56 protein-coding genes and 1 riboswitch (2 of these 57 running past the window's edge) are annotated in these 55,653 nt (G+C 72.1%); of the genes, 29 read left to right on the top strand and 27 right to left on the bottom strand.

Annotated features, from left to right (window positions below; genetic code table 11):
* Positions 1–236, top strand: the 3' portion of a protein-coding gene (locus Pen02_RS29700; RefSeq protein WP_203869439.1) for a UbiX family flavin prenyltransferase. 394 nt of this gene lie to the left of the window's left edge; only the last 236 of its 630 coding nucleotides appear in the window; the start codon falls outside the window, past its left edge; its stop codon occupies positions 234–236.
* Between the two features lie 213 nt (positions 237–449).
* Here the strand turns inward: Pen02_RS29700 and Pen02_RS29695 are convergent, their stop codons facing one another.
* Positions 450–731 carry a BldC family transcriptional regulator gene (locus Pen02_RS29695; protein WP_203869438.1) on the bottom strand — a complete coding sequence of 94 codons (282 nt, stop codon included), beginning with the start codon at positions 729–731 and terminating at the stop codon, positions 450–452.
* Between the two features lie 247 nt (positions 732–978).
* On the opposite strand from Pen02_RS29695, the gene Pen02_RS29690 reads away from it, so the two are divergent.
* Together Pen02_RS29690 and cds1 are read left to right on the top strand one after the other, a co-directional pair.
* Positions 979–1,431, top strand: a complete 453-nt coding sequence (locus Pen02_RS29690) for an Lrp/AsnC family transcriptional regulator (RefSeq protein WP_203869437.1) — start codon at positions 979–981, stop codon at positions 1,429–1,431.
* Between the two features lie 39 nt (positions 1,432–1,470).
* Positions 1,471–2,562 (top strand): L-cysteine desulfhydrase Cds1, encoded by a 1,092-nt coding sequence (cds1, locus tag Pen02_RS29685; protein WP_203869436.1) that lies wholly within the window; start codon positions 1,471–1,473, stop codon positions 2,560–2,562.
* 18 nt (positions 2,563–2,580) lie between these two features.
* On the opposite strand, the gene Pen02_RS29680 is transcribed toward cds1, so the two are convergent.
* The 4 genes from Pen02_RS29680 to Pen02_RS29665 form a co-directional block, all read right to left on the bottom strand.
* Positions 2,581–3,201 (bottom strand): putative glycolipid-binding domain-containing protein, encoded by a 621-nt coding sequence (locus Pen02_RS29680; protein ID WP_203869435.1) that lies wholly within the window; start codon positions 3,199–3,201, stop codon positions 2,581–2,583.
* A gap of 331 nt (positions 3,202–3,532) precedes the next feature.
* Complete coding sequence (locus Pen02_RS29675) at positions 3,533–5,401, bottom strand: DEAD/DEAH box helicase (protein ID WP_239141505.1); 1,869 nt, start codon at positions 5,399–5,401, stop codon at positions 3,533–3,535.
* A gap of 376 nt (positions 5,402–5,777) precedes the next feature.
* Complete coding sequence (locus Pen02_RS29670; RefSeq protein ID WP_203869434.1) at positions 5,778–8,060, bottom strand: hypothetical protein; 2,283 nt, start codon at positions 8,058–8,060, stop codon at positions 5,778–5,780.
* Between the two features lie 199 nt (positions 8,061–8,259).
* On the bottom strand, positions 8,260–9,762 hold the full coding sequence (locus Pen02_RS29665; RefSeq protein ID WP_203869433.1) for a C40 family peptidase: 1,503 nt from the start codon (positions 9,760–9,762) through the stop codon (positions 8,260–8,262).
* A gap of 254 nt (positions 9,763–10,016) precedes the next feature.
* Between Pen02_RS29665 and Pen02_RS29660 the strand changes: the two genes are divergently transcribed.
* Positions 10,017–11,207: a radical SAM protein gene (locus tag Pen02_RS29660; RefSeq protein WP_203869432.1), complete on the top strand. Its 1,191-nt coding sequence runs from the start codon at positions 10,017–10,019 to the stop codon at positions 11,205–11,207.
* Between the two features lie 21 nt (positions 11,208–11,228).
* Here the strand turns inward: Pen02_RS29660 and Pen02_RS29655 are convergent, their stop codons facing one another.
* Complete coding sequence (locus tag Pen02_RS29655) at positions 11,229–12,356, bottom strand: ATP-binding protein (protein ID WP_203869431.1); 1,128 nt, start codon at positions 12,354–12,356, stop codon at positions 11,229–11,231.
* Positions 12,357–12,472: 116 nt separating this feature from the next.
* The gene (locus tag Pen02_RS29650; RefSeq protein WP_203869430.1) at positions 12,473–13,132 is read right to left on the bottom strand and encodes a response regulator transcription factor; all 660 of its coding nucleotides are present in this window, start codon (positions 13,130–13,132) and stop codon (positions 12,473–12,475) included.
* 115 nt (positions 13,133–13,247) lie between these two features.
* On the opposite strand from Pen02_RS29650, the gene Pen02_RS29645 reads away from it, so the two are divergent.
* From Pen02_RS29645 to Pen02_RS43080, 6 genes are all read left to right on the top strand, one after another.
* On the top strand, positions 13,248–13,820 hold the full coding sequence (locus Pen02_RS29645) for a hypothetical protein (protein ID WP_203869429.1): 573 nt from the start codon (positions 13,248–13,250) through the stop codon (positions 13,818–13,820).
* A complete protein-coding gene (locus Pen02_RS29640) occupies positions 13,817–15,022 on the top strand; it encodes an efflux RND transporter periplasmic adaptor subunit (protein WP_203869428.1) in 1,206 nt (401 codons plus the stop codon). Before Pen02_RS29645 ends, Pen02_RS29640 begins: the two co-directional genes overlap by 4 nt.
* An 8-nt stretch (positions 15,023–15,030) precedes the next feature.
* The gene (locus Pen02_RS29635) at positions 15,031–15,786 is read left to right on the top strand and encodes an ABC transporter ATP-binding protein (protein ID WP_203869427.1); all 756 of its coding nucleotides are present in this window, start codon (positions 15,031–15,033) and stop codon (positions 15,784–15,786) included.
* Entirely contained in the window at positions 15,783–16,997 is a 1,215-nt protein-coding gene (locus Pen02_RS29630; RefSeq protein ID WP_203869426.1) for an ABC transporter permease, read from the top strand. The genes Pen02_RS29635 and Pen02_RS29630 overlap by 4 nt, the downstream gene beginning before the upstream one ends.
* Positions 16,998–17,202: 205 nt before the next feature.
* A complete protein-coding gene (locus Pen02_RS29625) occupies positions 17,203–17,631 on the top strand; it encodes a hypothetical protein (protein WP_203869425.1) in 429 nt (142 codons plus the stop codon).
* 15 nt (positions 17,632–17,646) lie between these two features.
* Positions 17,647–18,039, top strand: a complete 393-nt coding sequence (locus tag Pen02_RS43080; protein ID WP_203869424.1) for a DUF4229 domain-containing protein — start codon at positions 17,647–17,649, stop codon at positions 18,037–18,039.
* Positions 18,040–18,132: 93 nt separating this feature from the next.
* On the opposite strand, the gene Pen02_RS29615 is transcribed toward Pen02_RS43080, so the two are convergent.
* The gene (locus Pen02_RS29615) at positions 18,133–19,503 is read right to left on the bottom strand and encodes a C39 family peptidase (RefSeq protein WP_203869423.1); all 1,371 of its coding nucleotides are present in this window, start codon (positions 19,501–19,503) and stop codon (positions 18,133–18,135) included.
* Positions 19,504–19,712: 209 nt separating this feature from the next.
* On the opposite strand from Pen02_RS29615, the gene Pen02_RS29610 reads away from it, so the two are divergent.
* Complete coding sequence (locus Pen02_RS29610; protein WP_203869422.1) at positions 19,713–21,629, top strand: M14 family metallopeptidase; 1,917 nt, start codon at positions 19,713–19,715, stop codon at positions 21,627–21,629.
* A gap of 119 nt (positions 21,630–21,748) precedes the next feature.
* Here Pen02_RS29610 and Pen02_RS29605 read toward each other — a convergent pair whose 3' ends face one another.
* The 3 genes from Pen02_RS29605 to Pen02_RS29595 all read right to left on the bottom strand — a co-directional run bounded on the left by Pen02_RS29605 (position 21,749) and on the right by Pen02_RS29595 (position 23,789).
* Complete coding sequence (locus tag Pen02_RS29605) at positions 21,749–23,005, bottom strand: vanadium-dependent haloperoxidase (RefSeq protein ID WP_203869421.1); 1,257 nt, start codon at positions 23,003–23,005, stop codon at positions 21,749–21,751.
* A 127-nt stretch (positions 23,006–23,132) separates the two neighbouring features.
* The gene (locus Pen02_RS29600; protein ID WP_203869420.1) at positions 23,133–23,453 is read right to left on the bottom strand and encodes a hypothetical protein; all 321 of its coding nucleotides are present in this window, start codon (positions 23,451–23,453) and stop codon (positions 23,133–23,135) included.
* Between the two features lie 33 nt (positions 23,454–23,486).
* Positions 23,487–23,789 (bottom strand): hypothetical protein, encoded by a 303-nt coding sequence (locus tag Pen02_RS29595; protein WP_203869419.1) that lies wholly within the window; start codon positions 23,787–23,789, stop codon positions 23,487–23,489.
* Between the two features lie 189 nt (positions 23,790–23,978).
* On the opposite strand from Pen02_RS29595, the gene Pen02_RS29590 reads away from it, so the two are divergent.
* The 3 genes from Pen02_RS29590 (at position 23,979) to Pen02_RS29580 (ending at position 26,122) form a co-directional block, all read left to right on the top strand.
* Positions 23,979–24,284 carry a hypothetical protein gene (locus Pen02_RS29590; protein WP_203869418.1) on the top strand — a complete coding sequence of 102 codons (306 nt, stop codon included), beginning with the start codon at positions 23,979–23,981 and terminating at the stop codon, positions 24,282–24,284.
* Between the two features lie 89 nt (positions 24,285–24,373).
* A complete protein-coding gene (locus Pen02_RS29585; RefSeq protein WP_203869417.1) occupies positions 24,374–25,402 on the top strand; it encodes a hypothetical protein in 1,029 nt (342 codons plus the stop codon).
* Between the two features lie 3 nt (positions 25,403–25,405).
* Positions 25,406–26,122, top strand: a complete 717-nt coding sequence (locus tag Pen02_RS29580; RefSeq protein WP_203869416.1) for an amino acid kinase family protein — start codon at positions 25,406–25,408, stop codon at positions 26,120–26,122.
* Between the two features lie 9 nt (positions 26,123–26,131).
* Here the strand turns inward: Pen02_RS29580 and recQ are convergent, their stop codons facing one another.
* Positions 26,132–28,009 carry a DNA helicase RecQ gene (recQ, locus tag Pen02_RS29575; protein ID WP_203869415.1) on the bottom strand — a complete coding sequence of 626 codons (1,878 nt, stop codon included), beginning with the start codon at positions 28,007–28,009 and terminating at the stop codon, positions 26,132–26,134.
* Between the two features lie 205 nt (positions 28,010–28,214).
* Positions 28,215–28,312, top strand: a riboswitch (cobalamin riboswitch).
* A 105-nt stretch (positions 28,313–28,417) separates the two neighbouring features.
* On the opposite strand from recQ, the gene Pen02_RS29570 reads away from it, so the two are divergent.
* The 3 genes from Pen02_RS29570 to Pen02_RS29560 all read left to right on the top strand — a co-directional run bounded on the left by Pen02_RS29570 (position 28,418) and on the right by Pen02_RS29560 (position 31,274).
* Positions 28,418–29,350 (top strand): ABC transporter substrate-binding protein, encoded by a 933-nt coding sequence (locus tag Pen02_RS29570; RefSeq protein ID WP_203869414.1) that lies wholly within the window; start codon positions 28,418–28,420, stop codon positions 29,348–29,350.
* An 86-nt stretch (positions 29,351–29,436) separates the two neighbouring features.
* Positions 29,437–30,471 carry a FecCD family ABC transporter permease gene (locus Pen02_RS29565; RefSeq protein ID WP_239141514.1) on the top strand — a complete coding sequence of 345 codons (1,035 nt, stop codon included), beginning with the start codon at positions 29,437–29,439 and terminating at the stop codon, positions 30,469–30,471.
* Complete coding sequence (locus tag Pen02_RS29560; protein ID WP_203869412.1) at positions 30,468–31,274, top strand: ABC transporter ATP-binding protein; 807 nt, start codon at positions 30,468–30,470, stop codon at positions 31,272–31,274. Before Pen02_RS29565 ends, Pen02_RS29560 begins: the two co-directional genes overlap by 4 nt.
* Here the strand turns inward: Pen02_RS29560 and Pen02_RS29555 are convergent, their stop codons facing one another.
* From Pen02_RS29555 to Pen02_RS29505, 11 genes are all read right to left on the bottom strand, one after another.
* Complete coding sequence (locus Pen02_RS29555; RefSeq protein WP_203869411.1) at positions 31,275–31,622, bottom strand: hypothetical protein; 348 nt, start codon at positions 31,620–31,622, stop codon at positions 31,275–31,277.
* Between the two features lie 4 nt (positions 31,623–31,626).
* Positions 31,627–32,364, bottom strand: a complete 738-nt coding sequence (locus tag Pen02_RS29550; protein WP_203869410.1) for a WXG100 family type VII secretion target — start codon at positions 32,362–32,364, stop codon at positions 31,627–31,629.
* Positions 32,365–32,366: 2 nt separating this feature from the next.
* Entirely contained in the window at positions 32,367–32,702 is a 336-nt protein-coding gene (locus Pen02_RS29545; protein WP_203869409.1) for a type VII secretion target, read from the bottom strand.
* A 34-nt stretch (positions 32,703–32,736) separates the two neighbouring features.
* Positions 32,737–33,030 (bottom strand): hypothetical protein, encoded by a 294-nt coding sequence (locus Pen02_RS29540; protein WP_203869408.1) that lies wholly within the window; start codon positions 33,028–33,030, stop codon positions 32,737–32,739.
* An 80-nt stretch (positions 33,031–33,110) separates the two neighbouring features.
* Positions 33,111–33,848 (bottom strand): ABC transporter permease, encoded by a 738-nt coding sequence (locus tag Pen02_RS29535; protein ID WP_203869407.1) that lies wholly within the window; start codon positions 33,846–33,848, stop codon positions 33,111–33,113.
* 15 nt (positions 33,849–33,863) lie between these two features.
* Entirely contained in the window at positions 33,864–34,847 is a 984-nt protein-coding gene (locus Pen02_RS29530; protein ID WP_203869406.1) for an ABC transporter ATP-binding protein, read from the bottom strand.
* On the bottom strand, positions 34,844–35,164 hold the full coding sequence (locus Pen02_RS29525) for a transcriptional regulator (protein WP_203869405.1): 321 nt from the start codon (positions 35,162–35,164) through the stop codon (positions 34,844–34,846). Before Pen02_RS29525 ends, Pen02_RS29530 begins: the two co-directional genes overlap by 4 nt.
* A complete protein-coding gene (locus Pen02_RS29520; RefSeq protein ID WP_203869404.1) occupies positions 35,161–35,901 on the bottom strand; it encodes a transporter in 741 nt (246 codons plus the stop codon). The genes Pen02_RS29525 and Pen02_RS29520 overlap by 4 nt, the downstream gene beginning before the upstream one ends.
* Before the next feature lie 158 nt (positions 35,902–36,059).
* Positions 36,060–37,208 carry a serine hydrolase domain-containing protein gene (locus Pen02_RS29515; protein ID WP_372445696.1) on the bottom strand — a complete coding sequence of 383 codons (1,149 nt, stop codon included), beginning with the start codon at positions 37,206–37,208 and terminating at the stop codon, positions 36,060–36,062.
* Between the two features lie 400 nt (positions 37,209–37,608).
* Positions 37,609–39,606 carry a HelD family protein gene (locus tag Pen02_RS29510; protein WP_203869402.1) on the bottom strand — a complete coding sequence of 666 codons (1,998 nt, stop codon included), beginning with the start codon at positions 39,604–39,606 and terminating at the stop codon, positions 37,609–37,611.
* 161 nt (positions 39,607–39,767) lie between these two features.
* Positions 39,768–41,183, bottom strand: a complete 1,416-nt coding sequence (locus tag Pen02_RS29505; RefSeq protein WP_203869401.1) for an ATP-binding protein — start codon at positions 41,181–41,183, stop codon at positions 39,768–39,770.
* Between the two features lie 125 nt (positions 41,184–41,308).
* Here Pen02_RS29505 and Pen02_RS29500 point away from each other — a divergent pair, with 125 nt between their 5' ends.
* From Pen02_RS29500 to Pen02_RS29490, 3 genes are read left to right on the top strand one after another with little or no spacing between them, the layout of a single operon-like run.
* Entirely contained in the window at positions 41,309–41,890 is a 582-nt protein-coding gene (locus tag Pen02_RS29500; RefSeq protein WP_239141504.1) for an ArsR/SmtB family transcription factor, read from the top strand.
* 46 nt (positions 41,891–41,936) lie between these two features.
* On the top strand, positions 41,937–43,259 hold the full coding sequence (locus tag Pen02_RS29495; protein WP_203869400.1) for an MFS transporter: 1,323 nt from the start codon (positions 41,937–41,939) through the stop codon (positions 43,257–43,259).
* Positions 43,256–44,098 carry a menaquinone biosynthetic enzyme MqnA/MqnD family protein gene (locus Pen02_RS29490; protein WP_372445694.1) on the top strand — a complete coding sequence of 281 codons (843 nt, stop codon included), beginning with the start codon at positions 43,256–43,258 and terminating at the stop codon, positions 44,096–44,098. Before Pen02_RS29495 ends, Pen02_RS29490 begins: the two co-directional genes overlap by 4 nt.
* Positions 44,099–44,141: 43 nt before the next feature.
* Here the strand turns inward: Pen02_RS29490 and Pen02_RS29485 are convergent, their stop codons facing one another.
* Together Pen02_RS29485 and Pen02_RS29480 are read right to left on the bottom strand one after the other, a co-directional pair.
* Entirely contained in the window at positions 44,142–45,089 is a 948-nt protein-coding gene (locus Pen02_RS29485; RefSeq protein WP_203869399.1) for a serine hydrolase, read from the bottom strand.
* Positions 45,089–46,051 carry a serine hydrolase gene (locus Pen02_RS29480; protein WP_203869398.1) on the bottom strand — a complete coding sequence of 321 codons (963 nt, stop codon included), beginning with the start codon at positions 46,049–46,051 and terminating at the stop codon, positions 45,089–45,091. Before Pen02_RS29480 ends, Pen02_RS29485 begins: the two co-directional genes overlap by 1 nt.
* Before the next feature lie 394 nt (positions 46,052–46,445).
* On the opposite strand from Pen02_RS29480, the gene paaA reads away from it, so the two are divergent.
* The 6 genes from paaA (at position 46,446) to Pen02_RS29450 (ending at position 50,637) form a co-directional block, all read left to right on the top strand.
* Positions 46,446–47,534 (top strand): 1,2-phenylacetyl-CoA epoxidase subunit PaaA, encoded by a 1,089-nt coding sequence (gene paaA, locus Pen02_RS29475; protein WP_203869397.1) that lies wholly within the window; start codon positions 46,446–46,448, stop codon positions 47,532–47,534.
* A complete protein-coding gene (paaB, locus tag Pen02_RS29470) occupies positions 47,531–47,833 on the top strand; it encodes a 1,2-phenylacetyl-CoA epoxidase subunit PaaB (protein WP_203869396.1) in 303 nt (100 codons plus the stop codon). Before paaA ends, paaB begins: the two co-directional genes overlap by 4 nt.
* Complete coding sequence (gene paaC, locus Pen02_RS29465) at positions 47,830–48,576, top strand: 1,2-phenylacetyl-CoA epoxidase subunit PaaC (RefSeq protein WP_203869395.1); 747 nt, start codon at positions 47,830–47,832, stop codon at positions 48,574–48,576. Before paaB ends, paaC begins: the two co-directional genes overlap by 4 nt.
* Positions 48,570–49,070: a 1,2-phenylacetyl-CoA epoxidase subunit PaaD gene (gene paaD / locus Pen02_RS29460; protein WP_203869394.1), complete on the top strand. Its 501-nt coding sequence runs from the start codon at positions 48,570–48,572 to the stop codon at positions 49,068–49,070. Before paaC ends, paaD begins: the two co-directional genes overlap by 7 nt.
* Positions 49,067–50,179: a 1,2-phenylacetyl-CoA epoxidase subunit PaaE gene (gene paaE / locus Pen02_RS29455; protein WP_203869393.1), complete on the top strand. Its 1,113-nt coding sequence runs from the start codon at positions 49,067–49,069 to the stop codon at positions 50,177–50,179. The genes paaD and paaE overlap by 4 nt, the downstream gene beginning before the upstream one ends.
* A 182-nt stretch (positions 50,180–50,361) precedes the next feature.
* Positions 50,362–50,637 (top strand): hypothetical protein, encoded by a 276-nt coding sequence (locus tag Pen02_RS29450; RefSeq protein ID WP_203869392.1) that lies wholly within the window; start codon positions 50,362–50,364, stop codon positions 50,635–50,637.
* Positions 50,638–50,721: 84 nt separating this feature from the next.
* Here Pen02_RS29450 and Pen02_RS29445 read toward each other — a convergent pair whose 3' ends face one another.
* Together Pen02_RS29445 and Pen02_RS29440 are read right to left on the bottom strand one after the other, a co-directional pair.
* Positions 50,722–51,513 carry a GNAT family N-acetyltransferase gene (locus Pen02_RS29445; protein WP_203869391.1) on the bottom strand — a complete coding sequence of 264 codons (792 nt, stop codon included), beginning with the start codon at positions 51,511–51,513 and terminating at the stop codon, positions 50,722–50,724.
* Between the two features lie 51 nt (positions 51,514–51,564).
* Complete coding sequence (locus Pen02_RS29440) at positions 51,565–52,038, bottom strand: YcxB family protein (protein ID WP_203869390.1); 474 nt, start codon at positions 52,036–52,038, stop codon at positions 51,565–51,567.
* 115 nt (positions 52,039–52,153) lie between these two features.
* On the opposite strand from Pen02_RS29440, the gene Pen02_RS29435 reads away from it, so the two are divergent.
* From Pen02_RS29435 to Pen02_RS29425, 3 genes are all read left to right on the top strand, one after another.
* Positions 52,154–53,413, top strand: coding sequence for a phospholipase D-like domain-containing protein (locus Pen02_RS29435; RefSeq protein WP_203869389.1), 1,260 nt, complete (start codon positions 52,154–52,156; stop codon positions 53,411–53,413).
* Between the two features lie 180 nt (positions 53,414–53,593).
* Positions 53,594–54,784, top strand: a complete 1,191-nt coding sequence (mqnC, locus tag Pen02_RS29430; RefSeq protein WP_203869388.1) for a cyclic dehypoxanthinyl futalosine synthase — start codon at positions 53,594–53,596, stop codon at positions 54,782–54,784.
* Between the two features lie 416 nt (positions 54,785–55,200).
* A protein-coding gene (locus Pen02_RS29425; protein ID WP_275413621.1) for a demethylmenaquinone methyltransferase crosses the window boundary here: on the top strand, positions 55,201–55,653 show its 5' portion. The gene runs 258 nt beyond the window's last position; the window shows 453 of its 711 coding nt (coding positions 1–453); it begins with the start codon at positions 55,201–55,203; its stop codon lies beyond the right edge, outside the window.

Here is a 55,653-nt window from a genome sequence, read left to right as displayed (position 1 = left end):
TGGTGGTGGTGCCCAGGGAGACCCCGGTAACCCGGAGCCACCTGGAGCACCTGATCACCCTGCACGACGCCGGAGCGGTGGTGTTGCCGGCGAGCCCCGGCTTCTACGGCGCTGGTGCCGCCGCCTCGGCGCAGCAGCTCGTCGACTTCGTCGCCGGAAAGGTGCTCGACGCGCTCGGCGTGCCGCACTCCCTGTTCCGGCGCTGGTCCGGCGAGCTGGGGGCCGATCGGGACTGACCCCTGGCGCCGGACCCCGCCCGCTTCCCGGGATTGTTCCAGTCGGGCGCCGGCGCCAGCTTCCGTCGATGCCGAGTTCCGCACGTCGACGCCCCGCTCCCGGGCGACGACGCCCGCCTCCCGGTGTCGGCCTCGGCGTACCGTCGTCGGCGGTTCGCTCCGGTCGGTGCGGGTCGGCGGAAGACCGCCGGTGCCGCCCGGATCGGTGCACGGTCAGTGCAGTCCGACGTTCCCTGCGCCGGCCGGGCCGGGTCCGCTCGGTGCGGTCGGTCCCGCGTTGCGCGGCCGGTTCGCGATGCCCTCGTCGACCTCGTCGAGCATGCCCTCGCCCTCGAGCAGCGCGCGTACCTCCGACTCGCGGAAGCGGCGATGTCCGCCCGGTGTTCGAATGCTCCCGATACGCCCGGCCGCGGCCCAGCGTGTCACGGTCTTCGGATCGACGCGGAAGAGCGCTGCCACCTCGCCCGGCGTCAGCAGACGATCTCCAGTGTCCACAGCCCCCTCCTCGCGTCTACGAAGCCCCCGGACTGGTAGGACCGCCCCCAGAACACATGCTTGCCAGAGCCTTCGTTTAAGGGACGTAGGGCAATTACAACACCGCCGGAGTGTCGTGTCCGGCAAACGCGAAAACGTACTGTGTGTGAGGTTAGGCGGGATGATTTACGGCATTTAAGCGCTTTGTCAGCAACAATGCTGCCACCGCCGCCGACCTCTTCACCAGCCCGGACTAGGGTCTCAGAACGTGGACGCGATCGACCTGAGCCTCGTCGAGCTGCTGCGCGGCAACGCCCGCCTTTCGTACGCCGAACTGGCCCGACAGGTCGGCCTCTCCGCACCGGCGGTGCACGAACGGGTGGGCAAGCTGGAGGCCGGCGGCGTCATCCGGGGCTATCGGGCCGACGTCGAACCGGAGGCGATCGGGCTCGGTGTGACGGCGCTGATCGGCATCGTGCAGGACTCCGGCGGCGACACCGACGACGTACTTGAGGCGTTCCGGGAGATGCCGGAAATCGAGTCCTGCTACTTCATGGCCGGCGTGGAATCGTTCCTGCTCAAGGCGCGAGTTGGCACAATTGCCGAGTTGGAGCAACTGATCCTGCGGCTGAACCGGACCGCCGGAGTGGCCTCGACCCGGACCGGGGTCGCGCTGTCGACCAAATGGGAGAACCGCCCGCAGCCGCTTCGCCCCTCCTGACCGGGCCGCCTCCCCGGCCACCTTGCTACGTTCCTGGTCATGGAACAGCTCGACCGGTACGACGACGCCGAACGCGCCTGGGTGACCGAGGCGATCGCGGCGGTGGAGGCGGACGCGAACCGTTCCGCCGACACCCACCTGCTCTACTTCCCGCTACCCCGGGAGTGGGGCGTCGACCTCTACCTCAAGGACGAGTCGGTGCACCCGACCGGGTCGCTGAAGCACCGGCTGGCCCGGTCCCTGTTCCTCTACGGACTCTGCAACGGCTGGATCGGTCCACGGACCACCATTGTGGAGGCGTCGTCGGGCTCGACAGCGGTCTCCGAGGCGTACTTCGCCCGGATGCTCGGGGTGCAGTTCATCGCCGTGATGCCGGCCGCCACCTCGCCGGAGAAGATCGCCCTGATCGAGTTCCAGGGCGGAAAGTGCCACCTGGTCGACGATCCGGCCGCCGTCGTGGTCGAGGCCCGCTGGCTCGCCGAGGACCTGGGCGGCCACTTCATGGACCAGTTCACGTACGCCGAACGGGCCACCGACTGGCGGGGCAACAACAACATCGCCGAGTCGATCTACGCGCAGCTCGCCCTGGAGCGGCACCCCGTGCCGGACTGGATCGTCGTCGGCGCGGGTACCGGCGGCACCAGCGCCACCATCGGCCGGTACCTCCGCTATCGGCGGCTGGCCACCCGGCTCTGCGTGGTCGACCCGGAGAACTCGGCCTTCTATCCCGCCTGGACCTCGGGCGACTGGTCGACCACCACCGGCACCGGTTCCCGGGTCGAGGGGATCGGCCGCCAGCGCGTCGAGGCGTCCTTCCAGCCGAGCGTCGTCGACCGGATGGTACGAGTGCCCGACGCGGCGTCGCTGGCCGCCATGCGCGTCGCGTCGACGGTGCTCGGCCGACGGGTGGGCGGATCGACCGGTACCAACCTGTGGGGTGCGTTCGCCCTGATCGCCGAGATGCTGGCGGCCGGACGTACCGGGTCGGTGGTGACGCTGCTCTGCGACGGCGGCGAGCGCTACACCGACACGTACTACTCGGACGGGTGGGTGGCGGAGCGGGGCATCGAGCTGGGGGCGTGCCGGTCCACAGTGGAGCGTTTCCTGGTGACCGGCGAGTGGCCCGGCTGACGACCCGCCCAGCACCCGTCAGTGCCGCTGCGCCAGCCCCGGATAGTGCAGCACGTAACCGTCGGAGTCGAGGGTCAGGTCGGCGGTGAAGCCCTCGCTGGAGAAGCGGACGTTGCCGTCCTCCAGCACGGTGTAGGTCTGCTCGGCCGCCACCACCTGGAGGCTGGGCACCAGCACCCAGACCGCGACGATCGGGTGCGCACTGCCCGGTGTCGCGCCCTGGAGCCCGAGCCGGCGTACCGGAAGGGTGTTGAACAGCGGCGAGGCGCTCAGGTCGACGTCGAGCGCGTCGGCCAGCCGCTCCGGCTCCTCGGTGCCGGGCAGCCCGGCGGCCGGCTGCCCGGCGGCGGCCAGCGCCGCGTCCAGGTCGCCCTGCTCGGCCGTGCTGGCCCGCCAGCGGCCGGCGGCCCGCTCCAGCCGGAGGGTGCGCAGCCAGCCGGCGCCCTCGCAGCTCACCTCCAGCCCTTCCGCCGCCCAGTGCTCGTCGGTGCGCAGCTCGTAGCGACAGGTGAAGGCGATCGGGTCTACGGCCAGCGCGGTGCCACGGGCGGTGAGCCCGCGCCGGTCGACGGCGAGCGCGTGGTCGGCGCCCGGAACATCCGTCCGGTTCCAGAACAACGTCTTCGGCGTGGTCGACATGTCCATGGACGTTACCGCCGAGGTCCGACAGGAACGCCGAACCACGCGAATCGGGCCGGCCGTCCAGACGCCCACGCGTCCCGGCCAACCCACATGGCCGCCGACCCAGCACGGAAATCGGGTGCCGACGCATCACGGCAGCGGAGCGCAGATGCGGCCTGGAAGTCGCGCGGCCCGGGAGTCGAGCGCCGACGCAGCACGGAAACCGGGTGCCGAGGCGGCCCGGGAGCCGGTGCCGGCGCGGCCCGGGAAACGGACCGACGGCCCCCGGCCGGCAGTGGAGCCGGTCGGGGGCCGTCGGGTTTGGAACGCGGAGAGTGCGGGTCGGCCGTCAGCGGGTCGGCGTGGGGCGCCGGCCGTCGAACCGGTGGTCACGGCGGCCCCGCCGGTCGTCCGGCCGCTCACCGGCGGCACGGTCGTCGCGTGGACGGTCGTCCCGGGCGCGGTCCCAGCCCGGCCGATCGGCCTGCGGCCGGCCCTCGTGCCGGAAGCCGCCGTGCCGGCCACCGGAGCGCCACTCGCCACCCCGGTCGGTCCGCCCGCCCTGCGCCGTCGTGCCGCCGTCGCCGTACCGGCGGTCGCCGTAGCGGCGTTCGTCCTGCGGGCGGTCGCCGTAGCGGCGGTCGCCCTGGGACCGGTCGCCGTAGCGGCGCTCACCGTGCGGGCGGTCGTAACGGCGTTCGCCCTGCGGCCGGTCGCCGTAGCGGCGGTCGCCGCGGGGACGGTCCGGGCGCCCACCGGAGGCCCGACGCGGTTCGTCGACGACCGGTACGCCACTGGGCTCCCGGGCACCGGTCACCTCGGCCAGCGCGGCGTCGCCGGAGCGTACCCGGGTCTGCTCCGGCTCGACACCGGCCTTCTGCAACATGGCGAGCGTGGAGCGGCGCTGCTTGGGGAGTACCAGGGTGGCGACCGCGCCGGACTCGCCGGCCCGGGCGGTCCGACCGGCCCGGTGCAGGTAGTCCTTCGGGTCCTTCGGCGGGTCCACGTGCACCACCAGCGAGACGCCGTCGACGTGGATGCCCCGGGCCGCCACGTCGGTGGCGACCAGCACGTTCGTCCGGCCCTCCTTGAACTCGGCGAGCGTGCGGGTACGTACCCGCTGGGTCTTGCCGCCGTGCAGCGCGCCGGCCCGGACGCCGACCGCCGCCAACTGCTCGACCAGCCGGTCGACGCCCATCTGGGTCCGGGCGAACATCATCGTGCGACCCTGCCTGGCCGCGATCGAGGCGGCCACCGCGAACTTGTCGTGCGGCGGGATCAGCAGCATGTGGTGGTCCATCGTCGACACCGCAGCGGTCGGTGGCGCCGTCGAATGGGTGATCGGATCGGTCATGAACCGCTTGACGAGTGCGTCGACGTCGTTGTCCAGAGTGGCGGAGAAGAGCAGCCGCTGGGCATCCGCCGGGGTCTTGGCCAGCAGTTCGGTGACGTCCGGCAGGAAGCCCATGTCGGCCATCTGGTCGGCCTCGTCCAGGACGGTGACCTCGATGTCGTCGAGCTGGCAGACGCCCCGCTCGATCAGGTCGGCCAGCCGGCCCGGAGTGGCGACGACGATCTCGACGCCACGGCGCAGCGCGTCGATCTGACGGTCGTACGGCACGCCGCCGACGGCGGTCTTCAGGAACACCCCGACGGCCCGGCCGAGCGGCATCAGCGCGTCGTTGACCTGCATCGCGAGTTCCCGGGTCGGGACCAGGATCAGTGCCCTCGGGTGGTGTGCCCGGGCCCGTGGGCCGGCCGCCATCCGGGCCAGTACCGGCAGCCCGAACGCGAGCGTCTTCCCGGAGCCGGTCTGCCCCCGGCCGAGTACGTCCCGCCCGGCGAGCGCGTCCGGCACGGTGGCCCGCTGGATCTCGAACGGGGTGTCGATGCCCTCCCGGCTCAGTGCCCGGACGAGTTGGCGGGGCAGTCCGAGCGCACCGAAATCGGCCGGCTCGGGAGTGGTGTCGTCCCGACCGGCGGCAACCGGTTCCGGCGTCGCCGCAGCCTCGGGGAGGGTGCCGGAATCGGGGAGCGTGCCGGAATCGGGGAGCGTGCCGGAATCGGGGAGCGTGCCGGAATCGTCGGCAACCGCCGGGTCGGCGGAATCAGCCCGCACACCGGCAACAGCCGGCGCGGCGGAAACGTCCTGCGCATCAGTCACGGGCGTCGCGGTGGAAACGGAACCGGATTGTGCGTCGAACACGGACGGAAACATGCTGGGGTCAGCAAAGGTCGTCAAGGATACCTCTCAAGCGGGGCGCATCTTCGCGATGGCCCGCCGCGACGGAGGTCGCCGCTGATTCGCCCGCAAGATCGCCCAGAGGCGCGTGGCACGCGCCAGGTCAACAATCCATCCGAGTGTACGGCGGTCCGGCGGCGCTGCCACTTCGCCGCGCGCGCCAGTGGGCAGGCTCACCACCCGTCAACCGGCCGGCGGCCCCGTCACCTGCCCGCCGGAAAGCTCGTCGGCCCGCACCGGTGGCCTGGTCACCTGCCCGCCGGAAAGCTCGTCGACCGCTCGTCGGGGCGCCGTCACCTGCCCGCTGGAAGCCTGTCAGCGGAAGCCTGTCAGCCGCTCACCGGCGGCGCCGTCAACTGCTCAGCAGACCGTCGAAGAGGCTGGTGAACGCGTCCCCGACCAGGACCACCACCAGCAGTCCGACCGCCACCAGGATGCCGAGCCCGATCAGCAGTACCAGCACCACCTTGCCGGTGTTGGTCTTCTGCGCGGGGGTGTCCGTCCAGCCCTGGGCCAGGATGTGGCCGGTCAGCGAGCCGGAGTTCTCGAGCTGCTGGTTGGTGGGCATCGCGACGGTGAGGTGGCCCTCGGGGCCGCCGTACACGGTGCCCTCCGCGCGCTGGTCCCGGGCCCAGTCCCGGTAACCGGGGGAGTGCGGCGTAGCGGCGGCGCCCGGCTGCTGCTGGGGCGGGGTCGGCTGCTGGGGCGGGGTCGGCCTGGTGGCCGGTGGCCGGGTGCCGGTCGGTGCCCGGCCGGCCGGTTCGGCGGCAACGGACGGACCCGGGTCGGCGGTCGGCAGCGAGTAGCCCGGGGTACCGCCGCCGGGGTTGTTGGCCGAGGACATCGGGTTGGTCGGTGGCGGCCAGGCGGGCAGCGCGGGTGCCGGGACGACCAGCGGGGCCGCCGGCACGGAGTCCGCCGGCCGGGTGCCCGGCCCGCCCGAGGTCGGCGCCATCGGGTACGCCGTCGCGGCCGGGGCCGACGTAGGCGGGTACGGCACCGGGCCGGGCGGGACCGGTCCGGGACCCGGCGGGTACGGGGCGGGGCCCGGTGCGGGCGGGTAAGGCGCGGGGCCGGGTGGCACCGGAGTGGGCCCGGGGGGCGTCGGCGGGTACGGCGACGGCAGCGGATCAGGTCCCGGAGCCGGTACCGGGGGAACCGGTGTCGGGAACGGCGTGGGTGCCGGGCCGGGATTCGGCGGTTCGGGTACCGGTGGCGTCGGCGGCTGCGCCGGCTCGGGCGGGCTGGCCGGTTCCGGCGGACGTGCTGGCGGCGGTGGGCTGGCCGGCTCCGGATCGGTACTCCGGTAGACCTTCGCCACTCCCGGCATCGCTGCCACGGCGGCGGCCTCGTTCGGCAGCACCGGGGACAGTCCCGGCACCGAGGCACTGGCCCGGGTCGTACTCGCGCTGCTCCGTGGGGCGCTGCGCTGCGGCGGCACCGTGTACGACGGTGTGCCGGCAGCGGCCGGACCGGCGCTCCGGGACGCCGGGTCGGACGGCGTCGACGGTGCTGGCCGGGCGGCGTCCGGTGGAGCGGTGAACTGCACCGACGCGGGGCGTTCCCGCGGCTGGTGTACCGGTTCGGCCGGAGCCGAGCCGGACAGCCCGACACCGGCCGCTCCGGCGGCTGCCGTCCCGGGCGCCGCGCTGCCCGTCGAGGCCGGCGGTGTCTTGACGGCGTTGGCGAACGCCGACCACGGCGAGTCGAGGGCCGGGGTCTGCGGGCGCCGCCGCTGCAACGGTGGCGCCGGAGTCGCCGGGGTCAGCGGAGCTACCGGGGCTGGCGGAGTCGCCGGGGCCGGTGCGGGTGGCGGGGTGGCGGGCGCGGCCAGCTCGCCGGCCCGATAGGTGCGGCTGCCGGAGGAACTGGCCGGCATCGAGGCGATGTCGGCGGCGGTGGGTGTGGTGGTCGCCGCGATCACCGCCCGGCCCCGGACGGGGAGGTCGGCCGAGGACGCCGGCACGTCGGCCGCATCGCTCGCGGCCGTTCCGGACCCGGACTCCTCGACCGGAACGGCCGCTGTCGCCCGGCCGCTCGGCACCGACGACGCCGCCCGGTCCTCCGGAACGGCTGCGCCCTCATCGGCGGAACCCTGCCCGGCGCCGGAGTCTGCCTCGGCGTCGGAGTGTGTCTTCACGGCGGAGCCCTGCCCGGCGGTGGAGTGTGCGTCGGAGTCTGCCTTATCGGCGGAACCCTGCCCGGCGCCGGAATCTGCCTCGGCGGTGGACTGCGGCTCTTCGGCGGAGCCGTGCCCAGCGCCGGAGTCTGCGGCGGCGGTGGAGTGTGGCTCTTCGGCGGAGCCGTGCCCGGGGTCGGAGTTTGCCTCAACGTCGGAGTGTGGCTCAGCGCCGGAGTGTGGCTCTTCGGCGGAGTCCGCCGAGCTGTCGGAGGAGAGCGCGGCAGGCGGCTCGGCGTCCGGGTTCGTTCCGTCGGCCGGTGCCGTACCGGAGTCCGTTGCCCCGACCGGCTCGGGGTTGGCCGGATCGGCCGACGCGTCCGGCCAGAGCGCACCGGCCTCGGGTGGCGGAGGCGGCTGGTACGCCTCGGGAAGCTCGTCCTCGGCCGACCGTTCCGGCAGCGCGGTCCCCACCGGTGGTGGCGGAGGCAACGGGGACAGCTCGCTCTCGTCCACCCCGTCCCGCCCGGACCCGGTGGACGCAGCCCGACCGTCATCACCCGGGGGTACCGCCCCGGTAGCCGGTCTGACCTGCGATTCGTCCATTGTTGCCTCCCGCGCCCACACCCGGGCCGGTAGGCCGGGTCGGAAGTACGTCAACCCTCACCGTGCCACATCTCGGCACGCGCGCACAGCCGGCCGGTGGCCGGTACCGTCAGTCGACGTCGGCGCTACCGTCCGCTGCCGGAGTCGACCGGCTGGCGCTCGGCGCACCGCTCGGCTCCGGGGCCGAGGTGGTCGCCGGTGGCGTCTCCGGCCGGGTCGGCTCGGGCGGGTCCGGCGTCGGTGCCGGTGTGACCGGCGGCGTCGCCGGAGGCGTGGTCGGCGTGGTCGTGGGCGGGGTGGCCGGCGGCGTCGTCGGTGGCTTGGTCGGCGGCGTCGTGGGCGGCTTGGTGGGTGGCTTCGTGGTCGGCGGCGGTGTCGTCGGCGGCCGGGTGGTCGGCGGCGGCGTGGTGGCGTTCGGGGCCGGCACCGCCGGGAAGATCCGGGTCGCGGCGTAGAACCGCGACCACCAGACCGTGGAGACCTTCACCACGTCGCCGGTGGTCGGCGAGTGCACCATCTTGCCGTTGCCGATGTACATCCCGACGTGGTGGATGCTGGTCCAACTGCTGCCGGAGGCGAAGAAGACCAGGTCACCAGGGAGCAGCGCCTCGCGGGCCACGCTCTGGTTACGGGTGCCGTTGTACTGGTCGCGGGAGACCCGGGGGATCCGCTTGCCCACCGAGAGGTAGGAGGCGAGCATCAGGCCGGAGCAGTCGAACCGGTCCGGACCCTCGGCTCCCCACAGGTAGGGGTCGCCCCGCTGGGCGAGGGCGTAGCGCATCGCGGCCTGCGCCTTGGGGTTCGCCATCATCCCGGCGACGCTGTCGCTGCCGATCGTCTCGCCGATCCGCTGCTCGGCGGCTTCCCGCGCGCGTTCGATCGTCTTGAGCTGGTCGGCGTTGTCGCGCTTGAGCTTCACCAGCGCGGCGGAACGCTCCTTGTAGCGCGTCTCCGTCGTCGTGAAGGTGGCGACCTTCTGCTGGTAGGCGCTGGACGCGGTCTGGTAGCCCGCTTCCGCCTGCTGCTCGGCCTGCTGCGCCCGGGTCACCTCACCGGCGGCGAGCTCGCTGTCGCCGGTGCGCTCCTCGCCGCGCTGGATCCGGCTGAGCAGGTCCAGGCCGTGCAGGTCGGAGCCGAACGCACCGGGCGGAAGGCCGGCCGCGTCCTTGAGTGCGCCCGCCGCCGCGTTGTCCGCCGCCGTACGGGCGTTGGCCAGCTCCATCCGGGCCTTCTGGCGTACGCCGTCGGCGGCGGTCAGGTCGGTGGTGGCCTTGTCGCGTTCCTGCCGGAGTTGCAGCAGTTGGTCGCCGAGCTGGGCGACCTCGACCTCCAGGGCGAGGATCTGGCTCGCCAGCGGGCCGTTCACGCTCGGCGGCAACGGATAGGAGGTCGTCGGCGCCCCGGTGTTGGTGGGCACCACGGGCGCCCCGACCGGCGCCGGCCGGACCCCGGCGTCGGGGACCGTGTTCGGCAGTGGTGGGTCGGCGTAGACCGGGGTCGCCATCGCGCCCGCCACGATCGCGCCGACCACGGCCGACCACACCAGCGGGCGTAGTACCGGCGAAACCGCGTGGGCTGGCCGGTCCGGTCGTCCGCGCCTGCTGTTGGCCATGCCGCTCCTGTCCCGTGCACAGCAGCGCGCCCGGCGCGGCCGTGGTATCGCCATGCGTGGTGTATCGCGTCCCACTTTGTCTTACCTCAATGCGTCGGGGATGTCGATCCGACGGCGGGTAACGAGACGCTGAGAAGCGGGTTAAGAGTACCTGGGCCCGGTGAACTACGTCGCTGTCGCCGACCGCCGGCACCGGCATCCCGGGTACTCCACGTAGGCTCGTCGGGGGATCGTGCCTGGAGGGACGTGCTGCAATGGACGCCGGACGCAAGCGTGAGCTGGAAGAGAAGGTGTACGCGGGGGTTCGGCTCGACCGTGCCGACGGCGAGGCGCTCTACGCCGGCGACGACCTGGTCTGGCTCGGCCGGCTGGCACACCACCGGCGTACGCAGCGCAGTGCCGACCGGGTGCTGTTCGTCGTCGACCGGTCCCTGAGGTTGACCGACGTCTGCCTGACCGGCTGCGCGTACTGCTCCTTCCGTCCCGAACAGGACGGATCCGGCGGGACGGACGGATCCGGCGGGACGGGCGGGTCCCCGCTGCCGGTCGACGAGGCCGTTCGCCGGGCCACCGAACTGGTCGCCGACGGGGCCACCGCGCTGAATCTCGTCAACCCGCTGCACCCGGCCCTGCCCTGGCGGCACTACCCGGAGCTGCTGCGCGCGTTGAAGGCGGCGCTGCCGGAGGTCAGCCTGACGGCGTTCGCCGCGACCGACCTGCACTGGCTGGAGAAGACGACCGGGCGGCCCGCCGACGAGATCCTCGACGAACTCGTCGAGGCCGGGCTGACGTCGCTGACCGGCGGCGGCGCGGAGATTTTCGACCCGGAGGTACGCCGACGGGTGGTCGGGTACGACTGCGACTGGGCGGACTGGTCCCGGATCCACCGGCTGGCCCACGCGAAGGGGCTGGGTACCCCGGCCGCGATGCGGTTCGGCCACGGCGAGGAGCCCCGACACCGGGTCGACCACGTGTTGCGGCTGCGCGACCTCCAGGACGAGACCGGCGGCTTCACCACCTTCCTGCCACTGCGCCACGAGTACGAGCTGGTGGCCCGGTCGGGCGGTGGCAGCGGGTCGCCGCAGCCGGCCGCGACGGCGTCACCGGCCGAGTCGCTGAAGACCTTCGCGGTCTCCCGGCTGCTCTTCGACAACGTGCCGCACCTGCAAGCCTGCTGGGCGACGCAGGGGCCGTCGGTGGCCCAGCTCGCGCTCAACTTCGGGGTGGACGACCTGGCCGGTGCGCCGGCCGAGCACCGGATCGGCCACGGCACCGCCCCGGACGGCACGCCGGACGTCCGGTCCCGGGACGAGCTGCGCGACCTGGTCTGGGACGCCGACTTCCGCCCGGTCGAGCGGAACGCCCGCTACGACGTGCTGCGCGAGTACGACGCACCGCCGAGCCTGGCGGCGCGTCGGGCCGAGCCGCAGCAGGTCTGGGCCTGACCCGGCACCTGCCGCACCGGCTCAACGGAGGAACAGTTCCGCCCGTACGCCGCCACCGGGGCGGGGCGTCAGGGTGAACCGGCCGCCGTGCGCGCGGGTCACCGCGTCCACTATGGCCAGTCCGAGGCCGGCGCCGCCGCTGCCGTACACCCGGTCCTGCCGGCCTCGTCGGAACGGCTCGACCAGTTCGCGCAGCCGCTCGGTGCCGATCTGGTCGCCGGTGTTCTCGACCAGGATCGTCGGCCCGTCGGTGCGGACCCAGACGGTGCCGCCGGGATTGTTGTGCCGTACGGCGTTGCGGACCAGGTTGTCCACCAGCAGCTCCAGCAGGATCGGGTCGGCCGAGACGGTGCCGCCGCCCAGCTCGGCCCGTACCCGGATCGACCGCTCCGCCAGTTCGGCCGCGCGCCGGTCGAGCGCCTCCCGGGCGAGCCGGTCCAGCCGGACCGGGCAGAGCGTGCCGGTGCCGTGCTCGCTGCGGGCCAGCGCCAGCAGCCCGCTGACGATCCGGTCCTGCCGGTCCAGCACCCCGGTCAGTTGACCGGCCAGTACCGTCACGTCCCGGTCGGCGCCCGGCGTCGCGGCGGCGACCTCGACCAGGGTGCGGGCGGCGGTCATCGGCCCGCGCAGCTCGTGCGAGGCGTTCGCGGCGAACCGGCGCTGCGCCTCGAACGCCGTGTGCAGGCGGTCCAGCATCCCGTTGAAGGTCTCGGCGAGTTCCCGCAGCTCGTCGCGCGGCCCGGAGACCGGGATCCGCTGGTCGAGATTGCGTTGGGAGAGCCGTCGGGCGGTCCCGGAAACCAGGTGTACCGGCCGGAGCACCCGACCGGCCATCAGCCAGCCGAGCCCGGCGGAGGCGAGCGTCATCACCCCGATGGTGATGGCGGAGTTGCGTACCAGTCGTTCCCGCAGTTCCCGGCGGGCCGCCTCCTTGGCCTGGAGTACCCCGTTCGTCCGGTTCAGTTCCTCGATCGTCGTCGAGCTGAGTTTCGCCGGTGGCGGCGAGGGTGCCTTCCGCAGCTCGACGGCCTTCGGCGGCGGCTGGCTCTGCGTCGACGGGGCGAAGGTCAGGGTGATGATCAGCGTGGCCACCGCCGCCCCGGAGAGCGCGAACAGCGTCGCGTAGAGCAGCGTGAGCCGGGCCCGCACGGTGAGCCGAAGCGGAGGCCGAAGCCGGGACCGCAGCGGAGGCCGAAGCCGGGGCCGGAGCGGAAACCGGAGCGGAATCCGGAGCCGGAACCGGTGTACTCCGGTCGGGACGGCCATCACGGGATCCGGTAGCCGGCGCCGACCACGGTGTCGATCACCCCGGGTTGGCCGAGCTTCTTGCGCAGCGTGCCGATGGTGGTCCGCATGGTGTTGGTGAACGGATCGGCGTTCTCGTCCCAGGCCCGTTCCAGCAACTCCTCGGCGCTGACCACGGCACCCTCGGCGGAGAGCAGGACGTAGAGCACCGCGAACTCCTTCGGGGCCAGGCGTACGTAGCGGGAGTCCCGGACCACCACCCGCTGCGCCGGGTCGAGCCGGATGCCGGCCCGTTCGATCACCGGCGGCCGGGCCGGGGCGACCCGGCGGAGCAGCGCGTGCACCCGGGCGACCAGTTCGGCGAAGGCGAACGGCTTCGGCAGGTAGTCGTCGGCGCCCAGGTTCAGCCCTTCGATCCGGTCCTGCACCGTCGACGCGGCGGTCAGCATCAGGATCCGGGTGTGCTGCCCGCCGTCGCGTACCAGCCGTCGGCACACCTCGTCGCCGAGCACCTCGGGCAGGTCCCGGTCCAGCACCACCACGTCGTACCGGGTGCTGCCGGCCCGCTCCAACGCCTGCGCGCCGTCCAGGGCCACGTCGACACTCATCGCGTACTGCCGCAGCCCTCGGGCGATCGCGTCGGCCAGCACCTCGTCGTCTTCGGCAACCAGAACCCGCATCCGTCGAGTAAACGCCGCCCGGGTTAAAGACGGCCTCAAGAATTCCGCGCATCCCCTGTTGACACCCGGCTCCCGATGCTGGCCCGGACAGTTGTCGAGGGGAAGGAACCAGCGGATGCGGACCACCATCGGCGGCGTACCGGCCGTCGCGCTCTCCCTGCTGATCGGGCTGGCGCTGGCCGGCTGCGGCGACGGCGCCGGCCCGGCTCCGGCCGGTGACGCCCCGGCTCCGGCCTCCGCTGGGGCGGACCCGGGCGCCACGCTGCGGACCGCCGCGCTCGGGTTCAGCTCGTGCATGCGCGAGCGCGGGTACGACGTACCCGATCCGGTTTTCGACGAACGCGGCTTTCCGGGCTTCACCGAACCGGAACTGCGCGGCGACCAGCGGTACGAGGCCGACCGTGCCGAGTGCCGAAAGCCGCTGGACGCGGCGGCGGTGGCAGCCGGTGCGCAGACCAAGGACGAGATGACCGCGCAGTTGCTCGCGTTCGCCCGGTGCATGCGGGAGCGGGGCGTCGACATGCCCGACCCGCCGGCCGACGGCGGAATCCGGATGGACGGGGACCTGCTCTCCGCACCGACCTGGCGGCCGGCCGCCCAGTCCTGCCGGGAACACCTGCCGGCCAAGTACGCCGACCTGGTCGACGGGCTGCCGGCCGGGCCGAAGGGAACGGGGAAGACCAAGTGAGCGCCCCCGCGACGGCACCGCCCGGCGGCCCTCCGGCGGTACCCGACGAGCCGCCGCCGACCCGGGCCGGCGGTCGGCACTGGCCGCGTCGGCTGGCCGGCGTCGCCGGAATCCTGGTACTGGCCGCCACCGGCCTGGTCGGCTACCGGTACGTCGACCGCGAGCCCACCGAGCCCCGCCCGGTCGCGGCGACCCTGCCCACCCGACCGGTGACCCGGTCCGACCTGGTCTCCTCGGTGCAGGTGACCGGCCGGCTCGGCTTCGCCGGCACGTACGAGCTGGTCGGGCAGGCGGCCGGAACGGTGACCTGGGTACCCCGGCCCGGCGACGTGGTCGGGCGCGGGCAACGGATCCTCGGTGTCGACCTGCGCCCGATCCCGCTGCTGTACGGGCCGGTGCCGCTGTACCGGCCGCTCGCCCCGGGCAGCAGCGGCGCCGACGTACGGCAACTGGAGCGGAACCTGGTCGCGCTCGGGCACGCCGATCCGGCCGAGCTGACCGTCGACACCTCCTACACCGAGGCGACCGCCCGGGCGGTACGGCGCTGGCAGCACGACCTCGGGGTGGACGAGACCGGCACGGTGGCGCCCGGCGACGTGCTGACCGCACCCGGCGCGGTCCGGGTCGGCGAGGTGGACCCGCTGATCGGCCAGCGGCTCCAGCCGGGGTCACCGGTGGTCACCGGGACCGGCACCGGCCACAGTGTCCGGCTCGACCTACGGCTGTCGTACCGGCCGCTGGTCCGGGTCGGGCAGGCGGTCCGGGTGCAGTTGCCGACCGGCGGCACCGTCGACGGCACGGTGACCACGCTGGGCAGCACCGTGCAGACCTCGTCCAGCCAGGCCCAGCCCGGCGGTACGGCGGCACAGTCCGGCGGACAGCCGACCGGTTGCCAGGGCAACTCGTGCCCGCAGACGGTACCGGTCGAGGTGCGGATCGACGGCCCGGAGAGCCGACTCGGCGGGGTGTTCGAGGGCACCGTGACGGTCGTCTTTCCGGCACAGACCCGGCGCGGCGTACTCAGTGTGCCGATCGAGGCGCTGACCGTCGGCGCGGACGGGGCGTACGCGGTCGTGCTGGTGGCCCCGGACGGGAGCCGCCGGACGGTGCCGGTCGAGACCGGCATGTTCACCTCGGGCCGGGTCGAGGTCTCCGGGGCCGGGATCGCCGAGGGCGACGCGGTGGAGGTGCCGACGCTGTGATTGGACCGATGGCGACGAGTACCGGCGCGACGAGCGGCGACGCCGTGCTCGAACTGCGCGACGTCTCCCGGCGGTACGGCGAACTGCCCGTACTGCGCGACGTCGACCTGCGGATCGACCGGGGTGAACTGGTGGCCGTGGTCGGCCGGTCCGGCTCCGGCAAGACCACCCTGCTCCAGTTGATGGGCACCCTCGACCGGCCCAGCGGCGGCACCGTGCACGTCGACGGCCGGCACACCGGCCGGATGCGTGACGCGGAGCTGGCGGCGCTGCGGGCGTACCGGATCGGTTTCGTCTTCCAGCAGTTCTTCCTGACCCCGACGCTCTCCGCCGTCGACAACGTCGCGTCCGGCCTGCTCTACACCGGGTTGCCGGCGGCCCGGCGCCGGCAGCGGGCGGTGGCGGCGCTGCACCGGGTCGGCCTGTCCCACCGGCTCCGGCACCGGCCCGGTCAGCTCTCCGGCGGCGAGTGCCAGCGGGTGGCGATCGCCCGCGCGGTCGTCGGCGAACCGGCGGTGGTACTCGCCGACGAGCCGACCGGAAACCTGGACTCGCGCTCCGGTGCGGCCGTGCTGGACCTGCTGCGCGAGCTGAACGCTGACGGCACCACCGTCGTGGTGATCACCCACGACACGGCGTTGGCCGCCGCACTGCCCCGCCGGATCGGCCTGCGCGACGGCCGGATCGTCGCCGACGCCGGCAGCCACCACCCGCCGGAGGACCGGTCGCCCGGGTGGGCCGGGCCGACGGGGGTGATCCGATGACCGGCGGAGGGACGCCGGCCCGGCTGCCCCGGTCCCGGCTGCGGGCGGCCGACGTGCTGCCGCTCGGGCTGCTCGGCATCCGGGGCCGGCCGGCCCGCGCCGCGCTCTCCGGCCTCGGCATCGCGATCGGCATCGCCTGCGTCGTCGCCGTACTCGGGATCTCCGCCTCCAGCCAGGCGGGGCTGCTGGCCCAGATCGACGCGCTCGGCACCAACCTGCTCACCGTGCAGCCCGGCAAGTCCCTCACCGGCGAGGCGGCGCACCTGCCGGCCGAGGCGCCGGCCATGATCGCCCGGTTGCCCGGAGTACGGGCCACCGCGCACGTCGGCCGGGTCGACGGCGGCGTCTACCGGCACGACCGGATGCCGGCCGGCAACAGCGGCGGGATCGCGATCCTGGCGACCAGCCTCAGCCTGCTGGCCACCCTGGAGGTGCCGGTGGTCTCCGGAAGCTGGCTGAACGCCGCCACCGAGCGGTACCCGGCGGTCGTGCTCGGCGCCACCGCCGCGCGCCGACTCGGCGTTCCCGAGGTACGCGGCAGCCCTCGGCTGTTCCTCGCCGGTCAGTGGTTCACCGTGGTCGGGGTACTCGGGCCGGCGGTGCTCGATCCGGGCGTCGACTCGGCGGCACTGGTCGGGGTACCGGTGGCGGTGCAGCGGCTGGGCTTCGACGGGCTGCCGACGAAGATCTACGAACGCTCCGCCGAGCAGGCCGTCGAGACGGTCCGGGAGCGCCTGCCGAAGGTCGCCAACCCGGCCAGCCCGAGCGAGGTGGAGGTGAGCCGGCCGTCCGACGCGCTTGTCGCCCGGGCGGCTGCCGAGGCGGCGTACACCGGGCTGTTCCTGGGGCTCGGCGCGGTGGCGCTGCTGGTCGGCTGCGTCGGGATCGCCAACGTGATGGTGATCGGGGTGCTGGAACGGCGGGGTGAGATCGGGCTCCGCCGGGCGCTGGGCGCGACCCGGGCACACGTACGGCGGCAGTTCCTGACCGAGTCGGTCCTGTTGTCCGTCTCCGGCGGTACGGCGGGCGCCGTGATCGGCGCGGTGATCACGGTCGGCTACGCGGCGACCCGGAACTGGGCGGTGGTGGTACCCGTCGACGCACTCGCCGGTGGGCTGCTCGCCAGCCTGCTCGCCGGAGCCCTCGCCGGGCTCTATCCGGCCGCCCGGGCCGCCCGGATGTCGCCGACCGAGGCGCTCCGGGCCGGGTAGCGCGGCCGGCGTACCCGGGGGTGTCGTCCCGGTCCTTCCGCTGCGGAGGTCGACCGGGACGACGGTCCGGCGCCGGACGGCGTACGGCCCGGCGGGGGATTGCGGGCCCGCTCACGTACCCTCGAATGGTCATGAGCGAGCGGAGCGGGCGATCCAGCCGGATCGGGGCGGCTCCCGCCGGCATGGAGCGCAGCGGAGAGGCGGCATGACCGAGCGGAGCGAGCGGGCGCCCTTCCCGCGACGGGACGACGACGGGCGGATCGTGGTGCTGGCCGACCTGCTCGGCGTGGCCCTGGTCGGGGTGGTCGTCGGAATGGTGGCCCTGCTCGTCTTCGATCTGGGCTTCTCGCTGCTCGGGATGGGCGAGTTCGGCCGGGCGAGCGGATGGCTGGCGGTGATCCTGCCGGCGTGGATCTTCGTCGAGGAGTTCCGCGCCTGGAACTTCGGCCCGGCCCGGGTCGCGGCGGCGCTGGTGGCGGCGGCCGTCGGGATCGCCGCCGGGCTGCTCGCCGCCGGACTGGCCGCCTCGACCCCGCCGCTGGTCTCCGGCGGGCTGGCCGCGGCGGTCTTCACCATGGCGTACGCGTTGGTGTGGTTTGTCGGCGTCCGCTGGCTCGCCGGCCGGACGAACTGATCGGAGATGCAACAGATGAGTCCCGCGGTGAAGTACACGCTGGGCCGGATCGGACTGTTCCTGGCGGTCGCCGTGGCGCTCTGGCCGGTCGAGATGAACCTCTTCCTCAAGCTGATGCTGGCGGTGGCGTTCTCCGCCGCGCTCGCCTTCTTCCTGCTGCGCGGCTGGCGGGACGAGATGGCCCAGCAGCTCGCCGGGGCGGCGGACAAGCGCAGGGCGGAGAAGGAGCGGCTGCGCGCCGCGCTGGCCGGCGACGACAAGCCCACCGCGACCGACAAGCCGACCGCGACGGACAAGCCGGCCGCCGGGACCGACAAGCCGACCGCGACCGACAAGCCGGCTCGGGCCGACAAGCCGGCCGCCGCGCAGAAGTCGACCGCCGTGGAGAAGCCGACCGACCAGGCGTGACGTCGACCGGGTACGACACCGACCCCGCACCCGGACGGCGTTGGCCGGGTACGGGGTCGGTGATCCTCCCCAGTCGGGTCGGTGTGGCCGCGGCTACCAGTTGGTCGAGCCGGCCAGCCTCGGCCAGGGCTTCCACCACGGCTTGACCAGGTACGCGATCCCGCCGGAACCGCCGGAGACCCCGCCGCTGGCGTTGATCCGCTTGGTCCGCAGCCAGATCTGCTCGAACTGGTCCCGCCGGTAGACGTTGCGCACCACGTCGTTGCTGGACGACGCCGGGTCGTTGACGATCACGTCGCCGTCGCGGGTGAAGCCGACCACCACGAAGAGGTGCCCGGAGGTGCCGTAGTTGGCCCCCTCCAACTCCTCGGCCAGGAACGACTGGCTGGTCACCACCGGAATGCCGGCGGCGATGAAGTGCTCCACCTCGTCCAGTGAGTGCAGCCGGGCCACCTTGGCGTCCAGCCCGTACGTGGCGGCGTACGCGGTGTTGAACGGCCAGTTGCCGCAGCCGGAGTACGCGTAGTCGTAGGTCATCCGGGCGGCGTGGTTGACGGCCGGGTCCGGATAGTCGGGGTTGACCCAGGCGGTGTCCTGCGCCGACGGCTTCTTGCCCCAGTACTCCAGCACCATCGTGGTGGAGGTCGGCGAGCACCAGGCCTGGCCGCCGCCGTCGTACTCGGGGTAGTGGCCGGCGTGGATGTTCTGCGAGTAGCGCGGTACCGCCAGTTCCCGGCCCCAGGCGATCCGGCCGGTGCTCGCCGGCACGGTGAACCGGTCCGGCACCAGCGAACTCATCGCGCCGAGCAGCCAGACCCGGGGTGACCGGCGGCTCTCCGGCGCCCGGTAGAGGGTCAGCCGGAGCTGGTACGCCCGCAGCAGCACCCCGGTCGCCACGTCGTCGATCGAGAAGGTGTCGGTCCAGATCGTCGAGTACGGGTCGCCCTGCCGGTTCACCGTGGTACGCCGGATGTCCTGGTCACCGGCGGCCCACCGGCCCATGACGTACCACGGGGTCAGCGCGCCGGTGTTGTAGGTGCCCTGGAGTTCGATCTGGATCCAGGTGCCGGCCGGGGTCTCGGCGTTCCACGAGGCGACGAGTTCGCTGGCGTCGAAGCCGACCGGGGTGACCGGGGAGGTCCAGGTGGCGTACGACCAGGGGCGGGTGGTGCCGGTGTGCGGGTCGGCGTATTCCGTGGTGCCGGCCGGGCGCAGCATGGTGAGCCCGGTCCGTACCCCGGGGAGCGCGACGGTGCCCTGGTGGGTGCCGCGCCGCCAGTCGAGGTAGCCGGAGAACTCCTGCCAGGTGATCTGCTCGTCGTGCGGCGCCGGGCGGGGGCGGCCGGTCGCCGTCTCGGCCCGGGCCGGTGCGCCGGTGCCGAGCAGGGCCAGCGTGGAGAGCCCGGCGAGGGTGAAGGTGCGTCGGCTGATCGGGGTCGGTTTCGGGTTCGGTGAACTGGCCATCGATGCTCCGCGGGGGACGAAGGTCGGGTCCTGCCGACACTATTCCGCTCGGCAGGAACTTTCGCCAGATGTTCAGCCAAAGAAAATCTTTGCCGAGAGAAGGGTCGAACTGGCATTGGACGCGGAGTGATCAATGTTGATATGACCATGGTACGGATGGTGCAGTGTGCACTACCCAGCGGAGTCCTCCCTACCCCCAGGAGGTTTACATGCCCTTCCGCACCGAGAGATCCGGGCCGTCGAACCGGCACCGGATCCGGATCGGCGCGCTTGCCGGCACCCTCGTGCTCGGACTCGTCGTGGCCGGCATCGGCCCGGCGGCCGGCACCGCCAGCGCCAAGCCGGACCGGGCCGAGGCGGAGACCGCCACCAGCGCGGAATACCGGGTGACCGGGCCGCGTACGCTGGCCGACCGCAACGCGGTGGCCGCCACCGGTACCAGCATCGACTACGCCGAGCACGGCGCGCTCTACGTCACCGCCACCCCCGCCGAGGTCAAGGCGATCACCGCGCTCGGCTTCGAGGTGTCGGCCGTACCGGCACCGCCGGACCGGGGCCAGCACCAGCACGACGACGGCGACGTCGGCGTGCTCGACTTCCCGCCGGCCGACTCGGCGTACCACAACTACGCCGAGCTGAACGCGGTGATCAACCAGGTGGTCGCCGACCATCCGAGCATCGCCCGCCGGTCCAGCATGGGCACCTCCTACGAGGGACGCGACCTGCCGGTCATCAAGATCTCCGACAACGTCGGCACTGACGAGAACGAGCCGGAGATCCTGTTCAACTCGCAGCAGCACGCCCGCGAGCACCTGACCGTCGAGATGGCGATCTACCTGCTCAACCTCTTCACCGACAACTACGGCTCGGACTCCCGGATCACCAACATCGTCAACAGCCGGGAGATCTGGATCGTCCCGACCGTCAACCCGGACGGCAGCGAGTACGACATCGCCACCGGCTCGTACCGGTCCTGGCGGAAGAACCGGCAGCCGAACAGCGGCTCGTCGAACGTCGGCACCGACCTGAACCGGAACTGGGGCTACAACTGGGGCTGCTGCGGCGGCTCGTCCGGCACGACCAGCTCGGAGACCTACCGGGGCCCGTCGGCGTTCTCCGCGCCGGAGACCGCCCGGTTCCGCGACTTCGTCAACAGCCGGGTCGTCGGCGGTACCCAGCAGATCAAGGTCAACATCGACTTCCACACGTACTCGCAGCTCGTGCTCTGGCCGTACGGCTACACGACCGCGAACACCGGGCCGGGGCTGAACGCCGACCAGGAGCGGACCTTCCGCACCCTCGGCCAGCAGATGGCGGCCACCAACGGCTACACCCCGGAGCAGTCCAGCGACCTCTACATCACCGACGGGGACAGCCTGGACTGGATGTGGGCCACCCACAACATCTTCGCGTACACCTTCGAGATGTACCCGGGCTCGTCCGGCGGCGGCGGTTTCTACCCGCCCGACGAGGTGATCCCGGCGCAGACGTCCCGCAACCGCGAGGCGGTGCTGATCCTGAGCGAGTACGCCGACTGCCCGTACCGGGTGGTCGGGCTCCAGGGGACGTACTGCGGCACCGGCGGCGGCACCACCGTCTGGTCGGACACCTTCGAGACCGCCACCGGCTGGACGGTCAACCCGGCCGGCACCGACACCGCCACCCTGGGCGCGTGGGAACGGGGGACAGCCCAGGCGACCACCTCCAGCGGCGCCAAGCAACTCGCCCCGTACGCCGGCAGCAACGACCTGGTCACCGGCCGGCTGGCCGGCGCGGCGGCCGGTGACTACGACCTGGACGGTGGGACCACCACCGCCCAGTCACCGGCGATCACGCTGCCCGGCAGCGGCACGTTGACGCTCTCCCTGGCCTGGTACCTGGCGCACGGGTCGAACGCCTCGTCCGCGGACTACTTCCGGGTCAGCGTGGTGCACAGCGGCGGCACCACCCAACTGCTCAACCAGGCCGGTGCGGCCAGCAACCGCAACGGAAGCTGGGCCGTGGCCACCGCCAACCTGTCGGCGTACGCCGGACAGTCGGTACGGCTGCTGGTGCAGGCCGCCGACGCCTCCGGGGCCAGCCTGGTCGAGGCGGCGATCGACAACGTGACGATCACCAGTTCCTGACGGTCGTACGGTCGCGCGTTCTTCCGCCGCCCCCACATGCGGGACGGCGGAAGAACGTCGGCTGTCGACGATCAGCCCAACGCCGGCTGTCGATAATCAGCCCAACGCCGGCTGCACCGTCAGCCGAGCAGTCGGTGGGCGTTGCGCAGCGCGTGTGCGGCGACGTCCCGGCCCAGTTCGACGCCGGCCAGATCGGCGGAGCGGGTGTGGATGCCCGACCAGACCCGGGCGTCGACGTTCTCGTCGGTCAGCGGTCGCCACCGGTCGTAGGTCCGGGTGGCACCCGACTGGCTGGGACTGCCGATGGTGAACGGCTGCCGGGCGCGCGGGCCGACCAGGGCGGTCAGTACCTGCTCGGCGGCGCCGGAGTAGGTGTTGTGGCCGCTCGGGTAGTCCGGATGGGCCGGGGTGGTGTGCAGCGGCGTCCAGGCCGGGTCGTCACCTGCCTGGATCGCGGTCACCGGCCGCCACCGCAGGTACGCGTACTTGGCGTCGGAGGTGGCGATCTGCGTGTCGACCAGGGCCACGTGGAACACGGCCACCAGCCCGGCCCGCCGGGCGGCCGGTTCCCGGGACTGGGCCAGCGCCGCCCGGAGTACCCCGGTGTAGAGGACCAGCGAGGAGCCGAGCCAGAAGGTCGCGGTGTCGGTCTGCGCCTGGGTACGTGCCGTGCTGTCGGCGGCGCCGTAGACCCGTACCTCGGTGAGGTCGGCACGGTAGCGGGCCGAGCCGACGGCCGGCGGCGGACCCGGCCGGTACCGGTCCGCGCGGTCCAGCAGGAACGGCGTGGCGTACCGGTTGCCCGCCTGCTGGCCCGGGGTGAACGTCGGCGGGGTGGGCTGCCAGATGCCGGGCTGCGGCGCGGGCGTCGGGAACGGCGGGTTCACCGACGCCGGGTCGAGCCCGTCGTCGGCCCGTTCGGCGAGCAGCGTGGTCGCCTCGCGCTCGCCGGCCGCGACGCCACGGTCCCTGGCCGCGCCGGCCGGAATCCGGGCCAGGGTGGTCGCCAGTGCGGCGTCCAGCGCCGCCGCGTTCTCCGGGACCAGCGCGCTCAGTCCGGTGTGTACGGCGGAGGCGAGCGCGGCGTCCTGGTAGTCCCCGGCCCGTACCCCGGGGGCGTGCCGCAGCGCGCGGGCGGCGGCGACCCAACTGATCGCCCAGGCCCGGCTGCTGGTGACCTGCGGTCGGGTACCGGTGGCGATGGTGGCGGCGGTGACGTCGTACCACTCCACGGCGGTGTCCACCCGGGGCCCGGCGGTGGCCGGTCCGGCGACGGTCGGGGTGGCGACGGTCGTGCTGGCGAGCAGGGCGGCGGCGGTGGTGACGACGAACAGACGACGACGGGGGAGCCGATGTTTCGGCCAGCTTCGATGCATGGCCGTAACGTAGCCAGCCGGCCCGGCCAAATCCATATCAAACCTATAGACTTAATAGATTTAACGGTACGGCTAGAAAGTGGACAGAACCGCGAACCCGCTGCCGGCAGGATGGCCGCGCCGACGGTCAGCTCGACGGGGGGCAGAGGGCGGAGATGACGATCTCGGTCTTCGGGCCGTCACCGGGGCGAATGGCGGCGGCCCGCAGGTGCACGGAGTCGCCGTACCACTCCGGGGGTTGGGCGACGGCGCCGAGTGCGCGGCACCAGGTCTCCCAGTCGGCGCGGCGCTGCGCGGGATCGGTGGCGCAGCAGCGTCCGATCAGGACGCCGTCGGCGCTGTGCAGGACCCAGGCGATCAGCGGCAGTCGCTCGCGGTTGGCCCGGTCGAGGAGTTCGGTGAGGGTGTGCTGCCAGCCAGCCTGTCGGGTGGTGGTAGTGGTGATCATGCGACCGGTCTCCAGCGTGGAAGCCCCGGGGAATCAGGTGTAGAGGATCTGGATCCGGTCGGACTGACCGTCCGGAGTCTGGATCTTGAGCACGGCTCCCCGGGAAATTTCGTCGTTGAGGAACTTGAAGACCGCGACCGCGCGCCGGACGACCTCGCCGTCCGAGACCCGATGCTGGTCGGCCATTTCTTCGACGCTGGCGGCGGCGCTACCGGTCAACGAGATGCTGATTTTGCTGCGCTCCGGCCGGTTGACCTGCCGAGACGAGGTGCTGGACGAGCGCGAACGACCACGGGTAGCGTCGTTTCCGGGAGTGTCTTCCGCCGCTTGGTTCATGGCTCGGACGCTACGGCATGGGTACTACTTCAGCAAGTAGCAATACCGCATCTGACGGCATGGGTGCTAGGTATTGCGGTTGAGTAACCGCAAACAATGCGCGCTGGGTGTCATGACCGCACCCTTTCGCTATTGTGAGCGCTCCCGGGATCCCGGAACATGGCATGCAACCCCATCGAGGAGCGCGCCGTGGCCGAATACCTACCCAACCCGGAAGGGGAGGAACCGGCTCAGGATCCTGTCGAGAGTCGACCCTCCTATCTCATCTCCAGCCTGCCGGAGGATCTCGCGATCAGTCGGACTCCGGACACGGTCCAGACCCGCAACCGGCTGGCTCTGGTCTGCTATCTCGGATACTGGCTCGTTTCGGTGCTCGTCGTGGTCGGGGGACTGATGGGCAGGTTCGAGGAGCAGTTGGTCGGTGCCGTGGTGGCCGGCCTCGGCGCCTCGGCCGCCGCGGTGGCGTACTTCTACTTCCGCCGCCCGGTCCAGTAGACCCGCCGATGTCCGTCCGACAGTCCGGAGGCGGTGCACCCGCCGCCTCCGGACAGCGCGGAACCCATCCCCTCGGAGCGGAGCTGACGATGTCCGAACTCGACCCGGTCCTGGCGAAGCTGAGCTACGAGCTGATCGAGATGCTCCGGTCGCTCCGCTCCGACGACAACCAGGAACGCTCGTTCAAGCACGTGGCGACGGTCTTCGGCCGGGACGAGCGTACGGTCTCCAAGGCATTGCGCGAGATCGACGAGGCGTTCTGGTCCACCCAGCACGTCCGGATCATCGACCGTCCGCCGGGGCACAAGAACTACCGCCTCACCCCGGCCGGCGAGGTCTTCGTGGACCTTCTCGAACCGATCACCGAGGCGACCCTCGCCGCCATCCGGGCGGCGGCCGCCGCCACCAAGCGGCTGCCGATCCTCTGCACCTCCAACTGCCTCGGCTACCTGCACGACCTCAACGACGCACTGCCGCCCAACCGGGGCTTCGACGTGATCCCGCTGCCCCGGCGTACGGCGGAGATCGAGCTGGCCGCGCTGGGCGGGCACTCCGGCGAGCACATTTGCCTGCTCTCCACGTTGATGTCGACCGAGCAGGAGCCCCGGGTCGGCACGGTGGCACAGTGGAACGACCGGATCGAGGTGATCCCGCTGGAGATCGACGTACCGCGCATGTTGTCGGTCGAGGATCTCGGCTACCGCCGCCCGGTGACGGTGAAAGAGGTCATCGACAACGGCACCACCTTCCTCACCCCGCAGGGCGGCCCCGCCTTCGACTTCCTCAACCGGTGCTACCCGGACTGGCGGAAGCTGCGGCCGTTCCAGTACATCGAGGTGCCGGACCTGGACTACGGGCTGAAGTGCCTGTCCAGTCGACTGGTACGGCAGTCCGCGATGATCGTCCACGGACTCAGCGCGGACTCGCAGAAGCTCGCCTGGTTGAACAAGAGCTTCCACCTGTACGACTTCAACGCCGGATCGCACAACCTGCTCGCGGTGACCGGCATCTTCCGGGCGCGCTCCGAATCGGGGCCGTCGGGCCAGGACGAACCCCTCGACGTGGTGTGGAAGGTTGCTCAGGATCTCTGGTCCGGGCCGAGCGTAAGGGCGGCATGAAACATGGAAGATCTCCGCTACTCCCGCATTGTCGTGAAGATCAGTGGTGAGTCGCTCGGGTCGGGGCAGGCGCTGGACCCGGCCCGGCTGCGCGACGTGGCGCTCTCGCTGGCCGCCGTACACACCATGGGTGTCTCGGTGGTGGCCGTCGTCGGCGGCGGGAACATCTTCCGGGGCGACCGGGGCGCGGCCTGGCAACTGGAACGCGGCCGGGCCGACACCGTGGGCATGCTGGCCACCGGCATCAACGCGATGCTGCTGGAGGGGCTGCTCAACGGGCTCGACGTGCCGACCCGGGTCTTCTCCCGAGGCCCGTGCACCGGCATCGGCCAGCAGTACCGCCGGGACGACGTCGTCGAGGCGCTGGAGTCGGGCGACACCGTACTGCTGGCCGGCGGGATGGGCGTCTCGGGCTTCTCCACCGACGTACCGGCGGTGCACGCGGCGATCGACACCGCCGCCGACGCGGTCGTGATGGTCAAGTTCGGGGTGGACGGGATCTACAGCGCCGACCCGGCCCAGGACCCGGAGGCCGTCTTCCTGCGCGAGGTGACCGCTTCGGCCGCGCTGGAACGCAACCTCCGGGTGATGGACGCGGCAGCGCTCGACCTGGCCCGCCAGTACGGCAAACCCGTGCACGTGGTGCCGGCCAGCGACATGTGGAGCGTGAAGTGCGTCCTCGAAGGCAAGGAGATCGGCTCCCTGCTGCTGCCCTCGTGAGGCGGTGCCCTACTCCGCGAGGGTGTCCAGGATCTGCTGGCCGTACTTCGCGAGCTTGTTCTCCCCGACGCCGTTGACCCGGGCCAGGTCGGCCATGGTCGCCGGTGGTTCGGCCGCGATCTGCCGCAGGGTCGCGTCGTGGAAGATGACGTACGCCGGTACGCCCTGCTCCTTGGCGGTCGCCGCGCGCCAGGCCCGGAGCCGTTCGAAGACCGGTTCGGCGGCCGGCGACAGCGCGGCGGCGGCCCCGGCGGCGCGCGGCTTCGCGGTCCGGCCGGTCGACGCGGCCCGGGGCGCCTCCCGGCGCATCATCACCTCGCGCCGCTTGCCGAGCACGTCCCCACTGGCGTCGGTGAGCACCAGCGTGCCGTAGTCGCCCTCGACCGCCAGCAGGCCCTGGGCGAGCAGTTGCCGGACCACGCCGCGCCACTCGGACTCGGTCAGTTCGGTGCCGATGCCGAAGACGCTGAGCTGGTCGTGGCGGTGCTGACTGACCTTGTCGGTCTGCCGGCCGAGCAGGATGTCGATGGACTGGCCGGCACCGAACCGCTGGTCGCGCTCGCGGTGCAGCCGCAGCACGGTGGAGAGCAGCTTCTGCGCGGCGACGGTGCCGTCCCAGGACTCGGGCGGAGTCAGGCAGGTGTCGCAGTTGCCGCACGGCTCGGCCTGCTGACCGAAGTAGGCGAGCAGTTGCACCCGCCGGCAGCGCACCGTCTCGCAGAGCGCCAGCATCGCGTCGAGGTGTGCGCCGAGCACCCGGCGCCGGGCCAGGTCGCCGTCGGACCCCTCGATCAGCTTGCGCTGCTGCACCACGTCCGAGAGCCCGTACGCCAGCCAGGCGGTCGACGGCAGCCCGTCCCGGCCGGCCCGACCCGTCTCCTGGTAGTAGCCCTCGATCGACTTCGGCAGGTCGAGATGCGCGACGAAGCGTACGTCCGGCTTGTCGATGCCCATCCCGAACGCGATCGTCGCCACCATCACCAGCCCGTCCTCGCGGAGGAACCGCTGCTGGTTGGCGGCCCGGGTCGACGCGTCCAGCCCCGCGTGGTACGGCAGTGCCGGTACGCCGTTCTGCACCAGGAACTCGGCGGTCTTCTCCACCGAGGCCCGGGAGAGGCAGTAGACGATGCCGGCGTCGCCGGGATGCTCGGTGCGGAGCAGGTCGAGGAGCTGCTTCTTCGGCTCCCGCTTCGGCACGATCCGGTATTGGATGTTGGGCCGGTCGAAGCTGGCGACGAAGTGCCGGGCGTCCTTGAGGTTGAGTCGGGCGGCGATCTCGGTGTGCGTGTCCGGGGTGGCGGTGGCGGTCAGCGCGATCCGGGGCACGCTCGGCCAGCGCTCGTGCAGCATCGACAACGCCAGGTAGTCGGGGCGGAAGTCGTGGCCCCACTGGGCGACGCAGTGCGCCTCGTCGATTGCGAAGAGCGCGATGCTGCCCCGGTCGAGCAGCCGGAGCACCGACTCCGACCGCAGCGCCTCCGGCGCGAGGTAGAGCAGGTCGAGGTCGCCCGCCAGGAAGGCCGTCTCGACCAGCCGCCGGGCCTCGAAGTCCTGGGTCGAGTTGAGGAAGCCGGCGCGTACCCCGAGGGTGGTCAGCGCGTCGACCTGGTCCTGCATCAGTGCGATGAGCGGCGAGACGACCACCGCGACGCCGTCCCGGACCAGCGCGGGGATCTGGTAGCAGAGCGACTTGCCGCCGCCGGTCGGCATCAGCACCAGCGCGTCGCCGCCGCCGACGAGCTGGTCGATGATCTCGCGCTGCTCGCCTCGGAAGCTGTCGTAGCCGAAGACCCGGCGCAGCACGTCGAGGGCGTCGCCGGTCCGCTGGTCGGTGTCGCCGGTCCGCTGATCGGTCTCGCCGGTCCGCTGGTCGGTGGGGAGGGCCATCCGGCGAATTCTACGAGCACCGCCCGACGGAGACCGACCACTCGACCCGGCGTGTGGATAACCAGGCGACCGGGCCGGCCACCACCCGTCCCGCCCGGTGTCGACGGCCTTCGTGATCAGGGGGAACGTCGTACGGATGGCGCAATGCCGCTGCCGGGTCACGGAGCGGATGCGCTACCGTTCTCCCCGACCACCCCGCAGCGAAGCCGGTGCGAAACCGGCGCTGTCCCGCAACTGTGATGCCTTCCGCACCCGCTCGCCGCCCCGAGGGCACCGAGCCGGGCGTGCGGAGGACGAGCCAGGTCGCCTGCGGCGCGGTCACGGAACGCGCCTTCGAGGAAGGGCGCCCCGTGGGCGGGGCGGAGCACCTGTCGGCGGAGCACCGGACCTCGTCCGACAGGAGGACCGATGACCCGACGTACGCCCCGGTTGCTGGCCGCGCTGCTGGCCGGCGCCACGCTGGCCCTGGCCGGCTGCGCCGCCGACGAACCCGGTCAGGTGCCGGCCACCGGCGCCAGCGGTGCCAGCTATCCGGTGACGGTGGGCACCCTCACCCTCGACAAGCGCCCCGAGAGAATCGTCGTACTCGGGCCGACCGCCACCGAGATGCTCTTCGCGATCGGTGCCGGCGGCCAGGTCACCGCCGCCGACGACAACTCGAACTTTCCGGCCGAGGCGCCGAAGACCGAGCTGTCCGCGTTCACCCCGAACGCGGAGGCGATCGCGGCGAAGAACCCCGACCTGGTGGTACTGACCAACGACCTCAACAAGATCGTGGACCAGCTCGGCCAACTGAAGATCCCGCACTACCTGGCACCGGCGGCGAAGACGCTGGACGACACGTACCGGCAGATCACCGACCTCGGCACGCTCACCGGTCATCCGGCCGAGGCGACCGACCTGGTCACCCGGATGAAGGGCGACATCGACAAGCTCGTCGGCGACGTACCGCAGCGGCCGGCGAAGCTCAGCTACTTCTACGAACTCGGCCCGGAGTACTACTCGGCGACCAGCAAAACCTTCGTCGGTTCGTTGTTCGGCATGGTCGGGCTGGAGAACATCGCCGACCCGGCCGACGCCGACGGCAGCAAGGGCGGCTATCCGCAGCTCGCCGAGGAGGCCATCATCAAGGCCGACCCGGATCTGGTATTCCTCGCCGACACCAAGTGCTGCCAGCAGTCCGCGCAGACGGTCTCGGCCCGCAAGGGCTGGTCCGGGATGACGGCGGTGAAGAACAACCAGGTCGTCGCGCTCGACGACGACATCGCGTCCCGGTGGGGTCCCCGGGTGGTCGAACTGCTCCGGGCGATCGTGGACGCGGTCGCCAAGGTACCCGCTTGAGCGCAGCCGGCACCCCGACCCGCCCCGACGTCCCGGCCGCCGCCGGTCGTGATCCCGGCGACGGCCGGCGCACCCGGCCGGCCGGGCTGCGCCGTCGGTGGCTGGTCGCCGGCTTCGCCGCGATCGGCGTCGCCGCGCTGGCCGGCATCGCGTTCGGGCCGGTCAGCCTGCCGCCGGGCGGCGTCGCCATCGAACTGCTCAACCTGGTACCCGGGGTGCACCTGCACAGCGGCCTGAACGAGCGCGAGATCGCGATCGTCACCGAGCTGCGGCTGCCCCGGGTGGTGCTCGGCCTGCTCGTCGGCGGGATGCTCGCCCTGGCCGGCGGCTGCTACCAGGGCGTCTTCCGTAACCCGCTGGCCGACCCGCACCTGCTCGGCGTCGCCGCCGGAGCCGGTCTCGCGGTGACCGCCGTGATCGTCGTACGCGGGGTCACCGGCGCCGACGTCACGGTCGGGTTGCCGGTCACCGTGCCGCTGGCCGCGTTCGTCGGCGCGCTCGGCGCGGTGCTGCTGACGTACCTGCTCGGCGCGGCCGGTGGCCGGGACCGCTCACCGGCCACGCTGATCCTGGCCGGGGTGGCGGTCTCGGCCTTCCTCGCCGCCGGCCAGACCTACCTGCTGCAACGCAACGCGGAGAGCATCCAGGAGGTCTACTCCTGGATGCTCGGCCGACTGGCCACCGCCGGCTGGCACGACGTACTGGTGGTGCTGCCGTACGCCGTGCTCACCGCCGCCGTGGTGCTGGTGCACCGGCGCGAACTCGACGTACTCGCGCTCGGTGACGACGAGGCGAGCAGCCTGGGGCTGCATCCGCAGCGCTCCCGGCTGCTGCTGGTCGCCGCCGCCTCGCTGGGCACCGCCGCCGCCGTCTCCGTCTCCGGGCTGATCGGTTTCGTCGGCGTCATCGTCCCGCACGTCGTGCGGATGCTGGCCGGGGCGAGCTACCGGGCGATCCTGCCGCTCTCGGTACTCTTCGGCGGCGCCTTCCTGACCCTGACCGACCTGGCCGCGCGTACCGTCGCCGCACCGGCCGAGATCCCGATCGGCGTGGTCACCGCGCTGCTCGGCGGCCCGTTCTTCGCGATCGTGCTCCGCACCACCCGCCGGGTGGCGGAATGACCACGCCGACGACCGTTGCTGCCGTCGAGGTGACCGGGCTCGGCGTCACCCTCGGCGGGGCGCACATCCTGACCGGGGTCGACCTGACCGTCCGGACCGGTGAATGGGTCACCGTGATCGGCCCCAACGGCGCCGGCAAGTCGACGCTGCTCCGCGCGGTCGGCGGCCTGCTGCCGGCCAGCACCGGGGCGGTCTCCCTCTTCGGTACGCCGATCGCCCGGCTCCGCCGCCGGGACCGGGCCCGGACGGTGGCGACGGTGCCGCAGTCCCCGGTCGTACCGGCCGGAATGGCGGTACTCGACTACGTGCTGCTCGGCCGCACCCCGTACGTGCCGCCGCTGGGCCGGGAGTCCGCCGCCGACCTGGCGGTCGCGTACGACGTACTCGACCGGCTGGACCTGACCGGTTTCGCGGCCCGGGCACTGGCGACACTCTCCGGCGGGGAACGGCAGCGCGTCTTCCTGGCCCGGGCGCTGGCCCAGGGCGCCCCGCTGCTGCTGCTCGACGAGCCGACGAGTGCGTTGGACATCGGCCACCAGCAGGAGGTGCTGGAACTCGTCGACCAACTCCGCGCCGATCACGGCCTCACGGTGCTGGCCACCATGCACGACCTCTCGGTCGCCGGCGAGTACGCCGACCGGATGGTGCTGGTCGCCGCCGGTGCGGTGGTGGCCGACGGTCCACCCCGGACGGTGCTCACCGACGAACTGCTCGGTACGCACTACCGGGCCCGGGTCCGGGTCATCGAGGGCGAACACGGCCCCCTCGTCGTCCCGGTCCGGACCCGGCGTGCCGTCGACTAGTCAGGGCGTAGAGTCGCGACGCTCCGCGCTGACGTTGCGGTCGATCTCGTCGCGGACCTTGGCGATCTCGGCTGCGCCGGCCTCGGCCTGCTCGCGCCGCTCCGTCTCGCTGAGCGAGTCGTACCAGGTTGCGAAGCCGGCCGCCTGCTTCGCGATCGCCTCTCCGTAGTACGCGGAGCCCACCGCCTCGGCCAGGCTGATCCGCCCGTCGACCACGTCGGAGGCCATCTCCCGCAGCCGCTCGTCCGGGCTGTTCCGGGCGATGTGCTGGAGCAGTTGGCCGAGGATTCGCGCCCGGGCTCGATCGCCACCCGCAGCGTCCAGCAGCTCACCGTCCTGGTTCGTCATCCCGTCACACACCCGGGTGCTGGTACGCGCCGCCGGGGAGCGGATACTTCGCGAACTCGCCAGAGTCCGCAGATGCAGCCTGGATCATGCCGACGACCTCGTTCATGATCGACATTGCGGTCGTCTCGATCTTCTTGGCCTTGTCGAGGATCTGGAGCAGCTTGTACACCTCGTACGCGGCGACCGCGTAACCCGCGACGGCACCGACGCCGGTCTCGATGGCGGCGGTACCGGCGGATGCGGCGATCGCCGCGATGAGGGCCGCGTCGTAGGCGTCCTTCATCAGACCGGAGTAGACCTCGGCCTGTCGGTAGGTGCCCTCGGCTGCCTTCATGTAGGCCTCGGACATCTTCGCCAGGGCGAACTGCTGGGAGCTGATCGCGCTGGCCAGCGGGGTGAAGTACGCGTACGCCGCGTCGCCGGCCTTTCCGTCCCAGGCCCGGTCGAGTTCGAGGTTGCCGGACGACAGGTTGACCCCGATGTCCTGCATCGCCGCAGCGAGGTTGCTGAACGCGCCGGCGGCCTTCCAGACGGTCTCCCAGTCTCCGCCGAAGAACTTCGCCGCCTCCCCGAAGGCGTCGTATCCGCAGGTCTGCTTGACGAACTCGTTGACGATGTGCGTCGGGCTCAGCCAATCCAGCACTGAACCCGGGTTGGCGAACGGCTGGCCGAGAATCGACTCGGAGCGGGTGGCGGGGTCCGTCAGCCGGCCGACCGGGTCGGCGACGTCGGCGAAGGCCATGGTCAGTCCTTCCGGGCGGAGGGCCTGGGCACCGTCGGGTACGACGCGTCCAGGTTGGCCGCTGCCGTCTGGTCGGTGGCCCGGTAGTGCTGCGCCGCCGCCACGAGCTCCGCCTTGGACTTCTCCAGGACGTCGATCAGATGGTTCAGCATGCCGTTCACCTTCTCCTGGACGCCGGCATGCTGGTAGTAGAGCGGGTTGATCACGCCGCCCTCGCTGAACGCGATGTCACCTGCGTTGCCGGCAAAGTACTTCCGGCACTCGACAGCGTCTTCCTTCGCCCGGTCGACCTGGGCGGAATAGCCGAGTAGGGCCGCCGGATCCACCTTGAACGTCATCGCTCTCCCCCCGGGGTAGCGGTGTCTTTCGCCGTTATCTGAGTAAGGCGTTGCCACCGAGCATCAGGACACCGCTTACGGCGACGAGCGCCAGCCCGATCCCGACCCGCCGCCCGGCGGCCTCCGGCACGGATCCGGCCATCCCGCGTACCGCGAAGTAGACCGCGACGAGGTTGACCGGGATGCCGACCGCCAGCAGGGCGACGACGGAACGAGGCGCACTGTCCTGACTGAGTAGCAGGCTCAGCATCAGCGGTGGCGCGATCGCGAACACGATCACGCCAAGCCCGCCGTAGTACCTCAGGGGCTGATTTGGATCGGTTGCCATCAATGCTCCTTCGTCGACCAGTCTAGCCACCGTCGACAACCCGGGCAGCCCCTCGGCCACCTCGCGGCCGCTCCCCGGAACTAGCTGAACCGGCGGCCCTCGTCACGCCGGTACGCCCAGCCGGCGATCGCGGACAGCACGACGATCCAGACGCCGAGCATGACCACCGAGAGCGGCCTGACCTGGAAGTCGCCGACGGCCGCCCACATCAGCTCGACCGCACCCCGGGTCGGCAGGTACGGGGCGATCGCCTCGATGAACCCGGGCGAGGCTTCGGGCGGGAAGAGCAGTCCGCCGCCGACCGCCAGCGGGAAGAAGACCACCTGGGCGACCACGATCGCCGCCTTGCTCGGCAGCGAGTAGCCGATCGCGAGCCCCATCAGGGTGAACGGCACCGCGACCACGACGATCGTGCCGAGCGCGGCCAGGAACGCCGGGCCGGTGACCCGGGCCTCGGTGCCGACAGCCGCGATCACCACCACCGGGATCAGCGACAGCAGGGTCAGCACCAGCCCGGCGAGGATGCGGCCGGCGAACCGGGGTGCGGCTCCGGTGGGCAGGGTGCGGAGGTACGGGTCCCAGGGCTGCGCCCGGTCCTCGGCCACGCCGATGCCGTACTGGAAGATGTTGGTGCTCATCACCGAGAAGGTGACCATCGCGGCGGTGGCGTAGGTGGCGACGACCGGATCGTCGCCGCTGAACGGTACGACGAAGAAGAGCATCGAGGCGGCCGGGAAGAAGGCGCTGCCGACCAGCGCGATCGGGATCCGGACCGTCTCCAGCAGTTGGTATCTGGCGTGTACGAGCGAGAGTCGCACGATCGGGTCCTCCGGTCAGACGTCGGCGGGCTGGGCGGGCACGGGCTCGGACCGCGCGGCGGCGGGCTGTGCCGAGGCGGTGTCCTGCGGCTGTGCCGAGGTGGCGGTGTCCTGCGGCTGTGCCGGAATGGCGGGCCGGGCCTCGGTGATGGCCAGGAAGGCGTCCTCCAGGCTGCTCGGCCGGATCTCCAGGCCGGAGAACGGGACTCCGCTGCCGACCAGTTCCCGGACCAGTTGGTCCGCGTCGGTGGTGAGCAGGTGGGTGACGCCCTCGGTCCGCTCGACGGCGCGTACCCCGGGCAGTGCCGGCAGTTCCGGGGCGACCAGGCTGACCCGGCGTACCCCGACCAGGTCGCGGATGGCGTTGACGGTGTCGTCGGCGAGCACCCGACCCTGGCCGAGTACCACCACCCGGTGCGCCAGGGCCTCGATCTCCTCCAGGTAGTGGCTGCTCAGCAGCACCGTCCCGCCGTCGGCGTGGAACTGGCGGATGCCGTCCCAGAGTTCGCGGCGGGCGGTGACGTCCAGCCCGGTGGTCGGCTCGTCGAGGAAGACCAGCCGGGGGCGGCCGACGAACGCCAGTGCGACCGCCAGCCGGCGCTTCTGCCCGCCGGAGAGCCCGCCGGTCTGCCGCCGGGTCAGGTCGTCGATGCCGAACCGGCCGAGCAGTTCGGTCCGGGGTACCGGGTCGGCGTAGTGCGCGGAGACGAAGTCGACCACCTCGCCGACCCGCAGTGTGGGCGGCAACCCGGTTTCCTGTGGCGTCATCCCGATCTGCCGGCGGTACGCCGGGTCGCGGGGGTCGCCGCCGAACAGTTCGACCCGGCCGGAGCTGACCCGGCGCAGCCCGACCAGCAGGCTGAGCAGGGTGCTCTTGCCGGCGCCGTTCGGGCCGAGCAGGCCGACGAGTTCACCGGCGGGCAGTTCGAGGTCGACCCGGTCGAGGGCGGTGACGTCGCCGTACCGGCGGGTGGCCTGGACGGCGCGGGCGAGGATCATGGCTTCTCCTCCGTCTGAGCGGGATCGAGCAGGGCGCGGACCGCGAGGGTGTATTCCTCGAAGGCGAACCGGCCGCGCCGGGTGAGCCCGACGAGCGTGGTCGGGGTACGGCCGTGGTGGGTCTTGACGATCTCCACATAGCCGGCCTCTTCGAGTTTGCGCAGGTGCACCGAGAGGTTGCCGGCGGTCATCTGGAGGATGTCCTGGAGCCGGGGGAAGGTGATCCGGTCGCCGTGGTGCAGCGTGGCGAGGGTGGCGGTCACCCGGAGTCGGGCCTGGGCGTGGATCACGGGGTCGAGTTCGGGAGGGCCGTTCACCGGGCACTCCGGGCGCTCCCGCTCGCGGTGCCCGGCAGGCCGGCGGTGACAGCCTGGCCCCGCCTCCGGTCGCGGATCAGGAAGAGGACGCCGGCCGCCAGCATCCCGCCGCCGCCGAGGACCGAGATCACCAGGGCGTGCCAGCCGGGGCCGGCGATCAGCCCGGCGATGTTGATGACGCTGATCCAGACGCCGAGCCGGAAGAGGTTGCGGTCCAGCCAGACGGCGCCGCCGGCCATGTGCAGGGCGCCGGTCAGCCCGACGGCGACGCCGGCCCAGAGCAGTCCGGCGATGTCCTCGGGCAGGTGCTCGGCGACCCGGCCGAGTACGGCGCTGATGCCGCTGAAGCCGAGGCCCCAGGACAGCCCGTACCAGAGGCCGCGTCGCTGGGAGTCGCCGGTGACCTGGCCGTACGTCCGACCGCCGACGATCCCGGAGATGATCCCGGCGGCGACCAGCATGGCGAGCAGGACGAGCAGCGGCAGCCAGGTGGGCAGGTCGACGAAGACCCGGCCGTCCGGCCCGAAGCGCAGGAAGAACAGGCCGAAGCCGATCAGCCAGGCCAGGCCCCAGGGCCAGTAGTACCAGAGCAGGTTCGGGCTGAGTCGGCGGGCCGCCTCGGCCTGCTGGTCGGCGATCAGCCGCAGCGCGGCGGCCGGATCGGCGGGCGGCAGCTCGTCGCGGGCGTCGGTCGGGTCGGGCTCGTCGGTCGACTCGTGGCTAAAGTTCCCGGTCACGTAAACGAGTTTACAACACAAAGTCCGTGGACGAGCAAACTAGTTTTCGGGCACTCGGTGGCTCGGCCGGGCGCCGGGACGGCCCGGCGGGCACGACGGCCGGAGGGCCATGCGGCGCCACGACGCGACCTGACCCTCCGGCCGGAGAGACCCGGTTGTCAGCCGGGAACGCGGGCGCCGGGCAGCGGGTTGTGCAGGGTCGCCGCGCCCGGAGCGGCGGTCAGCGGCCCGGCCGCCGACCAGTGCCCGGAGGTACGGCCCCGGGTGGCCGCCGCCGGTGCCGGCGTACCGCCGAACGCGGTTGCCACGAAGTGGCCCAGCGCCGCGCCGATCGGGTCGGGCTGCCCCGGTACCCAGTAGTGGGTGGCGTTCATCCCGACGCTGACCTGGCGCCGACCGTCCGGCGAGTGCAGCGACAGGGTCTGGTGCCCGAGTACGACACCGTCGTGTCCCCAGGTGGGACCGGTCGGCAACGGCACGCCGAGCAGACCGAGCCCGTACCCGACCCCGTCCGGGTCGGCCGGGTCGGTCGGCACCGTACGGCGCATCTCGGCCAGTTCGGCCGGCCGAAGCAGCCGGCCGCCGAGCAGCGCCCGGAAGAACCTGTTCAGGTCGGCGGTGGTGGAGACCAGGTCACCGACCATCCAGCCCCAGGACATGTTGTAGACGCTGAAGTCCCGCAGGGTGCCGTCGATCCAGGGCACGTACCCGGCCGAGTGCGGCCCGTCGATCCGTGGCTCCGTACCCGGGAAGTAGCTCCGGCGCAGGCCGAGCGGGCGCAGCACGCGGCGGGTGACCTCGACGGCGGCCGGCCGCCCGGTGATCCGCTCCAGCAGCAGCCCGGCGAGCACGTAGTTGGTGTTCGAGTAGGAGTGCCGCTCGCCCGGCGCGTTGGTCGGTGCCTGCCGGAGCCCGATCCCGGCCAGCTCCAGCGGGCGGATCGTGGTGTGCTGGTACTTCTCGATGTTCTCCACCGAGCCGAAGATCACGTGGTCGTAGTCGTTGATCCCGCTGGTGTGGGCGAGCAGCATCCGCACGGTCACCCCGTCCGGGGCGAGCCGGGGCAGGTAGCGGCGCAGCGGCGCGTCGAGTTCGAGCCGGCGTTCGGCGACGAGTTGCAGCAGCACCGTCGAGACGAACGTCTTGGTGACGCTGCCGATCCGGTGCTGGAAGTCCGCCCGCATCGGCCGGCCGGTGGTGATGTCGGCCAGGCCGCTCGCGCCGCGCCAGGTCGCGGCGCCATCGCGTACCTCGGCGAGGACGCCGGGCATCCCGGCGTCGGTGATCGCGCGCAGGGCGTCGCGCAGCGCGTCGTCGGGCAGGCTGCCGGTGCCGGTCCGGGTCGCGCCGACCGGCCCGGCCAGCGCCGGAGAGGCGCCGGCGGCGAGGGCGGTGGCGGCCACGGCCGACCCCGCGACGGTACGCAGGAAGTCCCGACGGGACTGGTGTGGACGGTACGCGGACAACTGGTCCTCCCCCGGTGGATGGTGGTCTGTCCCCTGAAGTCTGGCCCGCGCGGGCCACCGGATCGTCCACATCGGTACCGAGTTCCGTCTCGACACCGTGGACGAGCCGACCCGCCGCCGGTCCGTCGCCGGGTTCCCCCGCGAGGCGGACCCGCGCCGCCCCCCGGTCACCCGAACGCACCGCCGGAACCACTGCGGCCAGACCGCTGCGGCCAGACGATCGAGGTCGGTGCGGGGGAGGTCAGAGCGGTGCGGGCAGCGGTTCGGTGTGCAGCACGGCGAGCCGGGACACCGCCCGGGTCAGCACCACGTAGAGCCGGTGCAGGCCGCGCGGTTCCGCCGCCACGATCCGGGCCGGCTCGACCACGATCACGTGGTCGTACTCCAGACCCTTGGCCAGGGTGGCCGGCACCACCGTGACCCGGGCCGGCGGCTCGACCTCGTCGGCGGTGCTGGTGGCGATCCCGGCCCCGGCCAGCGCGGCACGCAGCCCGTCCGCCTCGGCCTCGGCGGCGATCACCGCGACCGAGCCGTCGTGCTCCAGCGCGGCGCGCACCTCGGCCACCGTCGCGGCCGGCAGATCGGAGACGGTACGGATGTCCAGCGCACCGTCCCGGCGCAGCGACTCGGCCGGCGGTACGTCCACGGCCAGCGCCGGCAGCAGCCGGTTGGCCAGCGCCACCACCACCGCCGGTACCCGGAACCCGATGGTCAGCGGCACCACCGAGGCGTCCGGCTTGCCGAGGTGCCGCAGCGACTCCCGCCAGTCCGTGGCGGCCCACGGCGCGGTGCCCTGGGCGAGGTCACCGAGGAGCGTGATCGAGCCGTGCTCGCTGCGCCGGGCGATCACCCGGCACTGCATCGGGGAGAGGTCCTGGGCCTCGTCCACCACCACGTGCCCGAAGCTGGGTAGCCGCTCGACCAGCCCGGCCGCCTCGTCGACCAGTACGGCGTCGGCCTCGGACCACTTCGTCGCCTTCGCGGTCCGGGGCGGTTTCGGCCAACTCAGCCGGGCCTGCTCGGCCTCGCTGAGCAGCTCGTCGGCGGCGGCGGCCAGCGCCTGCGGGTCGGCCAGCAGCCGGTGCACCAGCCCGTCCGGGGTGACCGCCGGCCAGCAGCGGTCGAGGAACTCGGTGACCGGCTTCGACCGGCCCATCCGGCGCAGCCAGCCCTCGCCGGGAGAGTCGCCCCGGCGCGCCTCCGACTGCCGTTGCAGCAGGCCGACGACCCGGGCCCGGACCCGTTCCCGGCCGGTGGCGTACGGCAGCTCCTCCCGGCGGGCCTCCTCGACCACCCGGCGCAGCGCCTCGGCGGTGATCCGCCACCGGTACGAGCCGTCGGAGACCACCATCGGCTCCTCCGGGGCACGCAGCAGTCCGGCCAGGGCCCGGCGCAGCACCTCGGCCATCCGGGGATCGTGCTTCAGCGCGGCGGTGTCCGGCGGGTCGACCCCGCGTACCGGGGTGTCGAGCAGTTCGGTGACGGTCGACTGGGTCACCTCGACCTCGCCCAGCGCCGGCAGCACCGCCGAGATGTAGGACAGGAATGCCCGGTTCGGCCCGACCACCAGTACCCCGGACCGGCGCAGCCGCTCCCGGTGCAGGTAGAGCAGGTACGCGGCCCGGTGCAGCCCGACCGCCGTCTTCCCGGTCCCCGGCGCACCCTGTACGCAGATCGAGTCGGCCAGGTCGGCCCGGACCAACTCGTCCTGCTCGGGCTGGATGGTGGCGACGATGTCCCGCATCGGCCCGACCCGGGGGCGCTCGATCTCGGCGGTCAGGATCCGGCTGGCGGTGCCGTACTCCTCGCCCCGGTCCAGGTGTTCGTCCTCGAAGCTGGTGAGCTGGCCGGCGCCGAAGCCGAACCGCCGCCGGACCTGCACCCCCTGCGGGTCCCGGACGGTGGCCCGGTAGAACGAGCGGGAGATCGGGGCCCGCCAGTCCAGCACCATCGGCTCGCCGGCCGGGTCGGTGACGTGCCGCCGGCCGATGTGGTAGTTGGCGTCGGCGAAGTCGAGGCGGCCGAAGAAGAGCGGGGTACTCGGGTCGTCGGCGAGTTCGGCGACCCGCCGGGAGAGAGCCCGGCCGAGCGTTTCGGCCGCGTACGCGTCACCGGCGACGTCCTGACCGGTGCGGAAGAGCGACTCGGCGTGCTCCCGCATCCGGCGCAGCGCGGCCCGGGAGGCGGCCAGGTGTGCGCGTTCGTACTCCAGGTCGGTGTCGAGATCCTGTGCGGGCATGCTGGTTCCCATCGGCGCATCAGCGCGTCGGCTGCTCGCTCGCGTGTCCGGGGGCGGATGGCCGGCTCCCGGCGCGGGGACGTCCGCTGCGGTGCTTTATCACCTCGGCCGTCAAGCGGCCAGCAACACTACCTGCGGCTCAGCTCCTGTTCCACCGAATTTCACCTGCCGCGCCGGCCGGACCGCCGACCCGGTGCGCCCGCCAGCATGTCGGCCGGGGTGAAGGTGCGCACCTCCGGGTGGCCGGCCAGCGCCTCGTCGCCACCGCCACGTGACCAGAACCCGAAGGTCAGGCCGGCCGGTCCGGGCGGCGGCAGGTGGCCGGCCCGGCGTCGCAGGTCGGTCAGGTCGCGCAGGGTGAGCGGCTTGCTCTGCCACCGGGCCTCGCCGACGAGTACGGGGTCGTCGCCGGCCAGTCCAAGCACGTCGATCTCGGCGGTCTCGTCCTTCCACCAGCGGCCGACGACGGTTTCGGCCGGCAGGGCGCCGGTGGCCACCAGGTGCTGGGCGTGCTCCCGGGCCGCCGCTTCGAAGACCCGGGCGACGTGCGTCTGCCAGCGCCCCCAGGTGCGTCGCCGGACCGCAGGCCCCTGGCCGCCGTCGATCAGGTCGGCGTCGTCACGCAGCACGGCGAACCAGTACGCGAGGTAGTCGTCGGCGATCTCGTACATCGGATCGGCGGAGCCGCCTGCGCCGACCGGGCGTACCGCGCGGACGTAACCGGCTCGGCGCAGCCGGTCGAGGGTGTAGTCGATCCGCTGCTGGGCCCGGCCGGCGATCCGGGAACGTCGCCGGGCCCCACCGGCCATCGCGGTCAGCACCCGCTCGTAGCCGCCCCGCCAGTCGAGGTCCTCGGAGAGAATGTCCGGCGCGTCGCGTAGCAGCAGGCCGCCAGGGGTGAAGGCCAGCTCGTCCAGGTTCTCCTCGCTGGAGCGCCCCGCCGACCACCGGCTCAGATGCAGCGGGTAGCCGCCGCAGGCCGCGTACGCCTCCAGGAACTGCTCGGGGGGCAGGTCGGGCAGGAAGGCCCGGGCGTCCCGCAGCGGGAACGGGTCCATCCGGCGCTCGACGCCGGCCCGGCGGTGCAGCCCGCCCTGCGGGCCGAGCATCTGCTCCATCACCGCGACCGCCGATCCGGAGAGCACCAGCAACAGCCGCTGGTCGCGAAGGTGATTCTCCCAGACGGCTGAGACGGTGTCGGCGAAGTCGGCGTGCCCGCCGGTCAGCCGGGGCGCCTCGTCGAGCACCACCAGCAGCGGGTCGGTGCGGGCCAGCCGGGCGACGAACCGCAGCGCGGTCTCCCAGTCCGGGAAGGTCGCCGGGGCCAGGTCGGCCACCTCGTCGCCGAGTTGCTCGCGCAGCGCCTCGGCGAGCCGGCGAAGCTGCCGGTCGTCGGAGTCCTGTCGGGTGGCGGTGAAGTAAACCGCCCGCTTGTCCCGGGCGAAGTGGGTGAGCAGGTAGGTCTTGCCCACCCGGCGCCGGCCCCAGACCACCGCCAGCTCAGGATGACCCTCGGTGGCCCGCTGCCAGGCCGAGGCCAGCTCCGTCAGCTCGGCTACCCGCCCCACGATCGGCATGAAGGCAGCGTACTACAAACAGTTTGTAGTACCTGCTGTTTGTAGTACAGACAGTTCGTAGTGCGCACCGGGTTGCATCACCAGGTCGTTACCGCTGGGCGGGGCCGAGGCGGAATCATGGGCGGATGACCGAACGCCCCGTCGAGCAGCGGCCGATGATGATCAGCGATCCGCAGGTGATGCGGGCGCTGGCGCACCCGGCCCGGCTGGAGATCATGGAGCACCTGACCACCACCGGGGCGGCGGTCACCGCCACCGAGTGCGCCGAGATCGTCGGGCTCTCGCCCAGCGCGGTCAGCTACCACCTTCGGGAGTTGGCCAAGTTCGGGCTGGTCGAGCAGGCACCGAGCCGGGGCGACGCCCGCGAGCGGCTGTGGCGAAGCAGCGTCGGTTCCTGGGGGGTGGAGGTCGGCCAGGACGCGCCGCCGGAGGCGCGGGCCGCGCAGGAAACCCTGATCGAGGTGTACGCCGCCCGCGACATGGCGCGGGTCCGGGACTGGGCCCGCCGGACCGGCGACGAGCCGAAGGAGTGGTACGACGCCGCCCAGTACGGCGGTGCGGCACTGATGCTGACCGCCGAGGAGCTGACCGCACTCAACGAGGCGGTACGCGCGTTGATGAAGCCGTACCGGCGGCGGGAGCGGGTCGACCCACCCGAGGGTGCCCGCCCGGTGATGGTGCACTACGCGGCGCTGCCGATGGACTGAACCGCAGAGCTTGCGTACGACAGATGTGAAGGATTACTTTCGAAGTATGTCCTTCGCATCTGCCGATCCCAGTGTGTCCACCGACGGAGCGCCGACGGTCTCGCGCTGGCGGGACGTCTACCTGGCCGCCGGGGCGCGGGCGGTGTCGAGCTGCGGCGACTTCCTCGCCGCGACCGCGCTGGCGCTCGCACTGCAAACGGCCGGCGCCGGTGGGCTGGCGGTCTCCGGGGTGCTGCTCGCCGCCACGCTGCCGCTGGTGCTGCTCGCCCCGCTGACCGGTCGACTGGCCGACCGGGTAGACAGCCGCACCCTGCTGGTCTGGGCCGGTGCCGGTCAGGCGGTTGTCTGCGCCGCGTTGGCCTTCGCCGACAGCATGGCCGCGATCCTGCTGCTGGCCGGGCTGCTCTCCTGCGGACTGGCGATCACCCAGCCGACCCTGGCCGCCCTGCTGCCCGAGATGGTGCGCCGGGCCGACCTGCCCCGGGCCAGCGCGATCAACCAGACCGCCGGCTCGGTGGGCATGCTCGTCGCACCGGCCCTGGCCGGACTGCTGGTCGGCCAGTTCGGTGCCCGGGTGCCACTGCTGCTCGACGCCGGCAGCTATCTCGCGTTGATCGCGGCGGGGCTGCTGCTGCGTACCCGCCGGGGTGGCCGGCGGACCACGGCCGCGACCGGCGGGACGAGCCCGGCGGCGACGGCCCCGGCCTGGCGGCTGCGCCGTGACCCGCTGCTCGCCGCGATGGTGCTCGCGGTCGCCGCGACGGTGGCCGGGGTGGGCGCGGTCAACGTGATCGAGGTGTTCTACGTACGCGAGACCCTGAGCGCCTCGACCACGACGTTCGGCCTGGTCAGCGCGGCCTGGACGGCCGGGATGCTGGTCGGCGCCTGGCTGCTGGCCGGCACCGCCCGGCGGGCCCGGGACGACGGCGCACTGGTCCAGGGCGTGCTCGGCATGCTCGGCGCGGCCTGCCTGCTCGTCGCACTCGGCGCCACCGTGCCGGCCGCCGGCTGGCTGGTGCTGCTCTGGCTGGTCGGCGGCGTCGCCAACGGCGGACTGAACGTCTTCAGCAATCTGGTGTTGACCAACCGGGTACCGCCGGAGGCGCGCGGCCGGGCCTTCGCCGCCCAGGGCGCCGCCATCCAGGGCGCCGGGATGGTCGGCTACCTGCTCGGCGGCATCCTGCTCGCCGGCTTCCCGCCCCGCCCGCTGGTCGCGGTGACCGGGCTGGCCGGGCTGGCCGTGGTCGCCGGAGTGACCCCGATCGTGCTCCGGGCCACTCGGCGGGAGCGGTCCCGGATGCGTCCTGGGCCACTTACGTCCCGGTCGGCCGAGCGGCCGGCCGAACCGGCGGTTACCGTCGGATCATGACCGAACTGCGGCGACCCCGGGTAGGCCATATCCAGTTTCTCAACTGTCTGCCGATCTACTGGGGCCTGATGCGCTCCGGTGCGCTGATCGACGTCGAGCTGCACAAGGACTCGCCGGAGCGGCTCAGCGCCGCCCTGGTCGCCGGTGACCTCGACATCGGCCCGATCACCCTGGTCGAATACCTCAAGCACGCCGACGAGCTGCTGCTGCTCCCGGATCTCGCGGTCGGCAGCGACGGCCCGGTGCTCTCGGTCAACATCGTCTCCACCCGTCCGCTGGCCGAGCTGGACGGCGCCAAGGTCGCCCTCGGCTCCACCTCCCGGACCGGGGTGCTGCTCGCCCGGATGCTGCTGGCGCAGAAGTACGGCGTCGACCCGGAATACTTCACCTGCCCGCCCGACCTGACCACGATGCTGCTGGAGGCCGAGGCCGGGGTGCTGATCGGCGACGTCGCGCTGCGCGCGCTCTACGAGGCGCCCGGCCGCGGGCTGGAGGTCACCGACCTCGGGCAGGCGTGGCGGGACTGGACCGGGCTGCCGATGGTCTTCGCCGTCTGGGCGGTACGCCGGGACTTCGCCGCCAGCCATCCCGGCCAGGTCAAGGACGTGCACCAGGCGTTCCTGCGTTCCCGGGACCTCTGCCTGGCCGAACTCGACGAGGTGGCCGAGTCGGCGGCCCGGTGGGAGCCGTTCGACGCGGCGACCCTGGCGACGTACTTCCGGACGCTGGACTTCTCGCTCGGCGAGCGCCAGGTGGCGGGGCTGCGGGAGTTCGCCCGCCGGGCCGTGGACCTGGCCGGCGTACCGGCGCTGCCGGCGGGCGGGCCCACCTTCTGGTGAGCCGCCGCCGGGCCGGTCAGTCCGTACTGAGCTGTGCTGCCGGTCAGTCCGTGCGGAGTTGCCGGGCCACGTCCTCGCAGATCTTCGCCCCGTACGTGTAGCCGAGGTCGATCGCGTACCGGGTCTCCACCGCCATCGTCCAACCGTCGCCGATGGCCAGGCAGTTGACCGTGTACTTCTGCTCGCGCTGCCGGTCGACCCAGCCGTTCTTGACCGCGATGGTCTTCTGCTCGGCGGCCGGGAACGCCTTGCGGATGCCGAAGTTGCCGACCCCGCGTACGGCGCGCATCTCGTCGAGCAGCCACTCGGTCCACTCCGGCCCGGCGGCCCGGCCGTCGGCGATGCAGGCACCCATCCGCGCGGTGTCCCGGGCCGACAGCGCGGTACGGCTCCAGCCGCCGTCGGCGGCCGGGCTGCTGTCGGTCAGGTCGCAGATGCTGATCAGCCGCTTGATCGACGCCGTGCCGCCGTTCAGCTCGTAGAGGGTCTGCGCGGCGTTGTTGTCGCTGTCCCGGATCATGATCGAGACCTGGTTCATCCGGGTGTCGCTCGGCGTCTCGCCGTCCTCGGCGGCCCGGCGCAGGAAGTCCGCCCCGATCCACGCCTTGATCATCGAGGCGGTTGGGTTGGTCTCGTCCATGTTGGCCGAACCGGCGATCTTGCCGGTCCGGGTGTCCATCAGCGCCCAGTTCCACCAGCCGTCTTTGTCGATCTTCACGTTGGCCGGCGCCACCGGCAGTGCCGGCAACTCGGGACTCGGCGTCGGGGTGGGCGTGCTCCGCTTCCCCGGGGTGGTGCTGCTGGTGCCGCCCGGGGTGCCGGTCGGCTCCCCCCACTTGGCGGCGGCGGTACTCGCCAGCGGCGAACCCGGCATCAGCCGGAGCCCGACCAGCACCAGCACCAGCAGCACGCCCGCGATCAGGCTCAGCCGCAGCAGCGTCGACCGGTTGGACCGGGCCCGTCGCTCGGCGGCGCGTTCCTCGGCACCCATCAGGCCTTCTTCGTGGTCAGCGGCACCGGGACCCGCAGGACGGCGCCGGGTTGCGGTGGGACCAGTTGGCTGGCCACGCTGGCACAGACGTCGGCACCGTAGTCGAGGCCCTTGCGGCCGGAGTAGCGGGTCATCACGGAGAGCACCCAGTCGTCGGTGATCGCGAGGCAGTTCAGGTGCCACTTGCCGTCGGCGTTGATCAGCGTCCAGCCGTTCTTGATGCTGACCGGCCCCTGCGCGATGATCCCCTTCGGCAGGCCGTCGATGATGCCCCAACGACCGCCGCCCTGTCGGGCCAGCTGATCCTTTGCTGCGGTCGTACCGCGTACCTTGGTCATCTCATCCAGCACAAACTCGGTCCACTTCGGTCCGGCGGCGGTGCCGTCCTTGACGCACTCTCCCATCCGGACCGCGTCCCGGGGGGACATACTGGTGTAACTCCACCAAACGCGCTTGTCTCCGGGAGGAATCTCCTTCGACGTGTCCGTGAGGCCGCACATCTTGATCAGGCGGTCCAGGCTGCCGACGCCGCCGGCGGCGTTGTAGAGCGTGTTCGTGGCGTCGTCGTTGCTGTCCCGGATCGAGGCGCTGGCCATCTTGAGGTACGACGCCGGAGGCTTCTTGCTGCCGAGCTGGCGGAGGTAGTCGGAGACGATCCAGACCTTGATCATCGACTCGGTCGAGTTGGTCGAGGTCATGTTCTTGGCGCCGGAGATCTTGCCGCTCTCCCGGTCGAGCAGCGCCCAGGAGAAAAAGCCGTCCACCCCCTTCACGCTCACCGGGGCGGCGGCCAGGGTCGGCGGCGGCGGCGCGGACGGCTCGATCCCGACCGGTGTCTTCTCCTCGGCCGAGGACGGAGTTCCGTCGGAGTCGACCAGCCGGGCGTACGCGGCGGGTACGAGCAGCAGGCCGCCAAGCACGACTGTCGTGATGGCGAGCACCAGGGTCACGCGGGAACGCATGAGGATGGGGCTCCAAGGGTGAAGGCCGGGGGGCCGCTGTGTCCGGGGCACTGTGCGTCTTGCGGTGGTGCCGGCGGTGCGTCCGCCAGCCCCACACCGGCGGTCTGCTCCGCGTCCGAGTTGCCGGGGGAGTCGGCAGGACGGAACGGGGAAAGTTTACGTCGCCCGGCCCGATCCGCCAGATGGTGCAGGTCGGGGAGTTCTCCGGTGTCGCCCGGAAATAACCCCTTTTGTAGTACTAGATCCTGAATCTTAGGGTGGGTGTGACCAGGCTCATTCACCCATCAGTGCGGACATTTGGGTGTCTGGCGTCTGTGTAGGTCGGGGCCGGGTCTGGGCGGCATTTCTATTACACGTCTTGGTTACTGGCTAGTTGAGCTGTAACACTTGCTGCGTGTACGGACATGACTTCCCGGTCCCGGATGACGGACCCGCCGGCGGCCTGCTCGATCAGGTCGAGGCGGCGGAGGCGGCGCTGCGGGCGGCTGCCGGCCGTGGTCGTCCAGGCCCCGAGGACGGCTCGACCGCCGACACCGACCCGCAGGACTACTTCGCCGCCCTGATCGACGCCGACCAGAAGATCGAGCCCCGGGACTGGATGCCGGAGGCGTACCGGAAGACCCTGATCCGGCAGATCGCCCAGCACGCCCACTCCGAGATCATCGGAATGCAGCCCGAGGGCAACTGGATCAGCCGGGCGCCCTCGCTGAAGCGCAAGGCCATCCTGCTCGCCAAGGTCCAGGACGAGGCGGGCCACGGCCTCTACCTGTACGCCGCCGCCGAGACCCTCGGGGTGACCCGGGACGAACTGGTCGAGATGCTGCTCTCCGGCCGGCAGAAGTACAGCTCGATCTTCAACTACCCGACGCTGACCTGGGCCGACGTCGGCGCCATCGGCTGGCTGGTGGACGGCGCCGCGATCGTCAACCAGGTGCCGCTGTGCCGCTGCTCGTACGGGCCGTACGCGCGGGCGATGATCCGGGTCTGCAAGGAGGAGTCGTTCCACCAGCGGCAGGGCTACGAGATCCTGTACGTACTGGCGAGCGGCACCCCGGAACAGCGGACGATGGCCCAGGACGCGGTGGACCGCTGGTGGTACCCGTCGCTGGCGATGTTCGGCCCGCCGGACGGCGACTCCACGCACTCGCAGCAGTCGATGGCCTGGAAGATCAAGCGCTTCTCCAACGACGAGCTGCGGCAGCGCTTCGTCGACATGTGCGTGCAGCAGGCGGAGGTGCTCGGCCTCCGGCTGCCCGACCCCGACCTGCGGTGGAACGAGTCCCGGCAGGCGTACGACTACACCCAGCCCGACTACGCCGAGCTGATGCGGGTGATCGCGGGCGACGGGCCGTGCAACCGGCAACGGATCACGCACCGCCGCCGCGCCGACGCCGACGGCGCCTGGGTACGCGAGGCCGCCGCCGCGTACGCGGCCAAGCGCACGGCCGAGCGCACCAGCGACCGCGCGACGGTGTTGGCATGACCGTGCCGAGGCAGGGCCGGGCCGGCTGGCCGCTCTGGGAGGTCTTCGTCCGGGCCCGGCGCGGGCTGTCGCACACCCACGTCGGCAGCCTGCACGCGCCCGACGCCGAACTGGCGTTGCGCAACGCCCGTGACCTCTACACCCGGCGGCAGGAGGGCGTCTCGATCTGGGTCGTGCCGGCCCAGGCGATCACCGCCTCCAGCCCGGACGAGAAGGACGCCTTCTTCGAGCCGGCCGCCGACAAGGTCTACCGGCACCCGACCTTCTATCCGGTCCCGGACGGGGCGGCACACCTGTGAACACCCCTGGAGCACCCGCCCGGACCAGCGTGGAATACCTGCTCGGGCTCGGCGACGACGCCCTGGTCGCCGCGCAGCGGCTCGGCGAGTGGGTCACCGTCGCGCCGGAGCTGGAGGAGGACGTCGCACTGGCCAACATCGCCCTGGACCAGCTCGGCGCCGCCCGGCTGCTGCTCGGCTACGCCGGTGAGCTGGAGGGAGCCGGCCGGGACGAGGACGCGCTGGCGTACCTGCGCTCCGACCGGGAGTACCGCAACTGTCTGCTGGTCGAGCTGCCCAACGGCGACTTCGCGACGACCATGGCGAAGCTGCTGCTGCTGTCGGCGTACCAGTTGCCGCTCTACGCGGCGCTCAGCGTCGGCGCCGACGAACGGCTCGCCGCCATCGCCGGCAAGGCCCGCAAGGAGGTGGCGTACCACCTCGACCACGCCAGCCTCTGGACGGTACGCCTCGGCGACGGCACCGAGGAGTCGCACCGGCGGATGCAGGCGGCGGTGGACGAGCTGTGGCCGTACACCGTCGAGCTGTTCGCCGCCGACCCGGCCGCGCCGGTCGACCCGGCCGGGCTGCGCTCCGCCTTCCTGGCCAACGTCGAGCCGGTGCTGGAGACGGCGACGCTGGACCGCCCCGCCGACGGTTGGGGACCGGACGGCGGCCGGGCCGGCCTGCACACCGAGCACCTCTCCTATCTGCTGGCCGAGATGCAGGTGCTGCACCGGGCGCACCCGGGAGCCCGATGGTGAGCGCGGTCCGGTCCTCGGACGCCCGCCGGGCCGCGGCGGCGGTGCTCGACCCCGAGCTGCGGGTGCTGACCATCGACGACCTCGGGGTGCTGCGGGACGTCACCGAGGATCCGGCGACCGGCCGGGTCACCGTGACCATCACCCCGACCTACACCGGCTGCCCGGCGATGGACGTGATCCGGGCCGACATCCGGGCCGCGCTGACCGCCGCCGGGCACGCCGACGCCGAGGTCGTCACGGTCTACGCCCCGGCCTGGAGCACCGACTGGATCTCCGAGGCGGGCCGGGCCAAGTTGGCCGCCGCCGGGATCGCCCCGCCCGGACCGGCCGGACCGGCCGCCGGCCGCCCCGTCCCGCTCACCCTGACCGTGCGCTGCCCGCACTGCGGGGCCGCCGACACCGAGCAGGTCAGCCGGTTCGGCTCCACCGCCTGCAAGTCGCTGTGGCGGTGCCGGGCCTGCCGGGAACCCTTCGACCACCTGAGGGCGTTTTGAGCGTAACCATCACCCGGCCGGTCCGACGCCGGCCGGTCTTCCACCCGCTGCCGGTCCGGGCCGTCGACCGGCTCACCGACGACGCGGTCGCGGTCACCTTCGCGGTACCGGCCGAGTTGCGGGAGACCTTCGCCTTCCGGGCCGGTCAGCACCTCACCGTACGGCGGTTCGGTGCGGACGGGGCGGAGGTGCGGCGGTCGTACTCGATCTGCTCGACCCCGGCGGAGCTGGCCGGGACCGGACAGCTCCGGATCGGGGTACGGGAGGTGCCGGGCGGCGCCTTCTCCAGCTTCGCGGTCGGCACGTTGCGGGCCGGGGACACCGTGGACGTGCTGCCGCCGCTGGGCACGTTCGGCACGGCGTTCGCGCCGGACCGGGTGCGGCACTACGCCGGGGTCGTCGCCGGCTCCGGCATCACCCCGGTGCTGTCGCTGGTCGCCACCGCGCTGGCCGTCGAACCGGCCAGCACCTTCACCCTGGTGTACGGCAACCGGCACGGTCGCACCGTGATGTTCGTGGAGGAGTTGGCCGACCTGAAGGACCGGTACCCGGAGCGGCTGCACCTGGTGCACGTGCTGTCCCGGGAGCCGGGCGAGTCGCCGCTGCTCTCCGGCCGGGTCGACGCCGAGCGGCTCGGCCGACTGCTCGACACCATCGTGCCGGCCGAGCGGATCGACGAGTGGTTCCTCTGCGGCCCGTACGGGATGGTGCTGGACGCGCGGCGGGTACTGGCCGAACGCGGGGTGCCGGAGCAGGCCGTACACGCCGAGCTGTTCCACGTGGACGAGCCGCCCGCGCCGCCGGTCCGGTCGGCGAGCACGGCGGCCGACGCCGGTACCGAGGTGACGATCCGGCTGGACGGCCGGGCGTCGAGTTTCCGGATGGGGCGCGACGAGCGGGTCCTCGACGCGGCCCTGCGGGTCCGGGGCGAGCTGCCGTACGCCTGCAAGGGCGGGGTCTGCTCGACCTGCCGGGCGAGGGTGGTCTCCGGCGAGGTGTCGATGGCCCGCAACTACGCCCTGGAGCCGGACGAGGTGGCCGCCGGGTACGTGCTGACCTGCCAGGCCAGCCCGGTCACCGACCAACTCGTGGTCGACTACGACGGCTGAGGCGGGTTGTCCCGGATCCGTCTTGATGCGGGCGGACATAGATCGCCATCGACGGGTTCGACGCGTTGCGCGGATGACGGAAACCTCGGCGCACGCGGCTGGCAGCAGATAGACGGATCTCTATCTTGATGAGGACGGTGCCGCCGACGACCCGGTGGTGCCGCAGATCACGAGGAGAACCTATGCGTCGAGTTCGGACTGCCGTGGCGCTCGCCTTCGTCGGGGCGGCGTTGCTGGTCGGGGTCGGTGCGCCGGCCCAGGCGGCGGTGCCCGCCGAGGGTCGGGCCGTGGCCAGCAACCCCTCCCCGTACCCCTTCGGTAGCTACTACACCCTCGAAGCCTGCCGCTACTTCGGCGACAGCCTCGTCGCGGGTGGCGCGTGGCGTTACTACAACTGCTGGTACGAGTGGCGCAGCGGCGAGCCGCAGGGGTACTACTACCTCTACATGTACAACTGAGCGTGAGCCCGCCTGCTGCCCCCGGAGTCCGTCATGCTCGGGATCCTACGCGCGCCTCCGACACCTGACGGGAGTCCGATCGCCTCAGTCCGTCCCGGTGTGCTCAGGAGATCCGGGCAGCAGCACCGAGAGCACCCGGCGGTGCGTCCGGAAACCGGTGTCGTCGTACAGTCGGCGGGCCGGGTTGCGGTCCACCACCGACAGTCCGAGGGTTGGCAACCCGGCCTTGCGGGTGCCGTGCAGCGCGTGCACCAGCAGGGCGCGCCCGAGCCCGTTGCCCTGGGCGTGCGGCGCCACCGCGATGTTGAGGATCCAGCCGCAGACGTCCTCGGTCCACGGCACCGGGCCGGCGCACAGGACGTGGCCGGCGCTGCGCCCGTCCGGGCCGACCACCCGTGCCGAGGCGGTCCGCAGTGGCGGTACGGGGTCGTCGGTGTCGAACATCGCCCGGATCTGCCGGGTGTCGTCGGCTGCCCACCGCCCGTCCGGATGATCCGGGCCGTACGCCGCGTCGCACGCCTGCGCCAGGTCGTCGTCCCAGCCCGGCGCGGCCAGCGTCCATCCGGTGGGCAGCGCGGGCGGCGCCGGCAGTTCGGTCAGGTCGTGTCGCATGTCGGTGGCGGCGCGCCGTAGTTCGAGCCCGCCCGCCACCAGGGCCTCGGCCAGCCCGTCGTGCGGCGTCTCCAGGCGCAGCCCGGCGAGATCGTGCCGGGCCTGGGCGGCGACGGTGGTCAGGGCCACCCCGGGCAGCGGCCGTACGTCGGCGGCGACGCGTTGGCCATCGTCGTCGTGCAGCCGCATCCGGGCGAGCGGGGTGCCGTCGTCGGCGTGCAGCAGCGAGCCGGCGGGGTCTTCGGGATGTGGGCGTACGGGCATCGCCGCAACGTAGTCGCGGTGGCCGTACACGGGCCACCGGATAACTCCGGGCTACCGGGAGAGTCCCCGTTCCATTAGGAATCGCTGGAACTCCCGGCGGCCCGCCTCGTCCGTGCCGTCCTTCGGCAGCACCAGCAGGTGGGTACGCCCGAGACGGACGAGCCACATGTCGGAGGTCTCCTGCACGCGTCGGACGGTCGACCAGGCGACCTCGGACGACACGCTCGCGGACCGGCTGGAAAGCTTCTCCGGAGTGACCGTGACGGTCGTGGGTGAGTCGAGCAGCCAACCCTGCATCCGGACAGCCAGCCAGGGCAGGCCCGGTCCCAGCACCAGCAGGGCGAGGCCGAGCGCGATGAACAGCACGCCCTGCCGGTTGGCCGGATCGAGCGCTGTCAGGGTGACGCCGCTGAGCACGATGATCAGGCAGCCGACGCAGATGATCGTCACGTACGGCCGCATCGCCCGGCGGGTTGCCCGTACCCAACGACCACGGTCCGGAGACACCTGAAAGACGACCTGCACCGTTACCTCCGAACTGGGTTCATGAGCTGCGGCCCCGTTCACCGAGGCAGGCGTTGGTTGAAGAATTCCTACACAGGCAGTTGTGGAATTGAAACATTCATACTAGTAACGAGATATGAGAAGTCTGGGCCTGCGCCGTACCCCCGTCAACGTCGCACTGGCGTCCTGCGCCGTGCTCGGATTGCTGGCGGCGGTCCTGACCGCCCCACCCGCGACGGCCGCCGCCCTGCCCGCACCGGACATGGCTGCGGCGGCCGACCCGTTCCCGGCGTACACCCGGTTCAACGTCCCGGCCGAGGACGGTACCCGGGACCGGACCATCGAGGACGAGCTGGTCCGGCTGGCCGACGGCGCTCCGGCCGGCGGCTACATCCGGGGCATGATGTACAGCTGGAGTTCCCCGGTGGTGGCCGAAGCGCTGAAGCGGGCGGCGGCCCGGGGCGTGATCGTCCGGATCGTGCTGGACGAGACCGGTGGTGGGGTGAACACCGGCGCCGACAACGCCGCGATGGCGGTGCTCAACTCGGCCAACCTCGACGACCTGGTGATCTGCGGCAAGACCTCGTCGACCGTCGCCGGCTCGACGGCCTGCATCGGCAACAAGAGCAACTCGATCAACCACAACAAGGTCTTCACCTTCTCCACCAGCGGCACGATGAAGCGGGTGGTCTTCGTCAGCTCGCAGAACCTGACCTTCAGCCAGAACAACCTGTTCAACAGCGCGCTGATCGTGCACGAGGACTACGAGCTGTACGACCACTTCACCGCGTACTTCAACGACATGCGGGCGCAGCGGAAGAACAACGACTACTTCAACGCCGCCAACGGCTACTACAAGTCGCCGACCACCGCCGTCACCGTCTACCACTCGCCCCGGGCCGACAGCGACACCCTGGCGAACCGGCTGGCCGAGGTGAGCGCGTACGAGAGCGGCTGTGCGGTGGACGTGGCGCACGCCCAGTTCACCGACGCCCGTCCGGAGGTGGCCAGCCAGCTCCGCCGGATCGGCCGGATGGGCTGCCGGGTACGGGTCGTCTACGGCACGATGGGCAGCACCGCGTACGCCACCCTGAACGGGCAGCCGAACGTCTCGCTGAAGAAGTACCACGACGGCGAGGCCAGCAACGTCGACGGCCGGGTGGTCACCGTGCACTCGAAGAACATCGTCATCAAGGGCACCTTCGCCGGGGTGACCGGGCGCAGCGTCGTCTTCACCGGCTCGCACAACGTCACCGACCCGGCACTCACCGACCACGACGAGACCCTGGTCAAGATCGAGCACCCGACTGTCTGGAACGACTTCAACAACAACTTCGCGACGCTGTGGAGCCGGGCCAAGTGCGTCAACCCGGACAACGGAAGCTGCACCACCTGAGCGTCGGTCGGGTTCCACAATCGCGCACGGTCCGGGCATGATCGCGCACGATCCGGGAAGTAGTGGCCTCCGTCTTCGGCGCGGGCCACTACTTCCCCGAAGTAGCGCGATCTTGGACCGGGGCAGGGCAACACCGAGCGTGCGTAGGGCGGGCAGGCGGGGCGGCGTACCCTCGGGGATGTGACGGCGAGCCGGGAAATCGACAGCATCCTGCAACGTGGCGCGGACGGCGGGCGGATCACGCCCGAGGAGGCGCTGCTGCTCTACACCGACGCGCCGCTGCACCCGCTGGGTGAGGCGGCCGACGCGGTCCGGCGGCGGCGGTACCCGGACAACATCGTCACGTACCTGATCGACCGCAACATCAACTACACCAACGTCTGCGTCACCGCGTGCAAGTTCTGCGCCTTCTTCCGGGCGCCGAAGCACAAGGATGGCTGGACGCACCCGACCGAGGAGATCCTGCGCCGTTGCGCCGAGGCGGTCGAGCTGGGCGCGACCCAGGTGATGCTCCAGGGCGGCCACCACCCGGACTACGGCGTCGAGTACTACGAAGAGCTTTTCTCCTCGGTCAAGCAGGCGTACCCGCAGCTCGCCATCCACTCCATCGGGCCGAGTGAGATCCTGCACATGGCCAAGGTCTCCAAGGTCAGCCTGGACGAGGCGATCAGCCGGATCAAGGCGGCCGGACTGGACTCGATCGCCGGTGCCGGTGCCGAGATGCTGCCCGAGCGGCCCCGCAAGGCGATCGCCCCGCTGAAGGAGTCCGGCGAGCGCTGGTTGGAGGTGATGGAACTCGCACACCGGCAGGGCGTCGAGTCCACCGCGACCATGATGATGGGCACCGGGGAGACCAACGCCGAGCGGATCGAGCACATGCGGATGATCCGGGACGTGCAGGACCGTACCCAGGGTTTCCGGTCCTTCATCCCGTGGACGTACCAGCCGGAGAACAACCACCTGAAGGGCCGTACCCAGGCGACCACCCTGGAGTACCTGCGGCTGGTCGCGGTCGCCCGGCTGTTCTTCGACACCGTGCCGCACCTCCAGGCGTCCTGGCTGACCACCGGCAAGGACGCCGGCCAGCTCGCCCTGCACATGGGGGTGGACGACCTCGGCTCGATCATGCTGGAGGAGAACGTCATCTCCTCGGCCGGCGCCCGGCACCGGTCCAACCTGCACGAGCTGATCTGGATGATCCGCTCCGCCGGCCGGATTCCGGCCCAGCGGGACACCCTCTACCGGCACCTCGCGGTGCACCACACCCCGGCCGACGACCCGACCGACGACCGGGTGGTGTCGCACTTCTCCTCGATCGCGCTGCCCGGCGGCGGCGCGGGCCGGAGTCTCCCGCTCGTCGAGGCCCGCTGAGCCGTCCCGGGTCCGTCGGACTACCCTCGTCCGTTCGGTCACCGGCGGCTGGGCGACGGGTCGGTCCTTGGCTCCGATCCGCCGGCAAAGCGTCGAGTGTGCCGGATAAATGGCCTCTGACCAGGACATTCGTGCATGCCGGCCAGGCTCCACCGGTCATAACAGTTGGATCAAGGGGAGCGCTACCGGGCGGCTCGAACCGATAACGTGCCGGCACGTACCCGCTGACCGTCGTGGACGGACCGGCCCACCGGCCGGGACGCGGCGCACCGGGGGTCGTCCTCTATCGGTCCATGAGGGCCGTTCACATAACGCACAGCATCGCGGGCGGGGTGGGCAACCACCTCGCCCGTGGTGTGTCCGGGCCCGGCCCCCAGGCCGCCGGGCCGGGCGGGTGGCTGGCAGACTTGTCCGGCGTGACCCGTACCCCGTCCGGACGCCGGGCCAGCCTGGACAAGCAGCCGCACGAGGTCGCGGCGATGTTCGACCAGGTGGCCTCCAGGTATGACCTGACCAACACCGTGATCTCGTTCGGGCAGGACCGGCGGTGGCGCCGGGCCACCCTGTCCGCCCTCGAACTCCGCCCCGGTGACCGGGTGCTCGACGTCGGCGCCGGTACCGGCGTCTCCACCGCCGAACTGGCCACCTCCGGGGCGTACGCGGTGGGGCTGGACCTCTCCATCGGGATGCTCCAGGCCGGCCGGCGTACCCGTCCCCAGGTGCCGCTGCTGGCCGGTGACGCGCTGCGACTGCCGTTCCCGGACGAGAGCTTCGACGCGGTCACCATCTCGCTGGCGCTGCGCAACGTGGTCGACACCGAGGCGGCGCTCCGGGAGATGGCCCGGGTCACCCGGCCCGGCGGCCGGCTG

Origin of the sequence: Plantactinospora endophytica (genome assembly GCF_016862915.1) — a bacterium.
Taxonomy (GTDB): Bacteria; Actinomycetota; Actinomycetes; order Mycobacteriales; family Micromonosporaceae; genus Plantactinospora; species Plantactinospora endophytica.
Note: the sequence above shows the minus strand (reverse complement) of the source record. Positions and strands in the feature narration are given on the sequence as shown.

Excerpts from the sequence above, each read along its gene's own strand:
- cds1 (WP_203869436.1), top strand. The coding sequence starts at position 1,471 with ATGGAACAGCTCGACCGGTACGACGACGCCGAACGCGCCTGGGTGACC.
- Pen02_RS29680 (WP_203869435.1), bottom strand. The coding sequence starts at position 3,201 with ATGTCGACCACGCCGAAGACGTTGTTCTGGAACCGGACGGATGTTCCG.
- Pen02_RS29675 (WP_239141505.1), bottom strand. The coding sequence starts at position 5,401 with ATGTTTCCGTCCGTGTTCGACGCACAATCCGGTTCCGTTTCCACCGCG.
- Pen02_RS29665 (WP_203869433.1), bottom strand. The coding sequence starts at position 9,762 with ATGGCCAACAGCAGGCGCGGACGACCGGACCGGCCAGCCCACGCGGTT.
- Pen02_RS29660 (WP_203869432.1), top strand. The coding sequence starts at position 10,017 with ATGGACGCCGGACGCAAGCGTGAGCTGGAAGAGAAGGTGTACGCGGGG.
- Pen02_RS29650 (WP_203869430.1), bottom strand. The coding sequence starts at position 13,132 with ATGCGGGTTCTGGTTGCCGAAGACGACGAGGTGCTGGCCGACGCGATC.
- Pen02_RS29645 (WP_203869429.1), top strand. The coding sequence starts at position 13,248 with ATGCGGACCACCATCGGCGGCGTACCGGCCGTCGCGCTCTCCCTGCTG.
- Pen02_RS29635 (WP_203869427.1), top strand. The coding sequence starts at position 15,031 with ATGGCGACGAGTACCGGCGCGACGAGCGGCGACGCCGTGCTCGAACTG.
- Pen02_RS29630 (WP_203869426.1), top strand. The coding sequence starts at position 15,783 with ATGACCGGCGGAGGGACGCCGGCCCGGCTGCCCCGGTCCCGGCTGCGG.
- Pen02_RS29625 (WP_203869425.1), top strand. The coding sequence starts at position 17,203 with ATGACCGAGCGGAGCGAGCGGGCGCCCTTCCCGCGACGGGACGACGAC.
- Pen02_RS43080 (WP_203869424.1), top strand. The coding sequence starts at position 17,647 with ATGAGTCCCGCGGTGAAGTACACGCTGGGCCGGATCGGACTGTTCCTG.
- Pen02_RS29615 (WP_203869423.1), bottom strand. The coding sequence starts at position 19,503 with ATGGCCAGTTCACCGAACCCGAAACCGACCCCGATCAGCCGACGCACC.
- Pen02_RS29610 (WP_203869422.1), top strand. The coding sequence starts at position 19,713 with ATGCCCTTCCGCACCGAGAGATCCGGGCCGTCGAACCGGCACCGGATC.
- Pen02_RS29605 (WP_203869421.1), bottom strand. The coding sequence starts at position 23,005 with ATGCATCGAAGCTGGCCGAAACATCGGCTCCCCCGTCGTCGTCTGTTC.
- Pen02_RS29600 (WP_203869420.1), bottom strand. The coding sequence starts at position 23,453 with ATGATCACCACTACCACCACCCGACAGGCTGGCTGGCAGCACACCCTC.
- Pen02_RS29595 (WP_203869419.1), bottom strand. The coding sequence starts at position 23,789 with ATGAACCAAGCGGCGGAAGACACTCCCGGAAACGACGCTACCCGTGGT.
- Pen02_RS29585 (WP_203869417.1), top strand. The coding sequence starts at position 24,374 with ATGTCCGAACTCGACCCGGTCCTGGCGAAGCTGAGCTACGAGCTGATC.
- Pen02_RS29580 (WP_203869416.1), top strand. The coding sequence starts at position 25,406 with ATGGAAGATCTCCGCTACTCCCGCATTGTCGTGAAGATCAGTGGTGAG.
- recQ (WP_203869415.1), bottom strand. The coding sequence starts at position 28,009 with ATGGCCCTCCCCACCGACCAGCGGACCGGCGAGACCGATCAGCGGACC.
- Pen02_RS29570 (WP_203869414.1), top strand. The coding sequence starts at position 28,418 with ATGACCCGACGTACGCCCCGGTTGCTGGCCGCGCTGCTGGCCGGCGCC.
- Pen02_RS29560 (WP_203869412.1), top strand. The coding sequence starts at position 30,468 with ATGACCACGCCGACGACCGTTGCTGCCGTCGAGGTGACCGGGCTCGGC.
- Pen02_RS29555 (WP_203869411.1), bottom strand. The coding sequence starts at position 31,622 with ATGACGAACCAGGACGGTGAGCTGCTGGACGCTGCGGGTGGCGATCGA.
- Pen02_RS29550 (WP_203869410.1), bottom strand. The coding sequence starts at position 32,364 with ATGGCCTTCGCCGACGTCGCCGACCCGGTCGGCCGGCTGACGGACCCC.
- Pen02_RS29545 (WP_203869409.1), bottom strand. The coding sequence starts at position 32,702 with ATGACGTTCAAGGTGGATCCGGCGGCCCTACTCGGCTATTCCGCCCAG.
- Pen02_RS29540 (WP_203869408.1), bottom strand. The coding sequence starts at position 33,030 with ATGGCAACCGATCCAAATCAGCCCCTGAGGTACTACGGCGGGCTTGGC.
- Pen02_RS29530 (WP_203869406.1), bottom strand. The coding sequence starts at position 34,847 with ATGATCCTCGCCCGCGCCGTCCAGGCCACCCGCCGGTACGGCGACGTC.
- Pen02_RS29510 (WP_203869402.1), bottom strand. The coding sequence starts at position 39,606 with ATGCCCGCACAGGATCTCGACACCGACCTGGAGTACGAACGCGCACAC.
- Pen02_RS29505 (WP_203869401.1), bottom strand. The coding sequence starts at position 41,183 with ATGCCGATCGTGGGGCGGGTAGCCGAGCTGACGGAGCTGGCCTCGGCC.
- Pen02_RS29500 (WP_239141504.1), top strand. The coding sequence starts at position 41,309 with ATGACCGAACGCCCCGTCGAGCAGCGGCCGATGATGATCAGCGATCCG.
- Pen02_RS29495 (WP_203869400.1), top strand. The coding sequence starts at position 41,937 with ATGTCCTTCGCATCTGCCGATCCCAGTGTGTCCACCGACGGAGCGCCG.
- Pen02_RS29490 (WP_372445694.1), top strand. The coding sequence starts at position 43,256 with ATGACCGAACTGCGGCGACCCCGGGTAGGCCATATCCAGTTTCTCAAC.
- Pen02_RS29485 (WP_203869399.1), bottom strand. The coding sequence starts at position 45,089 with ATGGGTGCCGAGGAACGCGCCGCCGAGCGACGGGCCCGGTCCAACCGG.
- Pen02_RS29480 (WP_203869398.1), bottom strand. The coding sequence starts at position 46,051 with ATGCGTTCCCGCGTGACCCTGGTGCTCGCCATCACGACAGTCGTGCTT.
- paaB (WP_203869396.1), top strand. The coding sequence starts at position 47,531 with ATGACCGTGCCGAGGCAGGGCCGGGCCGGCTGGCCGCTCTGGGAGGTC.
- paaD (WP_203869394.1), top strand. The coding sequence starts at position 48,570 with ATGGTGAGCGCGGTCCGGTCCTCGGACGCCCGCCGGGCCGCGGCGGCG.
- Pen02_RS29450 (WP_203869392.1), top strand. The coding sequence starts at position 50,362 with ATGCGTCGAGTTCGGACTGCCGTGGCGCTCGCCTTCGTCGGGGCGGCG.
- Pen02_RS29445 (WP_203869391.1), bottom strand. The coding sequence starts at position 51,513 with ATGCCCGTACGCCCACATCCCGAAGACCCCGCCGGCTCGCTGCTGCAC.
- Pen02_RS29435 (WP_203869389.1), top strand. The coding sequence starts at position 52,154 with ATGAGAAGTCTGGGCCTGCGCCGTACCCCCGTCAACGTCGCACTGGCG.